This is a genomic window from Psychrobacter sp. ASPA161_6, from assembly GCF_051970285.1.
Classification (GTDB): domain Bacteria; phylum Pseudomonadota; class Gammaproteobacteria; order Pseudomonadales; family Moraxellaceae; genus Psychrobacter; species Psychrobacter glaciei.
Genome location: NZ_JBEFNJ010000007.1, coordinates 1 through 57,671 on the forward strand (window position 1 = coordinate 1; position 57,671 = coordinate 57,671).

46 protein-coding genes and 2 tRNA genes (1 of these 48 running past the window's edge) are annotated in these 57,671 nt (G+C 44.7%); 26 read left to right on the forward strand and 22 right to left on the reverse strand.

Going from position 1 to position 57,671, the window contains the following annotated elements:
• The 4 genes from ACTQ9T_RS14075 to ACTQ9T_RS14090 all read left to right on the forward strand — a co-directional run.
• Nucleotides 1–1,228, forward strand: a 1,228-nt coding sequence (locus ACTQ9T_RS14075; RefSeq protein ID WP_440465438.1) for a YadA-like family protein, incomplete at its 5' end; no start/stop codon positions are given.
• 71 nt (nucleotides 1,229–1,299) lie between these two features.
• The gene (locus ACTQ9T_RS14080) at nucleotides 1,300–1,701 is read left to right on the forward strand and encodes an outer membrane protein assembly factor BamE (protein ID WP_440465439.1); all 402 of its coding nucleotides are present in this window, start codon (nucleotides 1,300–1,302) and stop codon (nucleotides 1,699–1,701) included.
• A gap of 417 nt (nucleotides 1,702–2,118) precedes the next feature.
• The gene (locus tag ACTQ9T_RS14085; RefSeq protein WP_440465440.1) at nucleotides 2,119–2,829 is read left to right on the forward strand and encodes a hypothetical protein; all 711 of its coding nucleotides are present in this window, start codon (nucleotides 2,119–2,121) and stop codon (nucleotides 2,827–2,829) included.
• Nucleotides 2,830–2,901: 72 nt separating this feature from the next.
• Entirely contained in the window at nucleotides 2,902–3,585 is a 684-nt protein-coding gene (locus ACTQ9T_RS14090; protein ID WP_440465441.1) for a cupin domain-containing protein, read from the forward strand.
• 43 nt (nucleotides 3,586–3,628) lie between these two features.
• On the opposite strand, the gene ACTQ9T_RS14095 is transcribed toward ACTQ9T_RS14090, so the two are convergent.
• The 3 genes from ACTQ9T_RS14095 to ACTQ9T_RS14105 form a co-directional block, all read right to left on the reverse strand.
• Nucleotides 3,629–4,171 carry a DUF3124 domain-containing protein gene (locus ACTQ9T_RS14095; RefSeq protein WP_194620946.1) on the reverse strand — a complete coding sequence of 181 codons (543 nt, stop codon included), beginning with the start codon at nucleotides 4,169–4,171 and terminating at the stop codon, nucleotides 3,629–3,631.
• 97 nt (nucleotides 4,172–4,268) lie between these two features.
• Nucleotides 4,269–4,970: a potassium channel family protein gene (locus ACTQ9T_RS14100; protein WP_189585879.1), complete on the reverse strand. Its 702-nt coding sequence runs from the start codon at nucleotides 4,968–4,970 to the stop codon at nucleotides 4,269–4,271.
• Between the two features lie 96 nt (nucleotides 4,971–5,066).
• Nucleotides 5,067–6,827: a TrkH family potassium uptake protein gene (locus ACTQ9T_RS14105; protein ID WP_210541251.1), complete on the reverse strand. Its 1,761-nt coding sequence runs from the start codon at nucleotides 6,825–6,827 to the stop codon at nucleotides 5,067–5,069.
• Between the two features lie 310 nt (nucleotides 6,828–7,137).
• Here ACTQ9T_RS14105 and cls point away from each other — a divergent pair, with 310 nt between their 5' ends.
• Complete coding sequence (cls, locus tag ACTQ9T_RS14110; protein ID WP_440465442.1) at nucleotides 7,138–8,589, forward strand: cardiolipin synthase; 1,452 nt, start codon at nucleotides 7,138–7,140, stop codon at nucleotides 8,587–8,589.
• A 30-nt stretch (nucleotides 8,590–8,619) separates the two neighbouring features.
• Here the strand turns inward: cls and ACTQ9T_RS14115 are convergent, their stop codons facing one another.
• The 7 genes from ACTQ9T_RS14115 to rsmH form a co-directional block, all read right to left on the reverse strand.
• Nucleotides 8,620–9,582 (reverse strand): putative RNA methyltransferase, encoded by a 963-nt coding sequence (locus ACTQ9T_RS14115; protein WP_440465443.1) that lies wholly within the window; start codon nucleotides 9,580–9,582, stop codon nucleotides 8,620–8,622.
• A 183-nt stretch (nucleotides 9,583–9,765) separates the two neighbouring features.
• The gene (gene mraY, locus ACTQ9T_RS14120) at nucleotides 9,766–10,884 is read right to left on the reverse strand and encodes a phospho-N-acetylmuramoyl-pentapeptide-transferase (RefSeq protein WP_010198007.1); all 1,119 of its coding nucleotides are present in this window, start codon (nucleotides 10,882–10,884) and stop codon (nucleotides 9,766–9,768) included.
• 3 nt (nucleotides 10,885–10,887) lie between these two features.
• Nucleotides 10,888–12,339: a UDP-N-acetylmuramoyl-tripeptide--D-alanyl-D-alanine ligase gene (locus tag ACTQ9T_RS14125; protein ID WP_440465444.1), complete on the reverse strand. Its 1,452-nt coding sequence runs from the start codon at nucleotides 12,337–12,339 to the stop codon at nucleotides 10,888–10,890.
• 106 nt (nucleotides 12,340–12,445) lie between these two features.
• Entirely contained in the window at nucleotides 12,446–14,185 is a 1,740-nt protein-coding gene (locus tag ACTQ9T_RS14130; RefSeq protein ID WP_440465445.1) for a UDP-N-acetylmuramoyl-L-alanyl-D-glutamate--2,6-diaminopimelate ligase, read from the reverse strand.
• Between the two features lie 70 nt (nucleotides 14,186–14,255).
• Nucleotides 14,256–16,346, reverse strand: coding sequence for a peptidoglycan D,D-transpeptidase FtsI family protein (locus tag ACTQ9T_RS14135; RefSeq protein ID WP_240216726.1), 2,091 nt, complete (start codon nucleotides 16,344–16,346; stop codon nucleotides 14,256–14,258).
• Nucleotides 16,343–16,840, reverse strand: a complete 498-nt coding sequence (locus ACTQ9T_RS14140) for a cell division protein FtsL (RefSeq protein ID WP_413191275.1) — start codon at nucleotides 16,838–16,840, stop codon at nucleotides 16,343–16,345. The genes ACTQ9T_RS14135 and ACTQ9T_RS14140 overlap by 4 nt, the downstream gene beginning before the upstream one ends.
• A 335-nt stretch (nucleotides 16,841–17,175) precedes the next feature.
• A complete protein-coding gene (gene rsmH, locus ACTQ9T_RS14145) occupies nucleotides 17,176–18,174 on the reverse strand; it encodes a 16S rRNA (cytosine(1402)-N(4))-methyltransferase RsmH (RefSeq protein WP_440465474.1) in 999 nt (332 codons plus the stop codon).
• A gap of 433 nt (nucleotides 18,175–18,607) precedes the next feature.
• Here rsmH and gltX point away from each other — a divergent pair, with 433 nt between their 5' ends.
• The 4 genes from gltX (at nucleotide 18,608) to ACTQ9T_RS14165 (ending at nucleotide 21,202) form a co-directional block, all read left to right on the forward strand.
• Nucleotides 18,608–20,134: a glutamate--tRNA ligase gene (gltX, locus tag ACTQ9T_RS14150; protein ID WP_440465446.1), complete on the forward strand. Its 1,527-nt coding sequence runs from the start codon at nucleotides 18,608–18,610 to the stop codon at nucleotides 20,132–20,134.
• A gap of 272 nt (nucleotides 20,135–20,406) precedes the next feature.
• Nucleotides 20,407–20,772, forward strand: coding sequence for a hypothetical protein (locus ACTQ9T_RS14155; protein ID WP_440465447.1), 366 nt, complete (start codon nucleotides 20,407–20,409; stop codon nucleotides 20,770–20,772).
• Nucleotides 20,773–20,894: 122 nt separating this feature from the next.
• Nucleotides 20,895–20,970, forward strand: a tRNA-Ala gene (locus ACTQ9T_RS14160).
• A 156-nt stretch (nucleotides 20,971–21,126) separates the two neighbouring features.
• Nucleotides 21,127–21,202: transfer RNA gene (locus ACTQ9T_RS14165), tRNA-Glu, on the forward strand.
• Between the two features lie 211 nt (nucleotides 21,203–21,413).
• On the opposite strand, the gene ACTQ9T_RS14170 is transcribed toward ACTQ9T_RS14165, so the two are convergent.
• A complete protein-coding gene (locus tag ACTQ9T_RS14170; protein WP_194620957.1) occupies nucleotides 21,414–22,322 on the reverse strand; it encodes a DMT family transporter in 909 nt (302 codons plus the stop codon).
• Nucleotides 22,323–22,830: 508 nt separating this feature from the next.
• On the opposite strand from ACTQ9T_RS14170, the gene ACTQ9T_RS14175 reads away from it, so the two are divergent.
• Both ACTQ9T_RS14175 and ACTQ9T_RS14180 read left to right on the forward strand, forming a co-directional pair.
• Nucleotides 22,831–23,484 carry a LysE family translocator gene (locus tag ACTQ9T_RS14175; protein WP_440465448.1) on the forward strand — a complete coding sequence of 218 codons (654 nt, stop codon included), beginning with the start codon at nucleotides 22,831–22,833 and terminating at the stop codon, nucleotides 23,482–23,484.
• A gap of 32 nt (nucleotides 23,485–23,516) precedes the next feature.
• A complete protein-coding gene (locus ACTQ9T_RS14180) occupies nucleotides 23,517–23,975 on the forward strand; it encodes a hypothetical protein (RefSeq protein ID WP_440465449.1) in 459 nt (152 codons plus the stop codon).
• A gap of 112 nt (nucleotides 23,976–24,087) precedes the next feature.
• Here the strand turns inward: ACTQ9T_RS14180 and acnA are convergent, their stop codons facing one another.
• A complete protein-coding gene (acnA, locus tag ACTQ9T_RS14185) occupies nucleotides 24,088–26,916 on the reverse strand; it encodes an aconitate hydratase AcnA (RefSeq protein ID WP_440465450.1) in 2,829 nt (942 codons plus the stop codon).
• 287 nt (nucleotides 26,917–27,203) lie between these two features.
• The gene (locus ACTQ9T_RS14190; protein ID WP_440465451.1) at nucleotides 27,204–28,274 is read right to left on the reverse strand and encodes a DUF3025 domain-containing protein; all 1,071 of its coding nucleotides are present in this window, start codon (nucleotides 28,272–28,274) and stop codon (nucleotides 27,204–27,206) included.
• Nucleotides 28,275–28,399: 125 nt separating this feature from the next.
• Between ACTQ9T_RS14190 and ACTQ9T_RS14195 the strand changes: the two genes are divergently transcribed.
• Both ACTQ9T_RS14195 and ACTQ9T_RS14200 read left to right on the forward strand, forming a co-directional pair.
• On the forward strand, nucleotides 28,400–29,116 hold the full coding sequence (locus ACTQ9T_RS14195) for a metal-dependent hydrolase (RefSeq protein ID WP_440465452.1): 717 nt from the start codon (nucleotides 28,400–28,402) through the stop codon (nucleotides 29,114–29,116).
• 44 nt (nucleotides 29,117–29,160) lie between these two features.
• A complete protein-coding gene (locus ACTQ9T_RS14200) occupies nucleotides 29,161–29,703 on the forward strand; it encodes a YchJ family protein (protein WP_440465453.1) in 543 nt (180 codons plus the stop codon).
• 4 nt (nucleotides 29,704–29,707) lie between these two features.
• On the opposite strand, the gene ACTQ9T_RS14205 is transcribed toward ACTQ9T_RS14200, so the two are convergent.
• The 5 genes from ACTQ9T_RS14205 to ACTQ9T_RS14225 all read right to left on the reverse strand — a co-directional run bounded on the left by ACTQ9T_RS14205 (nucleotide 29,708) and on the right by ACTQ9T_RS14225 (nucleotide 33,885).
• Nucleotides 29,708–30,169 (reverse strand): type II toxin-antitoxin system VapC family toxin, encoded by a 462-nt coding sequence (locus ACTQ9T_RS14205; RefSeq protein WP_440465454.1) that lies wholly within the window; start codon nucleotides 30,167–30,169, stop codon nucleotides 29,708–29,710.
• Nucleotides 30,170–30,171: 2 nt separating this feature from the next.
• On the reverse strand, nucleotides 30,172–31,341 hold the full coding sequence (locus tag ACTQ9T_RS14210) for an AAA family ATPase (protein ID WP_440465455.1): 1,170 nt from the start codon (nucleotides 31,339–31,341) through the stop codon (nucleotides 30,172–30,174).
• 75 nt (nucleotides 31,342–31,416) lie between these two features.
• Nucleotides 31,417–32,325, reverse strand: coding sequence for a class II glutamine amidotransferase (locus tag ACTQ9T_RS14215; RefSeq protein WP_440465456.1), 909 nt, complete (start codon nucleotides 32,323–32,325; stop codon nucleotides 31,417–31,419).
• Nucleotides 32,326–32,658 (reverse strand): hypothetical protein, encoded by a 333-nt coding sequence (locus tag ACTQ9T_RS14220; RefSeq protein ID WP_228293233.1) that lies wholly within the window; start codon nucleotides 32,656–32,658, stop codon nucleotides 32,326–32,328.
• Nucleotides 32,659–32,718: 60 nt separating this feature from the next.
• Nucleotides 32,719–33,885 (reverse strand): homoserine kinase, encoded by a 1,167-nt coding sequence (locus ACTQ9T_RS14225; protein ID WP_440465457.1) that lies wholly within the window; start codon nucleotides 33,883–33,885, stop codon nucleotides 32,719–32,721.
• Nucleotides 33,886–34,073: 188 nt separating this feature from the next.
• Between ACTQ9T_RS14225 and hisF the strand changes: the two genes are divergently transcribed.
• The 13 genes from hisF to ACTQ9T_RS14290 all read left to right on the forward strand — a co-directional run bounded on the left by hisF (nucleotide 34,074) and on the right by ACTQ9T_RS14290 (nucleotide 50,560).
• Nucleotides 34,074–34,856 carry an imidazole glycerol phosphate synthase subunit HisF gene (gene hisF / locus ACTQ9T_RS14230; RefSeq protein WP_440465458.1) on the forward strand — a complete coding sequence of 261 codons (783 nt, stop codon included), beginning with the start codon at nucleotides 34,074–34,076 and terminating at the stop codon, nucleotides 34,854–34,856.
• 298 nt (nucleotides 34,857–35,154) lie between these two features.
• Complete coding sequence (ribH, locus tag ACTQ9T_RS14235; protein WP_010200525.1) at nucleotides 35,155–35,676, forward strand: 6,7-dimethyl-8-ribityllumazine synthase; 522 nt, start codon at nucleotides 35,155–35,157, stop codon at nucleotides 35,674–35,676.
• A 242-nt stretch (nucleotides 35,677–35,918) separates the two neighbouring features.
• Complete coding sequence (nusB, locus tag ACTQ9T_RS14240; protein WP_440465459.1) at nucleotides 35,919–37,091, forward strand: transcription antitermination factor NusB; 1,173 nt, start codon at nucleotides 35,919–35,921, stop codon at nucleotides 37,089–37,091.
• Nucleotides 37,092–37,093: 2 nt separating this feature from the next.
• Complete coding sequence (gene thiL, locus ACTQ9T_RS14245; protein WP_440465460.1) at nucleotides 37,094–38,119, forward strand: thiamine-phosphate kinase; 1,026 nt, start codon at nucleotides 37,094–37,096, stop codon at nucleotides 38,117–38,119.
• Nucleotides 38,120–38,122: 3 nt separating this feature from the next.
• The gene (locus ACTQ9T_RS14250; RefSeq protein WP_010200521.1) at nucleotides 38,123–38,704 is read left to right on the forward strand and encodes a phosphatidylglycerophosphatase A family protein; all 582 of its coding nucleotides are present in this window, start codon (nucleotides 38,123–38,125) and stop codon (nucleotides 38,702–38,704) included.
• A 522-nt stretch (nucleotides 38,705–39,226) separates the two neighbouring features.
• Nucleotides 39,227–40,603 carry a bifunctional UDP-N-acetylglucosamine diphosphorylase/glucosamine-1-phosphate N-acetyltransferase GlmU gene (gene glmU, locus ACTQ9T_RS14255; RefSeq protein WP_440465461.1) on the forward strand — a complete coding sequence of 459 codons (1,377 nt, stop codon included), beginning with the start codon at nucleotides 39,227–39,229 and terminating at the stop codon, nucleotides 40,601–40,603.
• Nucleotides 40,604–40,618: 15 nt separating this feature from the next.
• Entirely contained in the window at nucleotides 40,619–42,463 is a 1,845-nt protein-coding gene (gene glmS / locus ACTQ9T_RS14260; RefSeq protein ID WP_210541267.1) for a glutamine--fructose-6-phosphate transaminase (isomerizing), read from the forward strand.
• Between the two features lie 406 nt (nucleotides 42,464–42,869).
• Nucleotides 42,870–43,514, forward strand: a complete 645-nt coding sequence (locus ACTQ9T_RS14265; RefSeq protein ID WP_194620972.1) for a TetR/AcrR family transcriptional regulator — start codon at nucleotides 42,870–42,872, stop codon at nucleotides 43,512–43,514.
• A 116-nt stretch (nucleotides 43,515–43,630) separates the two neighbouring features.
• Nucleotides 43,631–44,440, forward strand: a complete 810-nt coding sequence (locus tag ACTQ9T_RS14270) for a MipA/OmpV family protein (protein ID WP_440465462.1) — start codon at nucleotides 43,631–43,633, stop codon at nucleotides 44,438–44,440.
• 146 nt (nucleotides 44,441–44,586) lie between these two features.
• Nucleotides 44,587–45,723, forward strand: a complete 1,137-nt coding sequence (locus tag ACTQ9T_RS14275) for an efflux RND transporter periplasmic adaptor subunit (RefSeq protein ID WP_440465463.1) — start codon at nucleotides 44,587–44,589, stop codon at nucleotides 45,721–45,723.
• On the forward strand, nucleotides 45,720–48,818 hold the full coding sequence (locus ACTQ9T_RS14280) for an efflux RND transporter permease subunit (protein ID WP_440465464.1): 3,099 nt from the start codon (nucleotides 45,720–45,722) through the stop codon (nucleotides 48,816–48,818). Before ACTQ9T_RS14275 ends, ACTQ9T_RS14280 begins: the two co-directional genes overlap by 4 nt.
• 138 nt (nucleotides 48,819–48,956) lie before the next feature.
• Nucleotides 48,957–49,730: an STAS/SEC14 domain-containing protein gene (locus tag ACTQ9T_RS14285; protein ID WP_440465465.1), complete on the forward strand. Its 774-nt coding sequence runs from the start codon at nucleotides 48,957–48,959 to the stop codon at nucleotides 49,728–49,730.
• 422 nt (nucleotides 49,731–50,152) lie between these two features.
• Nucleotides 50,153–50,560, forward strand: coding sequence for a MerR family transcriptional regulator (locus ACTQ9T_RS14290; protein WP_189586974.1), 408 nt, complete (start codon nucleotides 50,153–50,155; stop codon nucleotides 50,558–50,560).
• A gap of 141 nt (nucleotides 50,561–50,701) precedes the next feature.
• Here the strand turns inward: ACTQ9T_RS14290 and ahr are convergent, their stop codons facing one another.
• From ahr to recG, 4 genes are all read right to left on the reverse strand, one after another.
• On the reverse strand, nucleotides 50,702–51,709 hold the full coding sequence (ahr, locus tag ACTQ9T_RS14295) for an NADPH-dependent aldehyde reductase Ahr (RefSeq protein ID WP_189586973.1): 1,008 nt from the start codon (nucleotides 51,707–51,709) through the stop codon (nucleotides 50,702–50,704).
• A 462-nt stretch (nucleotides 51,710–52,171) separates the two neighbouring features.
• Entirely contained in the window at nucleotides 52,172–55,273 is a 3,102-nt protein-coding gene (locus ACTQ9T_RS14300; RefSeq protein ID WP_440465466.1) for an efflux RND transporter permease subunit, read from the reverse strand.
• On the reverse strand, nucleotides 55,270–56,568 hold the full coding sequence (locus ACTQ9T_RS14305; protein ID WP_440465467.1) for an efflux RND transporter periplasmic adaptor subunit: 1,299 nt from the start codon (nucleotides 56,566–56,568) through the stop codon (nucleotides 55,270–55,272). Before ACTQ9T_RS14305 ends, ACTQ9T_RS14300 begins: the two co-directional genes overlap by 4 nt.
• A gap of 510 nt (nucleotides 56,569–57,078) precedes the next feature.
• Nucleotides 57,079–57,671, reverse strand: the 3' portion of a protein-coding gene (gene recG / locus ACTQ9T_RS14310; protein ID WP_440465468.1) for an ATP-dependent DNA helicase RecG. It continues 1,774 nt past the right edge of the window; only the last 593 of its 2,367 coding nucleotides appear in the window; its start codon lies beyond the right edge, outside the window — the gene reads right to left on this strand; the stop codon is at nucleotides 57,079–57,081.

The following is a 57,671-nucleotide window of genomic DNA, read 5'->3' on the forward strand; positions in this document are numbered from 1 at the left end:
CCGTACAACCAATAACACCTCTGCTATCAGTGATTTAGCATCTGGTAGAATAGGACTGGTTCGTCAGGATAGTGGCACAAGCATGATCACCATAGGTGCATCCACAGGTGGAACTATGGTAAATGTTGCAGGAACCAGCGGTAATCGCCAAGTCGTTGGTGTGGCGCTAAGTGGTCAGACCGATGCCGCGGCAACCGTTGGTCAGATTAAAGGGCTTACAAGTGCCTTGGGTGGCAATGCAAGTGTTGCAGCTGATGGTACAGTAACAAACCCAACTTACACAGTTCAAGGTGGCACACAGAACAATGTAGGTGATGCATTAGGTGCGCTGGATGGTGCTATTAATGAAGTAAAAACAGCCAATCAATCTTTAAGTGATGCTGCAGTGCAGTATGATAAAAATATTGATGGTTCGGTTAATAAGGACCAAGTGACTCTAGGTGGCGGTGCAAATGGTACTACTTTAACTAACGTTAAAGACGGTACTCTTGCATCCAATAGTAAAGACGCTGTCAATGGTGGTCAATTATTCACCACAAATCAGCAAGTAAGTACTAATACTTCAGACATTAGCACTTTAAGCACTCAAATAAACAGTGGCTCAGTTGGGCTCGTACAACAAGATAGCAGTACAAAGGCTATTACAGTCGCTGCGAATACTGGTGGTACTTCGATCAATGTGTCTGGAACAGACGGCAACCGTACTATAAGTGGTGTTGAAGCTGGTAGTGTTAATGCTACAAGTAACGATGCTATTAACGGTGGTCAACTATATGCTGCCAACACTAATGTTGCCAATGCATTAGGTGGGGGCTCTAAGGTTGATAGCAGTGGTAATGTCACCGCACCTTCCTATGATGTCGCTGGCGACAGTTACAATAATGTTGGTTCTGCATTGCAAGCGGTAGATACAGCTTCACTGACACGATTTGATGCTTTAAATGGTAAGCTTGACCAAGCGTTTGGCTATACCAATGACCGCATTGACAAAGTTGAAAGAGAAGCTAATGCAGGTATCGCAGCAGCGTTATCTCTTGAGTCAGCACCCTTCGTGCCTGGTAAGTTAACCTACGCAGTAGGCGCAGGTTTCCACGGCGGTGAAAATGCGGTTGGTGCATCATTACGCCGTACTTCTGACAATGGCCGTTGGAGTTTAACTGGCGGGGTTGCTACAGCTTCTGAAGGCGGTGCAAGTGCACGCGTTGGTATCAGTGGTGTTATCAACTAAAAAGTATCATATCGATCAAGAGGTGGTTTGGTGATCAAACTACCTCACTTTATCCATTGGAGAGGTACATTATGAAAATTATTTTTAAGACTTTAGTGCTCTCAAATATCTTAATACTTTCTGCTTGTAGTAACTTGAGCGCATTTGATACTCACAATGCTGATGCTACTGCATTTCCTGTCATGAGCCAAAGTTACTTAAAAAGCTTACCATATTACGATATAAATCAAGTAAAGCTTATTCAGATTGGGCAGCATAAGGATCAAGTTAGGCAAATACTGGGTAATCCGCATTTCCGTACCAATGTTCTTGGACCAAAAATTTGGAATTACAATATTGGCCTACAGCTGGGGGGAAATGTTGCATACAACAACTGTCAATTAAGAGTTAACTTTGATAAAAACAATTACGTGGAATCATTTATGTGGAAAGATAAGCAGTGTGCTGATCAAGTACATGCTGCTTTAATGTGATCGTAACTACAACGCTAAAAATAAAAAGCTTTCATAACTATGAAAGCTTTTTATTTTTAGCGTTGTAGCATAATTAAATTGGACATGCCTTAGTTTATTAGAAAATATCTGCTACTTTTATAAGAGATTTAACTTTTAGCATTCGATAAATGATCTGTTGGGCTTTCTCGATACCCAGATCCATAAATAAAACTGGCAATAAATTTAATCCTAATAGCGCTTTAAATTTTCGATGTATTGGTAGAATACTCAGCTAGGGTTGCATTGATATCATATTGCGCGCTGAAAAATTACTATTTGTTATAGTGATATAATGATAAAAAGGTCTAAGCTGTTTATTAGATGTCAGTGATTAAAAATTCGATTATAGTAGGTATTAGCAACTCAGAAAATTAAAATAATGGGAAGGATGGTCTTATGAAAAATTTAGCGGTGGTAGTAGCAGGACTCAGCTTAAGCGCTTGTGTGACGATTAATGCACCAATGGGCAGCACTGATAATGGTAGCAGTAATGGGAATATCGTCACTCAATACCCTGTTGAGACCGCCCTACTCAATGTCTATACCAAAGAGCGCAGCGAACAACTATATGCCGTAGTGGACAAGCAAAATATCGTCGCCGATATTAAGGTGACACCCAAAGGTACAGTGGCTTTCAACAATAAATCAGTTAAAGCTGCTGAGATAAATACCGTCACTAAACGCTACGATCAAATCACCAATCAATCTATCGCAACCAACTATTTTACGACCAATCCCTTGATGTTCCATGGCTTCACGGATAATAGCGGTAGATACTCACTATCGAACCAAACGACCGTCATCCCCAAGATGGCTTCAGTTGGCGATTCCAGTGCCTTAATCACCGAAAACGTCTACAGCGACAGCAGTATGCGCAAACAAACTGGTACTTATAAACAAAGCTGGTCGCTAACGAGAGAGAGCAATAACCGCGCTTGGCTATGTATAGAGACCTCAGAGAACCTACTCCTCAATTTTGATCCTAATGGCACTTCATCAGAATGTTATAAAATCAATGCTCAAGGCGATATTTTGGCGAGCAAAATCACTATTAGCCAGCCTAGTAAAAATGGCAGTACTGAGGCGGTGACGTTTATCAGTCAGTAGCTCTCTGAATTTTAAAACCTTTAACAGTAAGACTTTCAGTCTATACTTTTAGTACGTTCTTTGGAGTACCTTATGCTTATCAATGCAGATTTTTCACGTCGTGCCGCGCTGACTCCTGAAGACCATCAATGGGTAAAATCGCCACAAAATGGTGTGGAGCGTGTGATGCTTGACCGCGTAGGAGAAGAGAAGGCACGCGCGACCAGTTTGGTTCGTTATGCACCGAGCTCTTATTTTCCGCATCACTTGCATCCGGGTGGCGAAGAGATTTTGGTATTGTCAGGGACTTTTTCTGCTGATGACACACACTATCCGGTAGGCTGGTACTTACGCAATCCACCGGCTTCAGGTCATAGACCTTATAGTGAGGAAGGTGCGGTTATTTTTGTTAAGCTACGTCAAATGTCATCTGACGAGTCCAATCCTGTGGCTATTGATACTCAAGATAGTGCCAATTGGCAGCGACAAGACAATCGTGACGTTTGTCCTCTGTTTTTAGATAGTAACGAGCAAGTGAGCTTGCAGCGTATAAATGCAGACGAGTTGCTGTTTGATACTCCAATAGATGGTGGTGCAGAGCTACTGGTGGTGGCAGGTGAGCTGATAGATGATGACCAAGTCTATCAACGAGGTGGGTGGATACGCTTCCCTATCGGTGAACAGCCGCAAGCCAAAGCAGGGCCAGAGGGTGCTACGGTGTATCTGAAAACTGGACATCTCATTCGCGTCATTGGTTTAGAAATGAATAAAACCTAAAATATAGCCACTGCCAGTACCAGATTTGAATGCTCAACAGACCCTAATGTATTACTGGCGTACCTTGCGTCGTAAAGGCAAAGGCTTTATTGCTAAAGTTGCCTATCATCACCGCCTCAATAACTGGGGTTACGGTATCGTCAATGCCTTCGACCTCAATGATGAAGTTAGCGCCAGAGCCACCTTTGTCCTCTTCTTTTTCGACAATATAATTGAGCGTGCCCATGGCCGGTAGCTCAATAGGTTTATGCAGATACGATTTTAAAAAAGTCCCATGCGTGTCGTAGTAATCGATTTTATTGATATACAATGATTTCTTTAGGGTGGTATTACGAACGCTCAAAGTTGCGGACAGTAAGACTTTACGATTGTCTCTATCAGTATAAATGTCAGAGTAAATCGGTACATAAAAGGTTTGCTGATAGCCAAATTTGCTACGATCAATTTTTGAGGTGATTTCAAGCTGTTTGATGGGGTCTTTCTGCCCTTCTGACAGCATGACGTTCGGGTCTTGAGACGATTGATCACAGCCTGACAGCAGTGCCGTCATGGCAATCAGTAGGACGGATATGTGATACTTATTCATAACTTTCCCTTTTATAATGTCATAGCGTTGCTATTTAAATAATAGGTATGTCGTCGTTGGTGTTCAGACAATACATCCTTTATTTAGATTTAGCCTGCTACTGTATTTTTACCCCAACGCTACGTAAAAACTGATTAATATGCTTGTTCGCGCCATAAATAATCAGAACATCTTTATCCTGTAGCACTTGCTCAGGCTCGGCTAAACCTTCGATACTCGGCTTACGTTGCGTCCGTCCAAAGCTGTCTTCATAATACTCATAGCGCATGGTACTAAGCAATCGAATATTGAATTTTTGCTTGAGCTGTAAGTCGTCAACGGTCTTTCCAATCAATGTATTTGGGATACTAAGCTCAACGATACTAAAATGATCGGTAAGCTCAAACGAATCTACAAAGTAGCGCAGTGACAGCCGTTTGGCCCAGCGGTCGGCGGCTTCTTTTTCAGGCAGAATAAGGTCATCCACGCCAATGGCTTGCAGCACTTTTTGGTGCAATGGGTTGATACTGCGGCTAATCAAGCGCCGTGCTTTTAAGGTCTTAAATAGCGCCGTTGCCATGACGTTCGCGCCTTGATCTTCGCCGATTGCGACCACGACGATATCGGTATCGATAATAGGTAAACCAGTGACGGTATACTCATCGGTGGCATCCATACAGACGGTATGCGAGATGACCTCTTTATAGGCCTCAACTTTTTGCATATTGCTGTCAATAGCAATCACTTCATGACCTTGACTGGTCAGCGCCATACCCAGCGACGAGCCAAAGTTGCCTAACCCTACGATGATATATTTCATATTATCCTTTTGATGCCTTAATAATAGTGCCACGCCTGAGTTAACAGAAACTTAATTAATGGAAATTTAATTAACAGGGACTTAATTAACAGAAACTTAGTTAATAGTAATCTCTTCCGTGGGATAGCGGTAGTTACGCTCGCGCATGTTTTTGAATAAAGCAATAAAGAGCGTCAGCATACCCACTCGACCAACGAACATAATCACCGAAATCACCATCTTGCTAAAATCGGACAGCTCGGTCGTCAAATTCAAACTCAAGCCCACAGTGCTATAAGCAGAAAAACACTCAAAAACCACTTTAATCAAGTCCAGCTCGGGCTGATCGTAGCTGATAAGTGTCACGCCCATACCAATGACCAATAGCGACAGCCACATGATAGAGAACGCGCGACGAACCGATATCTCAGCGATTTCACGTTTGAATACTTCCACTCTGGTCTGTCCACGCGCCAAACTCAATGTATTTAATAGCGCGATGGCAAAGGTACTGGTTTTGATACCTCCGCCCGTCGAGTTCGGTGACGCCCCAATCCACATCAAAAAAATCGTCAACATAATCGTCGGAAATGCTAGGTCGCCCATATCAATACTATTAAACCCAGCCGTTCGCGGAGTGGCAGCAGTGAAGATTCCAGTCACTAATTTGCCATAAAAACTGCCGTGGTCAGCCAGTACACCATTATATTCAAACAGCATAACCCCAATGAGCCCCACTAGCAGCAAAGCACCCGTCGTAATGAGGGTAATACGGCTGTTAATATTGAGTAACCATGGAAGATATGCGTAGCGCTGATTACGACGATATATCAAGCGCTGAGCACGGTAACGCAAATACCGTAGTACATTGACCACGATCACAAAGCCCATACCGCCAAAAATAAAGGTAATACCAATAATCAGCTGTAAAGGATAATTGAAGCGCAGCGCGTCATCATATAAGCCTGCACTAAAGGTAGAAAAGCCTGCATTACAAAAAGCCGAAATCGCATGGAATACAGAAAAAAACAAGCGCTCAGATAAATCCATACCAGGTAAATCATAAATACTGGCGTAAATGAATGCCGCCGCCAATGACTCAACGGCAAAGGTCACATATAAGATAGATTTGAGGGTCGCCACTACATCACCCGTCCCGCGCATATAGGACATCTCACTGATACTTAACTGAGTCTCATAGCTGACACCACCCTTAAAGAAATAGCTAAAATACGTCACAAAGGTCAAAATTCCGAGACCGCCAATTTGGATTAAGCCCATGATAATGACTTGACCAAAGGTTGTGTAATAGGTCGCGGTGTCCACAACAATAAGCCCAGTGACACATACCGCGCTGGTAGCAGTAAATAACGCATCGATAAAAGACAAAGGCTGGGTGGTCGCGTTGGGCATCATTAATAGCAAAGCACCAACCAGCACCACCGACAAAAAGCTTAGGATGAAAAATTGGGCTGGGTTTAGAAAAGTACGATCAAGATTGAAATCGTGATCAGAGATTTCACGAATGAATGTGACCAGCACCGCAATCTTAATCGCCACAAAACCGTCAACGGAAACAGCCAAGCCTGAGCGTATTAAATCCGTGAAATGCGCCACAAGTAAGATGACAATAGCGATACTGGTCAATAAGTCAAAAACGGCCACTTTATTAATCGTTAGCGGTTTTTTGCTATAAATGTAGCGCCCTGTTGTGACGACAAACCCTAAGAAGATAATGACCAAATACAAAATATGAAAAACATGCTGTAGCCAATTCGGTAGCGTAAAACCACTATCGAGGAGAGCCACGGCTACTCCAATGATGCTAATAAAAACAGTAAAATTATTAAGTAATCGATAGCGAATGGCAGCGTGCATAGCCTTAGTCCATGAAAGGAATAACCACGATACTTATACTCCTTTTTTTGACTATTCACTAAGACTGATTTTAAAAAATCTGTAACCAGTTATGAGTTGACTGTTGAAAGCTATGATGAACAAAGAATAGCGTTGTTTTTACACCAGACAGCTCTTTAACTCATCCCAATAAAGGCTGTTGTCATCAACGCTATTGATGACAATCTGATGACAAGTTGGCTACGGTCTAAACGAGTTGCCATGGTAAAGTACGGAGTAATAAATAACGATTGCAGCACCCTGCATAAAGACAATAACTAAGGACGGCGCTATGGTACTGGATATTTTATTGACCATTCATTTCATATTACTAGTGCTGATATCCTTAAGGATACTCTCCCGCCATGATTTGACTTCATCGGCTAGACTGGCGTGGATGGTCGTCCTGTTTATCTTGCCTTATATCGGCGTCGTGGTTTACTGGATGTTTGGTGAGATACATTTAGGCAGTGACTTCAGCCGCAAGCATGAGCAAATTATAGATAAGCTCCATACGCAAAACCCTGAAGTGCTCGGTAGCGACGAGGCATTAACACATGCCATAAAAACTGAGTATCAAGCGGCGTTTGCTTACTCTGCGAACGTCACAGGCTTTCATACCACGGTGGGCAATCATGCGGAACTCATGGCCGATGCGGCTGAAACGCACAAACGAATGATTGCGGATTTTGATGCAGCAACCGATCATATTCATGTGCTGTATTATATTTGGCTGATTGATGGCACAGGTATCGATATTGCCCAAGCCTTGATGCGTGCAGCACGTCGCGGTGTCACTTGTCGAGCGATGGTGGATGGCATGGGCTCACGAAAGATGGTGAGCTCAAAGATATGGCAACAAATGAAAAATGCTGGCGTGCAAGTCAGCGTGGCACTACCGATTAATAATATTATAAAGGTGATGTTATTTAGCCGTATTGATCTGCGTAATCACCGCAAGATTACCGTGATCGATGGCAGCATTGGTTACTCTGGTAGTCAAAACTGCGCGGACCCTGAGTTTCGCGTGAAGCCAAATTTTGCGCCGTGGGTCGATATTATGCTGCGCGTCGAAGGACCTGTCGTGGCACAGAACCAAATGCTTTTTGCCAGTGATTGGCTAATAGAAAACCCTGACACAGCGATTGAGAGCTTTTATTACCCTACCGAGCGACTAGGCTCGCCAACTTCTACAGGCTTTGCCGCACAAGTCTTTGCTGATGGCCCTACCCAACGCTCAGGCGCAACACCGCAATTTTTGGGGGTGCTCATTAGCCAAGCACAGAAAACCCTGACCATCTCAACCCCTTACTTTGTCCCAGATTATTCCCTAATCAATGTGTTATGCGCCACCGCCTATCGCGGCGTAGAGGTCACGATGATCTTTCCCAAACACAACGACTCGTTGGTGGTCGCCGCGACCAGCCGCAGTTATTATTGGCAATTGCTAGAAGCGGGGGTAAAAATCTATGAGTACAAACCAGGATTGCTACATGCTAAGACCTTGACCGTCGATGGCCAGATCAGCTTAATTGGATCGACCAATTTAGATTTGCGTAGCTTTGATTTGAATTACGAAAACAATATCGTCTTTAGCGATACCGCATTAACCGCCGATATTATTGAACGCCAGTATCAGTATATCGCTGATTCAGAAGAAGTCAGCCGTCAACAAGTTGCAGACTGGTCATTGCCATACAGAATTTGGAACAATATTGTCGCGACGATGGGGCCTATTTTATAAATAACGGCTGGGTGCTAGGGCGTGTCTTCGTTATTTATCAGCGCTTTTTTGCAAAATATACACCACAAATTTTGCTTCCGTGCTAAATGCTTGTTGCTCAACGCCTGCCAGTAATGTCTGTCTTTTTTCGCTACGGGCGCGGTAGGCATAAGGTGTCATGGTCAGCAAGTCAGCTAAGTCAGTCGCTGACAATGTCATCTCGGTACTGACTCGATGCGTCTCTATCAACGTAAAGTATGGTGCCAACTCCTGCAAAAACTTATCAGAATCATGCTCGCGCACGCTATCAAATAGTGCATCACGCATCGTTGTTAAATGTCCGACATCAGGCTTGGCAATAATTAGGTAGCCCTTATCAACCAATACCTTGGCAAAAGCCTCAGGCAAAATAGGGCTAAAGATACTGCTGATACCCGTGACGCTATGAGCACGCAGAGGCAAATTTGCCGCACTGGTGACCAACGGGTAAATAACCGTCGTATTTTCAGCCTTGTCTTTATGTTGTTGATACCACAGCTGACCGGCTGCTTTGCTCACTTTAGCCAACTCAACCAACGCGGGCTTGCTGATATCAGCCGCTATCAAGGTAGTGATAATATCTGAGCCCATCTGTGCCATCGCCTGCGTGTAATAACCTTCCCCGCAACCGATGTCTAACCAGTTGACTGGGTTTTTATCAGGCTTAGCTGTTGGCACAGAGATGCTTGCATCTTGCCCTAATAACTGCCCCATTTTCTGACAAACCAATCTTTGTAACGGCGCATAATGCCCAGCTACCAAAAACCGCTTTCGCGCTTCGATAGATTGCTGGCTGTCGCCTGGTGTTTTGGATTTTTTTTGCTGTACGGGCAGCAGATTGACATAGCCTTGACGCGCCACATCAAATGGATGCGCAGTTTGCTTAGGGTTTAAACTGCCATCGCAGCGCCACGTATCGGCGGCTGGTTGCAGAGGTGACTGGCAAAGGGGACAAACAAATAAGGACACAAGCATCTCTAGGTCATAGCAATATGGCTAGCATTTTAACAAAAATTGCGTGGGTTGATGAATAAAAGAAGCCATCAATACAGAATTTAAGAAAACAAAAAGCCACCTCAGTGATCGCTGAGATGGCTTTTTTCATCACATAAATACTTATTTACTACAGCACCTAGGTTAATACTATTTTAATGCGGCTTAGCGCAGCTTCAACGTCATCAAACCAAGTATGACCAGTAAAATGGCAATAATCCAAAATCTGGCAACCACTTGCGTTTCTTTCCAGCCAATTTCTTCAAAGTGATGATGTAGCGGTGCCATACGAAAGACGCGTTTTTTGCGCAGTTTATAGGAGCCAACTTGCAGCATAACCGATAGCGCTTCGGCGACGAATAAACCACCCATAATAGCAAAAGCGATCTCTTGACGGGTCATGACGGCAATCGTACCGAGCATCGCACCGAGGGCAAGCGCGCCCACATCGCCCATAAAGACTTGCGCGGGATGCGCGTTAAACCACAAGAAGCCAAGGCCGGCACCGATCATCGAGCCACAGACAATAATTACTTCAGAGTTATAAGCAATATAAGGCACATGCAAATAATCGGCAAAGCGTACGTCACCCGAGACGTAGGCCATCGCGCCCAAACCAGCCGCGACTAAAACGACGGGCAAAATTGCCAAGCCATCTAAGCCATCGGTCAAGTTGACAGCATTGGAAGAACCGTTAATCACAAAGTAAGTAAAGATAATAAAACCAATGCCGAAAGGCACGGCTGAGAACGGAATCATCCAGTCTTTAAAAATGGGTATTAATAAATCTTGCATCTCGCGGGTGGTAGCCATATCCGGTTGCAACGTGGCGATATAATACAACGAGATACCGACGAATAACGCCCCCATAGACAGCCAAAAGTATTTTTTGCGAGCAATCAAACCTTTGGGATTTTTATATTTAATTTTGAGCCAATCATCCGCCCAACCGACCGCGCCAAATATGATCATTACGATCAGCAAAATCCAGACATAAGGATTGTTGAGGCGTGCCCAGAGTAAGGTCGACACCCCGATGGCGCTCAAAATCAACACCCCGCCCATGGTCGGCGTACCAGTCTTAGCCAAATGCGACTGCGGGCCATCATTACGAATGGCCTGACCGTACTTTAGTGATCGCAAATGCCGAATAACCGGTCCGCCAAAGAACATACTAAATGCGAGTGCCGTAACCACCGCAAGTAGCGCTCGTAGCGTCAACGAAGAAACCGCAGAAAACGGTGAGTAATACTGGCCAAGCCAGCCAAACAACCAAACTAACACCGCCTACTCCTCTACTAGCGCATGAATAAGTGTTTCCATCTGCATGGAACGAGAGCCTTTGAACAACACCGTACAAGGCTGAGCTTGTTGCGCTTGCAAGTAAGACTGTAAATACTGCAGTAAACTATCTTTATCAGCGAACGCATGCGCGCTAATCTCAGAAATCTCTTGTGCCCCAGCCACGGTGTAAGGCGCGTACTCGCCAACACACAGAAGTACATTAATACCCGTGGTTGCGATGGTACGACCCAAGCTTTGGTGTTCGCTCACCGCAGCATCGCCAAGCTCACCAATATCTCCTAACACCATCACCTGTGTACCGGTTTGCGCCGCCAATACTTTGGCAGCCGCGCGTACCGAATGTGGGTTGGCATTGTAAGTATCATCAATCAGGCGATGCATACCGAGTAGCTGACTGTTCAAGCGCCCTTTAGCGGGACGTGCGTTCTCAAGCCCGATCACAATATCATTCACGTCGATATTCAGGGCATGAGCACACGCCGCCGCCGCCAACGCATTATTCACATTATGCTCACCTGCTAGTGGCAAGCTAATATCATGGACTTGGTTGCCAATATGCAGCTTAAATTCACTGCGTTCAGGCTCGACATCTAAGTGACTGGCGCTGACATCGGTATTACCAAAGCCGATGACATGCGAGGTATGTTTTTCAGCAATACGGCGTAATTGATTGGTGAAATCATCTTTATCGGGAACAATCGCAAATTGCGCGTCATTCAAAGTATGATAAATCTCTGCTTTGGTCTGGCAAATCCCTTCACGGCTGCCAAACTCACCCAAATGGGCGGTGCCGATGTTCAAGATACAAGCCACGTCCGGACGGACAATTTCAGTAGTATAAGCAATTTCACCAATATGATTGGCACCCAACTCTAAGATGGCATAGCGATGGTGATCGGATAATTCGAGCAGCATCATCGGCACGCCTAAGTCGTTATTTAGATTGCCACGGGTAATCAAAGTTGGCGCCAATCTGCCGAAGATACTTCCGAGCATCTCTTTACAAGTGGTCTTACCGCTGGAGCCGGTAATGGCAATCACGGTCAAATCTTGATGCTGCTGACGACGATAGGCGGCTAATTGCCCTAGCGCTAAGCGAGTATCCTTGACAACTAACTGCGGAATATTGGTAGAGATGGGTCGCGAAACGATAGCGGCTACCGCACCTTGTGAGGCAGCCGTATTGATATAATCGTGACCATCAAAATTATCACCCGTTAAGGCTAAAAATATATCACCAGTTTTTATCGTGCGCGTGTCAGTGGCAATACGGTTGCTAGTAATGCCGTTACTTATCTCTGCTTGTTCTTCATTTAACTGTCCTGCATCTAACTGCCAGTGACCATCAATAGCGGTGGTGGCTGCTAGCAAGTTATCTGCTTGCCAGACATACAGCCCTTGCGACTGTATGGTGTTATCGTTGTCGGCTGTCATAGTAGTGATTACCTTATATGATGATTACGTATTTCTTATAACTACATGTTAAAACTTATAAATATTATTAAAAATTATTGATGCTAAACATTTAGACAGCACTTTTTTATACGCGCCCAGCGTGCTCTAGAGCATTCTGTAAAATAACACTGTCGTCAAAATCATAACGAACGTTATTGATTTCTTGATAAGTCTCATGACCCTTGCCAGCGATGACCACAATATCATCGGCAGCCGCTTGATTGACGGCATATTCAATCGCTTTTTGGCGCGCTGGTTCGATATGGGTACGCTGATATTGCTCCGCGCTCATGCCTGCTTGCATATCTTGCAAGATCACTTGTGGGTCTTCGGTGCGTGGGTTATCTGCCGTTAAAATCACTTGATCCGCACCTGCCAGCCCTGCTTGCGCCATCAATGGGCGCTTGCCTGCATCACGGTCACCACCGCAGCCAAACACTGCCCATAGCTGACCTTTGCAATGGGTTTTTAGACTGGCTAATACCTGACTTAAGGCGTCAGGCGTATGCGCATAATCAACGATAAAGCAGCCATCATTAGAGGGCACACGTTGCATACGGCCAACAGCACCTTGTAGCTGTGGCACGACTGGCGCAATACGCTCAATACCTACATTTGACTTAGCACCAATCGCCACCGCTGCTGCCATAGCGGCAAGCAAATTCGCCACGTTAAAACGTCCAAGTAATGGACTAACGATATCTAAATTATTAATTTTCCCATCGCCGAAATCTGTATGCAGGCTAATCTCGACACCTTGTAAGCTGGGCTTGATTTTAGCGGCGACAAAAGTAGCCGTTTTTGAAGCATCCAAACTATAGGTCCAAACCGTCAATTCGCTGGCATGAGCAGTATCCAACATAACCTGCGCATGCTCATCATCGATATTGATAATAGCGTGGGTCAAATCCGGAAAATGGGCTTTATCAAACAATCTGGCTTTGGCCGATGCGTACTCTGCCATATCAGCATGATAATCTAAATGATCGCGGCTTAGGTTGGTATAAATCGCCACCGACACAGGCATACCCTGCAAGCGTTGCTGATCTAAACCATGTGAGCTGGCTTCCAATGCCAATAGCTCGGCGTTTTCTGACCCCATTTGATATAAGAACTGCTGGACGGCTAGCGCATCGCCAGTGGTATGGCTGGCTTGCACCAAGGCACCCAGTCTACCGTTACCCGCCGTCCCCATAACCGCACTGCTCATACCAGTTAACTGGGTTAATTGCGCCACCAATTGACTGATGGTGGTTTTGCCATTAGTACCTGTCACCGCCACCACTGCTGGTAGTGTCACTGGCTGCTGATACTGCAAATGAGATTGGATTAAATCACCCAAAAAATCACGGATGTTGGGCACATATAAAACAGGGCAAGGCAAGGAGTCTAATTGCTGCTGCGCTACAGATTGTGAGTCATCCGTGCTTAGAGCAATATTGGCATGTGGTGGCACATTAGCCGTGGCAAGCAAAGCAATCGGATCGATTTCTGATAGGATAAAAGCCGCGTTTTTAGCGGCTTGATAAAGGTAATCACGACTTTTTTGGCAGTTTGGTGTATGGCTCTTTAGTAGTACAAACACGTCGTTTGGCGCTACCTGACGGCTGTCCAAACGAAACCGCTGAAACGGTACGTTGGCAACTGTATTTAGTTGAGCAGCAGCTGCCTGATTTGTTGATGTTTGAGTGGCTAGTACTTGAGCTGATGCTGCTATCATCGCCGATAATGCCTGCGCTAGGCGATGGTCATTACGGTTGCTAGCATCCATAAGCTGTTGCAAGTTAACCGTAGCACTGGTTGGCGATGAAGTGAGCATAGTCATTGGCAAATCCTAAACAGTTAAAACAAATCAGATCATTAGTAGCTGGATACTCAAAAATTCATATCCATGCCTATTGGGCTTCAGTTTTTAAGGGCTTATCTAATGGCACATTATAGAGGCGTAGTGCTTCTTTCATGACGTTATGGAATACGGGGGCTGCGGTCAGACCAGCATAATGAAGCCCTCGAGGGTCTTCTACTAAGATGACACCGACCAGTCTTGGGTTTGATGCTGGCGCCATGCCAGCAAAAACGTTGCGATATTGGTCAGTATAATAACCGCCTTTTGGGTTGATACGGCGCGACGTACCGGTTTTACCCGCTACTCGATAACCGTCAATCGCCGCTGCTTTGGCGGTACCACCTTCTTCGGTAACGCTCTCTAACATCTGTACAATCGACATGGCTTGTTCGTGCGCCATGATGCGTTTGCTTGGCTGCACTTTGTCACTCTTAACCAAGGTTAAAGGATGCATGACCCCGCCTGCCGCTAATGCCGAATAAGCCTGCGCCACCTGCGCTACAGTCGCCTCCATACCATAACCATAACTGATCGTTGCACGACGTGAGGTTTCTTTTTCTTCCGGTGTAACCACAAGCCCACTGCCTTCCGCTGGGAACTTTAACGGTGTCTTTGAACCAAAGCCAAATTGCTTTTGCATATTGGTAATAGCATCAGCGGGCAAAGATAAGGCAATCTTGGTCGAGGCCACGTTACTTGATTTTTGTAGGAGTGTGGCAAGATTGATGGTGCCCAAATTATTATGGTCACGAATGGTATAACCACGCACACGAATTGAACCTGGATTGGTATCAATTAGAGTAGTCGATGTGTATTTGCCCGAATCTAGCGCGGCAGCAACGGTAAATGGCTTCATGACTGAACCCGGTTCAAATACATCAAGGAGCGCACGGTTACGCTGGTTTTCACCAGTCATCTCATTTAGATTATTTGAGTTAAATGATGGCCATGTCGACAATGCCAATACTTCACCAGTCTGTACATCAACCACCATGCCAGTTGACCAGCGGGCTTGTTGCAAGCGCCCTACTTTCTCTAGCTCTTTATAGAGCAAATACTGTAAACGTGAATCAATCGTTAACGCCACGTCTTTGCCAGGTATTTCTGGCTCAACCTGTTTGATTTCTTTTAGGCTGTTTTGTTTAGCGTCTTTAAGTACCAACACCTTACCATCATCACCCGCCAGATCTTCTTCAAATTGGCGCTCGATACCAGCGCGTCCCTCATAGCCACCTTCAGGATCGTTGGCATTTTGCCCCATAAAACCCAACAGCTGCGAGTTCGGTTGGGGCTGCGGATAATAACGCTGAAAGAAGTTTTTTTCGTACACACCAGGGAAATCAAGCGAGCTGACGCCTTGAGCTATCTCAGGCGTCACTTTATTCAGTAGTGGCAAATAATGCGAGCCTGCGCCCGACGGTAGTGCTGCTTTTACCGCTGCCTCATCGGTGACATCAATACTATCGTCGACAGCAGTGACCTTTTTTAATTCACTGACCGGAATATTTGCTGCCGCTGCCAGTCGAGTCAGATCCATATTATCCAGTCGCTTTTGCATGCGTGCTTGTAGCTGTGGACTATTAGGATTGGTGATTTTAATGCGTTTGAGCTCGTAGTATTCACGCGAATAATCATGCGGACTAAAGGAGACAGTCGCAAGCGGCGCACTAACAGCTAAGGGTAGATTATTGCGATCGGTAATCATACCGCGGTAGGACTTTTGCGTCCGTACGCTGGTGATGAGCTCGTTACCTTTATCTTGATAAAATTGCGCGTTGGCCACTTGGATATAATAGGCACGTCCTATCAGTAGCGCCAGTACGACAAGCGCCATGCCCCAAACAGTACGGAATCGGTTTTTATCGTACTCAAAGCCGCCACGAGATGATGCACCAGTGGCCTTATTAAAAACCATTTTTTTACGGTTTTTGACACTGGTATACGCGCCTTGATCCTCATTTTTTTTGAGGCGACCAAAGAGTTTGGCTTTGCGATTGTCTGAGGACTTGCTGTCAGTTTGTCCTGATTTGGCCGCACTAGCAGGACGCAAAGGCTTGGTCACTTTACCGCTGGCAGGTTTTTTACTGGTATTTTTTGCGGTTGTTTTACCGCGATTGGTATTTGGCTTTTTATCACTCATTGTCCTGCCTCCGCAAGGTTGGCGTCGGTCACAGGAGCATCGGTCATAGGAGCGTCCGTTTCGATTACGTCTGAATCATTGACTCTAATCATCTCTGCGCTAGACGGCTGGGCTGGTGCCAATGCAACGGCAGCACCCGGCTGAATGATGAGCTTATCTGTGAGGGCTGGTGAAAACATGCCAAGCTCAGCAACAGCACGACTGGCTATTTGCGGGGTCGCACTAAAGGTTTGCTGTTCAATTAAGAGGCGCTGATGTTCAATTTTCAGCTTACGTTCTTGTTTTTTCATGTCTTGCAAGGTTCTATAATCCTGATGATATTGCTGCACTTCCTCAGCGGTTTTGATACCGCTCCAGACGATAGCCGCCGCCAATAGCAATAATACGGCGACATAAATACTGACCACATTAAAGCGGCGCACGAATAGCTCGCCAACGTCAGTGGTATTGGCTGTAGCGGCGCGACGGTTTGCTGGTTTGTCAGATATTGCCATGACGATCTCAAAAAAGTAAACTTCAAATATAAAAGAGCAGCAACTGTCTGCAGGTAATAAAAATCTCATCCCTGCTCAGTACCATCAAGAAAAATACAACCAAACATGCTGTGCAATGATAGCCATAAAAACCTGCCATGATTGACGTTTATTCTAAAACCAACTGTCATCTATGCTAAGAACTAATCGTCATCGCCAAATTAGCTCATATATAAACAAAAAAGTAACTGCTGAGCCTAGCAGATAATATTTACAGCTTTTTAACAGTTGCGTAAATATTAAGACATTTAGTCACATTCACTCACCAGAATACTAGGGTATGCCATCGACAGGTTTCATTGCTTTAGCGTTTGCTGATAATCGGTATCCGTACGTGTCGCTAATCGCAACCATGCACTGCGCGAGCGCGGATTATGACTGACCTCAGCTTTACTAGGGCCAACACGTTTGGGCTTGCTAAAATACCGTGGACGATTTGGCGGCATTGGCAGATTTTCGTCTTCTGGATATTGCCCTTTGCTATGACGCTGTAAAAACTGCTTAATACGACGATCTTCTAACGAATGAAAGCTGATGACTGCCAACTGACCGCCTGACTTTAATATAGGAATACTTTGTTCTAAAAAGTCATCGACATCGCCTAGCTCATTGTTAATAAAAATACGCATGGCTTGAAAGCTTTGCGTCGCTGGATGCTTGCCGCGCTGCCAATTTGGATGCGCCACTTTTATTACTTCTGCCAGCTCAAGCGTGGACTTGTAACTTTCCATCTGCTTAATCGCACGGGCGATACGGCGGCTGTGACGCTCTTCACCAAACTCATAAAGCACATTGGCTAGCGTTTCGTCATCGACTTTTTCAAGCCACTGAGCAACCGACTGACCACGACTGGTGTCCATACGCATATCAACCGCACCATCACGCATGAAGCTAAAGCCCCGACTGCCATCATCAATCTGCGGTGATGAAATGCCCAAATCCGCCATCAAGCCGTCAACTTGCACGATACCCATGGCTGCCAAGCTATCCGTCAACGTCGCAAAGCTGTCATGAACCACTTTCACACGGCTATCAGTACTTGCCAGCTCTTGAGCCACGCTAATGGCTGTCGGGTCTTTATCAAAGACAATCAGCTGTGCATCATCGGCCAGCTGACTTAATAGTAGCCTGCTATGTCCACCGCGCCCAAAGGTTGCATCAACGTAGATGCCACTTATGTTAAGGCTGTTTTGATCGACATTGCTTTGGTTAATACTGCTTTGAGCATCATTACCTGTTTGTTGTGGCAAGGATTTGACACCCAATACTGCCGCGACGGTTTCTGGTAGCAGCACGGCATCATGAACGAAACTTAATTCGTCAGAGTTGGTATCGTCAGCAGTTTCAGGATGATTTACGTTAGATAGTGGCTTATTTTCTGGCTTATTATTTAATAGTGACACAAACGACTCAGTAGATGGCGACCATATTGGCCAGTAATAGTAAAAATCAGATGAAAATAAACAAGTTATGCCTTGCCTAGCATTATTATCGCAAGGATATATCTGTAGTCAAGCGCTAGAAGGGCTTTTCATTAAAAATATCCCATCTCTCTGTTATACTAGCGCTATATTTTACGCTATTTTTCTACTTTGACGACTATTGTTTCATCCGTATTTTTTATGCAAATATTTCATTCATATTTGTCATTGCGATTTTTTATTACCCTCTTTCACTGCTAAATTCACTAACCAACACATTCATTAACAAACGTATTTTGAGATTCCTATGACCCAAACATCGACCCAAGCACCAACGCGCCCTGTCCGTACTCGTATTGCGCCTTCACCGACTGGCTTTCCTCATGTAGGAACGGCTTATATCGCACTATTTAACTTGGCCTTTGCTAAAGCGCATGGCGGCGAGTTTATTTTGCGTATCGAAGACACTGACCAAACGCGATCAACTGAGCAATCAGAACAAATGATTTTGGACGCCTTACGTTGGGTAGGACTTGATTGGGCAGAAGGCCCAGATATTGGTGGTCCTCACGCCCCTTATCGTCAGAGCGAACGTAGCGACATTTATACCAAACACGCCGAGATGCTCATAGAAAAAGATCATGCGTTTCGCTGTTTTTGTACCAGTGAAGAGCTAGATACCATGCGTGCTGAGCAAATGGCCAATGGCGAAACCCCACGTTATGATGGTCGCTGTGCTCACCTTGCACCAGAAACCACCGAGCAATTGGTCGCTGAAGGCAAACCACATGTGATTCGTATGCGTGTGCCTACCGAAGGCATCTGCCAAGTACATGACATGCTACGCGGTACGGTTGAGATTCCTTGGACGCAGGTCGACATGCAAGTGCTGCTAAAAACAGACGGCATGCCAACCTATCATTTAGCCAACGTCGTCGATGATCACTTGATGGATATCAGTCATGTGATGCGCGGTGAGGAGTGGTTGAACTCTGCGCCTAAGCATCAGTTGCTTTATGAATATTTTGGTTGGGAGATGCCAGTACTTTGCCACATGCCATTACTGCGTAACCCAGACAAATCAAAACTGTCTAAACGTAAAAACCCAACCTCTATCACCTACTATCGTGATGCGGGTGTGCTACCTGAAGCATTGCTAAACTACCTCGGTCGTATGGGCTACTCAATGCCTGATGAAGCGGAACAATTTACCTTAGAAGAAATGATTGCCAGCTTTGACATTCAACGTGTGTCGCTTGGCGGCCCTATCTTTGATATCGAAAAACTCAACTGGCTCAATTCTGAATGGCTACGCGCACTCACGCCAGAAGAGCTAAAAAATAAAATCCTTGAATGGGCAAGCAACAGTGACAAGCTAACCGCTATCGCAGCGGCGATTCAGCCACGTATTGAACTACTGTCTGATGCCGTTAATTGGAGTGGTTTCTACTTCCAAAACCTACCTGCTATCAATGCTGAAAGCTTTACGCATAAGTCGCTCACACCTGAGCAAATCATGGAGATGCTACAGCTGTCATTATGGCAGCTAGAAGTCTTGCCTACTTGGTCAGAAGAAAACATCTACGCCACGCTAAAAGGTCTTGCCGCTCACCTCGATATTAAGATGCGTGACTTTATGGCACCGTTCTTTATCGCTATCGCTGGTAGCACGTCATCAACGCCGGTCATGAACTCTATGGCGATTATCGGTGCTGATATGACGCTGACACGCTTGCGTCATGCCGTTGACGTGCTGGGCGGCTTAGGTAAAAAGAAACTCAAAAAACTAGAGAAACAAGCAGCAGAATTGCCAGACTTTTTGGCTGCTGAATAGCTTAGCTACTGAGTAATAAATTAGCTGAAATTTTTGGATTTGAAAGGGTCAGGCCAGTTCTGACCCTTTTTCATTCTTAGTCAGCATTACTATAGTCGCTACTAAATAAAATGGATACACGACATTATAATGCGTGACTGGTACAAATTTTTCTTGCTTGCTGTGCCTACCCAGACAGAGGCTACAAAAAATTTATATCCGTCACGCTGTCTCTTTTTTATATTGACCTGACTATACCCTTCTACTGTCAAAACTCTTAATTGGAAATAAACATGGCCGCCAAAACTGTCACGATAGAAAGTAAAGATTATGTCTTTAACACGCTCAAAGAAGCGCAGAAATACTATGATGCCATCGTAAAAGAGCTTTATGATGCAAAACTTACCCTGACAAAGGGTCAGGACTTTGATGACTTAAAGTGGATATACACCACTTACTGTGATTATACCAATCATAATGTCGATCGATTAAAAAAATCTGATATCGTTGGCTTTAAAGGAATCAGCACAGTACAACAAAAAGGTGGACAATATATCCCCACAGAATGCAGTGCAATTATTTTTTCAGATGGCACCGAAGAAGAATTCTTCACCGATAAAGCCATCAAAGAGATCTCTCTCAAGCAAAATCCACGCTAATTTGGGCTTGTTAAGCAGTTAAAATCGCTTGAACCACGTTTTTTCGCATATTTATGCATTATTTTTAAAATAGTGGTTGACAAGAAGGCTGCTGTTACCTAAAATACGCACACTCTTAGCGAGGGGCTATAGCTCAGTTGGTAGAGCACTTGCATGGCATGCAAGGGGTCAACGGTTCGACTCCGTTTAGCTCCACCATACTATTTAAGACAAAGCTCAGTTTACTGAAACTTTAGAATAAATACTCGCTAGTAGGACGATATCAGCACCTAGGCAAGGCTTGCTCTATTTTAATAGATAAGCACTCTGATATTGTGAAGTACCGTTGTAACCACTGGTTATAACACTCTATGCGTCCCCATCGTCTAGAGGCCTAGGACACCGCCCTTTCACGGCGGTAACGGGGGTTCGAATCCCCCTGGGGACGCCACTATACGGCGTCACTTGTTAGCACTTTTGCTTAGCACCTTTAAGCATCAGGTTAGACTAATAAGCGAACAATAAAAAATCCCAGTCATCATACGGTGACTGGGATTTTTTATGTCTGTTATTTTTATAATGGCTTACTGCAACTCACTTCAACTCTCAATCACCGCTTGAGACTCTATCGGACAAACTTCTAGCCTGTCCGATAAAATTGTTTACGACTTGACCAAGCCTTTTAACGATAAGTTCAATGATAGGTAAGTCCCAAACAGAATCACGACTGAGCCAATGATAGCGCCGATATCCAATGCCTCGCCAAGCAACACATAACCAAAAAATATCGCAAAAATGGGAATAACCAGCGTAATACTGGTCGCACGCATGGGGCCAATATTTTTGATCAACTGGTTCATAAAGATAAGCGCAATGGCGGTCGAAAACACCCCGATACAAATCACTGATACCCAAGCTTGCAGGCTAATGCTTGCGCCATAAGGGAATTTATATACAGCAATTGGCATCATCACCACGCTTGCGATGATTAGTGAGCCTGCCGTAATAGCAATCGGTGAGATGTCATACAGATAGTTTCTGGTGATGTTTGCCCCTATCGCATAGCCAACACAGGCAAATAGCGCATAACCCATCGGTAACAATGCTGAGCCTAAATCCGTTCCCAAGCCCTGCCCTTGCGCACCAAACAAGTTCTCACTCATCAAAATAATCACCCCAACAAGGCCAATCACCAACCCTAGCGTTTGGCGCTTAGTCAGTCTTTCTTTAAAAAACGTACTGGCAATAAAACCGCTCATCATTGGCACAGAAGCATTAAGTACCGCCAATACCCCAGCGTTTACGGTCTGCGCTGAAAAGGAAAATAGCACAAAGGGAATCGCAGCTGAGAACAAACCAACGACGGTCAGCATTTTGTAGCTTTCTTTAATACCTTTGCGATTTTTTGCGCTGATTAACACAAAAATAAGCATGGTTAAACCAGCAAATACCACGCGCAGGCTGGCAAATGCCAACGAGCCAAACTCAGGGACACCCACCCGATAAAATATAAATGAGAGCGACCACATAAAGGAAAGTGCAAAAAAGGTAATAAGGTCGCGTCTGGTCATGGTGTACTCAATTTGGCTGGCTATTTATTTAGCAGTGTTAAATGGGTTAGTTAAGTCATAAAAAATATTGTGATCATAACGTTTTAATGGCTTTAGAGATGCTGTTTTTATGTGTTTTTGCGAGATTTATAAAAGCAAATAGGTACAATTTATTGGCTTTGAATAAGACGAAAATTTGAATGTAGCGCAGGTTTGTAATGATTGAGATAACTTGGTTTGAATAAGATTGGTTTGAACGAGGTTGATTTTGCGGATATCGGACATAATATGATTTGATGGAGTAGCGGTGTTTTTACTCATTAAACTTAAGCTCACTACTATCTATCCTATAAAAGACTTATAAAATATATGAACACTCTATATAGTCGGTTCAGTATAATTTGGATACGAGGAAGGCGAGTGAAAGTACTACAAGTAGTAGACTAAGCAAGGTTGACACCGTATCCAATTTATAGAGGATTGACTATAACATAGGGATGTCTAGAACTATCAAAGGGAGGTGATTACGATGTTCGGTATTGAAAATTATCTAGGATTCATTTTGGCGGCTATTCTGTTAAACCTAACACCCGGCACCGATAGCATGTACATCATTACCCGTAGTATGGCGCAAGGGCAAACAGCAGGGTTTTATTCGGTGTTGGGCATCACCTCAGGCATTTTGGTACATACGTTATTGGCGGCGCTCGGGTTATCAGTATTGCTTGCCAACTCTCCTACGGCATTTATGCTCGTGAAATATATTGGTGCCAGTTACTTGTGCTATTTAGGCTTTAAGATGCTAACGAGCAAAAGCTCGAACTCAATTGCAAACCACTTATCCAAAGATCAGCACATTACTAGCCAAAAGGATGTCGACGGCTGGCAAATCTATAAGCAAGGTGTGTTGACCAATGTGTTTAATCCAAAAGTGGCCTTGTTCTTCTTGGCATTTTTCCCGCAGTTTATTGACTCCAGTTATGCTTATGGCATGCTGTCATTTTTGATGTTAGGACTGACTTTTGCTGTGACTGGTTTTGTTTGGTGCTTGTGTTTGGCGTTATTGGCTGCACGATTTAGCACACGCCTGCGAGAAAACCCCTCTATTGAAACGATGTTAAATAAAATCAGTGGTGTGGTGTTTATCGGGCTGGGAATTAGGCTGTTGACTGAGAAAGGTTGAAGCAATGGGAATAAACGGTAGAGGAAATAATAATGAACGATGACACTAAGCAGAAAATCACTTTATTACTTGAAGAGTTACTTAACGCCACATGCTCAGAAGCAAGGCAAATAGAAATAAATCTTGAAATAAATAAATTATCACCCGATCCATTTTGGAGTGATTATATATTCTGGAGTGAGGAGTATGTAAACGAAGATTTAAGTATAAATTACGAGGGATTTTTGGATAAAATTTCTGAGTATCCGAATTCTCATGAGTATAGAACAAAGAGTCGCATTTTAGAGCTGGCTCAAAGACTGATTACTAGAGATTTTTCTGACATTGGCGAAGTTGACATAGTAAATGAAATCAATGAACTGTCTCCTGATATTAACTGGACGAATTATCTTTTTGTCGATAAGACTTGCTTGAACAATGACGGTAGCCTCGATAAAGAAACGTTCTTAAATAAAGTATTTAAGGAGAGCTGGAATGAGAACTTCAGATGATTCAATGAAATAGTTTTCACATACTTGTCTCCTTTTTCCTCACCCAATAAAAAAGCCCAATCCCCTATTTTAGTGGGATTGGGCTTTTTGTCATACTAAGTCTAATCAGTCATTAAGCAGCGTCTTTATTCTCAGCCGCCAATTGACGTAGTACATAGTGCAACACGCCGCCATGACGCACGTATTCGCGCTCTTTTGGCGTTTGTAGACCGACGTTAACCTCGAAGCTTTCTGCTGATCCATCAGCACGAGTAGCGGTGACTTTGGCGGTTTTGCTTTCACCATTATCGAGACCACTAATGCTGATCACTTCTGAACCATCAAGCTTGTAAGTCTCAGCGTTTTCACCTTCTTTAAAGGTCAATGGCAACACGCCCATTCCGACTAGGTTTGAGCGGTGAATACGTTCAAACGAGCTGGTTAGTACCGCTTTTACGCCGAGCAAAATAGTACCTTTGGCTGCCCAATCACGGCTAGAGCCAGAACCATACTCCGCGCCGCCAAGGACGACTAAGGGACGCTTGTCTTCTTTATACTTCATCGCGGCGTCATAGACGGCCATTTCTTCACCGTCTTGTAACGTGGCGCTGTCGCCTTTGAAGTAATAGGTATAGCCACCTTCTTTACCGCCCATCATGGTGTTCTTGATACGGATGTTAGCAAAAGTACCTCGAGTCATGACCGCATCATTACCACGGCGTGAGCCATAGCTGTTGAAGTCGGCTTGCATGACGCCACGCTCTTGCAAATATTTGCCTGCAGGCGAGTCAGGATCGATATTACCAGCGGGCGAGATATGATCGGTCGTGATTGAATCACCGAACAGACCTAAGATGCGTGCGCCTTCGATATCACGGATACCGTCTGGTTCCATGGTCATACCATCAAAGAACGGTGGGTTCTTAATATATGTCGAGCCTTCATCCCATGGATACAACTGGCTATCGGCTGAGCTAATGGCGTTCCAAGCAGCACTACCGTCAAACACTTCGCCGTAGTTTTTGCGGAACATTTCAGCGTCGATATTGTTGGCAATCAGCTCATTGATCTCTTCTGATGTTGGCCAGATGTCTTTTAGGAACACATCATTGCCATCTTGGTCCTGACCTAGCGGATGAGTCGTCAGGTCAATATCGACTGTACCTGCCAGCGCATAAGCCACAACTAGCGGTGGTGAAGCCAAGTAGCTTGCTTTGACATGCGAGTGGATACGACCTTCAAAGTTACGGTTACCAGACAGTACAGCCGCAGCGACCAAGTCATTTTCTTCAATACCTTTCTCGATAGATTCGAGAAGCGGGCCTGAGTTACCGATACAAGTGGTACAACCATAACCGACTAAGTAAAAGCCTGTTTTTTCCAGCTCATCCATCAGTTTGGTTTTTTCTAGGTAATCAGTGACGACTTTAGAACCAGGTGCTAGTGAGGTTTTTACCCAAGGCTTAGCTTTGAGACCTTTAGCGGCAGCTTTCTTGGCTACCAAACCTGCACCAATCATCACCGCAGGGTTTGAGGTGTTGGTACAAGAGGTAATCGCTGCGATAACGACTGAGCCATCGCGCAACTTGTGGTCTGTCTCATCAATCTTAACAGTAGAGAAAACCCCATTGGCAGGCTGATATCCATCATTTTGATTATTATTGACCTTTGGCTGCGCTGCCAAGGCCTCGGCTTGCTCTTGCTCACCGCCTTCTTGGTCGAAACGTACTTTACCCTCGACTTCCGATTTGCGATCTTTGGTCATTTTTTCTAACGTTTCGCCAAATTTTTCATGCATATCAGATAAGTTGATACGCTGTTGTGGCAAGTTAGGACCAGCAAGCGCAGGCTGTACTGAGGACAAGTCTAAATGCAAGTTGCTTGAATAGGTCGCTGCTGGGGTGTCGGCATCGTGCCACATGCCTTGTGCTTTGGCATATTTTTCGACCAGCTCGATTTGCTCTTCGTCGCGGCCTGATAGACGCAGATAATCAATCGCCATTTGGTCAATTGGGAAAATACCACAAGTTGCGCCGTATTCTGGTGACATATTGGCAATCGTCGCACGATCGGCGAGCGGCATACTGTGTAGGCCTTCACCGTAGAATTCGACAAACTTACCAACCACACCATGGGCACGTAGCATCTCAACCACACGCAATACCAAATCCGTGGCGGTGACGCCTTCGGTTAATTTACCCGTCATCTCAAAACCAACGACTTGTGGAATCAGCATCGATGATGGCTGACCAAGCATGGCAGCTTCAGCTTCGATACCGCCCACGCCCCAACCAAGCACGCCAATACCATTAATCATCGTAGTATGACTGTCAGTACCAAACACCGTATCAGGATAAGCGGTTAATTCTCCATCTACGTCAGCAGCCATCACCACACGAGCTAAATACTCAAGATTAACCTGATGGACAATACCAGTCGCTGGTGGTACGACGACAAAGTTTTCAAAGGCGTTACGACCCCAATGCAAGAACTCATAGCGCTCATTATTACGCTTAAATTCGATCTTTTCGTTCAAATCCAGCGCATCTTCGCGACCATAAGCATCGACTTGCACGGAGTGATCGACGACCAATTCACTAGGGATAAACGGGTTAATTTGCTCGGCCTTTCCGCCCAGCTCAACCACCGCATCACGCATGGCTGCCAAATCGACGACCGATGGCACACCAGTGAAATCCTGCAAAACGACGCGAGCAGGCATAAAGGCGATTTCTTTTGAAGCTTCAGCACCTGCGTCCCAATTGGCAACAGCTTCGATGTGGTTCTTACCGACAGATTGACCGTCGTCTTCGTTACGCAGTAAGTTTTCTAATACGACTTTCATGCAATATGGCAGCTTACTGATATTGCTATAAGTTTTGGTCAGCTCAGGCAGGCTGTAGTAGGCATGTTCCTTGCCATCGACCGACAGGGTGTCTTTTACGTCAAAGATATCACTCATGGTACCTTCCTTATCTACTGGGTAGATTGTTATGAATTTATTGTTATAACTGGTGGCTAGATGGATTTGCTATAAAGGTGTTCGTGTGAAAAAGGCTTAAATGAATTTTGTATTTTCATAGTTGGAATTTCGAAGAAAAATCATTAGACCTTGCGTCGTTCATAACGACTCTCCTTTACCATAACAAATCTAGAGCGCTTTGTTAACGCCTAGACGTAGTCAAATCGTGGCACAATCGTAAACGTAACAACGGTTTAGCGAGCTATTTTTAAGTAACTTCTTTCTATTTAGTTTTTATCTTTTTTACGTCGTCCACTGCGGAATACGTAGCTATCTTCATAGAAGTCAGTATTGACATTTTCTGCCCAAAAATGCGGTACACCTAAGATAGGTAATGGTGCAAGCTGTCGTGGTTTGACGTCATCATCTGATAATAATGTGTCCATATATTCGGCAATCTTGTCATCCAAATAGCTCATACGTTCAGCTAACGATAAGGTAAAGAATTCTTGTGCAACGTGAATGACAATACTGTGGGCGCATAGTGGTTTACGCGGGTATACCAACTGCTCAAGCAATGCATGGCCAAAGATATAAACTGCTGCTTGAGCACTTGTATTTGGTTGTGCTGGGTTGTCCCATTTAGCACGTGGTTTCACCAAACTTGCCTGCCAGTCAAAATCAACCAATGCCTGACCAATACTGGCATCAGAAGTCACTAGCACTGCCCCATTTTCATCAAAGACAGTAATGGTATCGCGCACACGCCCTCGACGCTCGCTGATGCCTTGCTTTGCTATTTCTAACATATGGTGATAGTTCAACACAGCTTTGGTCTTTGGAAAAGTCAGCCAAATGCTGCCGTTAAGTAAGTCATGCAAGTTGTCACGCGTCGGAATGTTGCCAGTTGTACCGATGAAATACTCATAGGCCTCCCCTTCAGGCAATGCATTTTGAGAGACAAACTGTAGCGTTTGAGGTTTGTGGTCATGAGTAGGTTTAGTATGTGGTGATGACTGGTGCAAATTATCAGCCTGCTGCGTCATCGCCGTTTTTAAGACTTTGGCAATCGTGTCAGGCGTATTGATTTCAGAAGCATTTACATCGTGCTTATTTGGGCTTTTCACATTATCCAAACCTTCTGAATCATTCGAACCATCCAAGCTATTTCTCTGTGATTTCGAGCGACTAAGGTGTTCAATCGTGTTGCTGATATAACTCAATTGAGTAATATGCGATAACCAAGGCACTTGCCAGTCAATGGTAGCAAAGCTGTTATCAAGCTGACCTTCTACTACAGGCAGCTGCTTAGTATGAGTATCAGAGTTAAGTGTGGCGGGTAAATCACTGGCAGGCATAGAAGCTCTCTCTTACGGGCTATCTCTATTAGACGTATGGACGCTCTATGGTATCATGGTGCGCTTTTTTACTGCTAGATACGTCGCTCGAAAGGTCTTTTTGAGCGCTATGGATAAATGATTTTATGGCAAATTTTAACACCCACTTAAATGTCGCATTCATGGTCAGTGGTACGATGAGTCTAACGGTTTATAAAGCTGGATTGATTGATGATTCAGGATTTTTGGTGTGCGTGGCGCTTGGTACTATCGGTGGGTTGCTGCCAGACTTGGATTCTGATAATTCAACACCGATTAAGCTCGGTTTTAATATCACCTCGTTTATATTTGCATTTGGTCTGGTCATGCACTGGCGTAGTGATCTGAGCTTATTGGCGCTAATAGCTTTATGGCTAGCTGGCTACGGTTTTATGCGTTACGTGGTTTTTCATATCTTTACCACTATGACTGTGCATCGCGGCGTCATCCACTCTGTTCCGTATATGGCAATACTGGGTTTGGGCCTGACGTGCCTAAGTTATTATGGCTTGCACCTACCACTGACGACCAGCTGGTTTTATGGTCTGTTTTTATTTGGCGGCGCAATGGTGCACTTATCATTGGACGAGCTGTATAGCGTTAATTTGTCTAATATGAAAATGAAGCGGTCATCGGGCACGGCGATGAAGTTTTATCAACCAAAAGACAAATGGTGGTATCTGCTCTTATATACTATCCTTGCACTACTGGTATATGTCGCCCCACCTTTTGAGATGTTTTGGTCACGATTAAGTGATCCTTCTGCATGGGTGCAGCTCAAAGTTGGCATATTGCCAGAATTAATAAAGAGCATGCTGCACTAAAGGCACTGCAGAGCAGTAAAATCCAACGAAAATTAGAGTGAAACATGCAAACCTCCCTACCCACTTGCCCTTGCCAAATCAATCCATCAGCAGAGACGGTAAACGCTCCGCTATCCTACCAAGACTGCTGCCAGCCTTATCATGATGCTTTTTATAATGAAGAAGTAGGTGGTATAAAAGCGGAGACAGCCGAACGGCTAATGCGCACGCGATATAGTGCATTTGTGTTGATTAAGCCAGAATATATCGTTAAGACCACGCTGCCAGCGCAGCAAAGTTTTCTTGATGTCAATGCGATTGAGTCTTGGGCAAAAGAAACAGATTGGGCAGGATTAGAAATCGTCGCGCACACACCAAAACTTGGTAAACGCCATGCGCAGGTTGAGTTTAAGGCTTACTTCAAGACAAATGAGGATTTGCAAGCACATCATGAGTTGTCTGCCTTTGTGAAGGTGACAGACAAAATCAATAATGATGAGCGTTGGTACTTCTTAGATCCAACCGTTTCAATGTCTGTCAGCCAAAAGCAGCCGTGTATCTGTGGTTCAGGTGAGAAGTTTAAAAGGTGTTGTGGGCAGTTTGTTTAAAAAACTAAAGCGCTTGATAACGTTCGTATAACCTTTCCATTTGGTCTATGTGCTTGTCGTTGGATAGTAGCTCAATACCATTGATTTTAGCCGTGGCAAAGTGAAAGACATCAAACTTTCGCTTTTCTAAGTTCTTTGGTATACCTTTACTATCCGCTTCATGTTTATCTAAACGGTATAGATTGGTCGCCAAATCCGTTACGTCTTTGCTGATATCTAACCAAGTAAACTCTTCAACAGCTGCTTTAAATTTATTAAAATCTTCACTCTCATTCTGACCAAACTTTCTTAAAAACTCATATCGCAGCAATGGTGTGATGGCCAGCTCGACATTATCATCATTGACGAGTGCTAATAAATCCATCAGACGCTCAAGAAGATCGACATCATTTTCATCAATATTCTTACCTTCCAAGAGATAAGTCAAAAAGTTTGAGTCCAGTAACTTCGCAATTTCTGTATCCATTATTATTGCGTTCCTTCTTTAAGCTCATTGATCCGTTTTTCTAACAGTTCAGTCAGTATTTTTTTAGCATTTTTTTGCTGTGGCGCATTATCACGCGCCAGCTTAAGCTTATTAATATCAATGTCAAAAGCATCTTTTAGCAGGTCTACAAATGCAGCGTTATTTGGATGCTCTATCAGCTCAGTTTTGACCACGCCATCTTCTTTATCACGGTATAACTCATAAGCTTCGCCATGTTGCAACTGACTTAAAACAATAGCGGAATGGGTGGTGATATAAAACGTCGTATTGGGAAATAGACGTTTTAGAGTAGGGATAATAGTCGCTTGCCATTTAGTATGCAGATGGCTTTCGATTTCATCGATAAATACCACGCCTTTGACATGAGCAATATTAGTTTCATTGGTGAAATAGCTATAGCCTGCGATTATAGATTGCATGATTTTAAGTATTGACGCAAAGCCGCTAGAAAGCTCGGATAATTCAGTTTTTTTATCTGCAACTTTAATGAATACGCGATTGTTGCCTGAGATTTCAAGAAAGCTTGCATCAATGCGTTTGTCAATTTTACTAAGTAAGTCAAATAAAGTTTTAATCTCTATTTCTCTATTGTCTTCTATAGACTGATATGGATTCGCAGATCGAGCACGTTGAATAATCCATTTTTCAATATCTGTATCCATATTTAAATCTTTTAGACCCGTACTTTCGACTCCTGTTATTAACCTATCTAAGTAGCTAGATTTCCTTTCTTCTTTTACGCCAATACCATCAAAATTATCGCGAGAAATCGAACTATTATACTCAGAACCATCTCTTATATAACCTCTACTTTGTGCTCCTACAAAATTTATAGGGAGATTATGATAATTTGTCCCAAAAAAAACTTTTTCAAAGTCGTAGTAGTTACCAGTAGGTGGTTTAAGAGCTTTGCTAGATAAATTAGATATGTATCTTGTAAACGGGAAATGTCTTTCAGGAAAAACCGCGTAATCACCAGATAAGAAGTCATTATTGTGTACTAGGTATGAAATAAACAAAGCCTCTAAACACTTAGTCTTACCGATACCGTTTTCACCAATTAGGCAATATACTCTTTGGTCAGGTTGAAAGCTGAGATGTACATCGCCTACGCCTACCAGCTGTTTGATTTGAATGTCATTGCCTAACATGGCTACACCTAATTTTTATTAAACTGTTAGTTTGATAATGAAACAGCGAATTTAGAAATACAAGCTAATCATCCCCTAAACACTCGCCCCAACCGCCCGTGCCACCGCAATACCTTCCTCAATCGTCAAAAACTTACGCTGACTTGGGCTGTCTTTAAACAGAATCTCGCCGTCTTGGAAGATGAGACATTCATTTACCGCCAGCTGTTGCCATTTTTCATTTTCAGTGAGTGGAACGGTCACTAAAATAGTGACTTTATCCTGATCAGTCGTCACATCACCAAAGTTAATTGCCAAATCATCATCTGCTAGCTTTGCTTCGCCAAACGGTGCTTGGCGCGTGAGATAAAACAATAAGCTACCAGCATAAGCCAATTGCCATCGACCATTCGATATTAGACAATTAAATAGACCGTTGGCGGATAAATAACGACATTGAGTAGTCAAAAAATTAAATAGCGTTTGATCATCGGGACGCGACTTAAAGCTACTTTTTAGACGATTAACTAAATAGCAAAATGCCATTTCAGAATCTGTATTACCGACGGGCTGGCAATGTGAGGCGTTACCGTTATCTTGCAAGCGCTGACAGCGTTTAATAAACTCGCTATTCATCTGTCCATTATGCGCAAATACCCACTGCTCGCCCCAGACTTCACGAACGAAAGGATGGGTGTTCGCCAAGCAATTTTGCCCTTGAGTCGCTTTACGAATATGCGCGATGACGTTCATGGCTTTGATTGGATAATTATTAACTAGGTCGGCGACTGGTGACAGATGGCTGGGACGATTGTCATGGAACAAGCGCAGTCCTGTTGAGGCATTTGCCGATTCATCATTATTTGAGCATTCACTACGCTCAAAAAACGCAATGCCAAAGCCATCTTCATGACTGTCCGTCATGCCGCCGCGCTTGCGAAAGCCAGCAAAGCTAAAACCAATATCCGTCGGGGTATTACAGTTCATTCCTAGGAGTTGACACATTTATGCGTTACCGCCTTTATTAAATTGGTTATCTGCTGCGTCATGATTGACCGGACTACCTGACACAATACCAAGTTCTATATCACTCATACTAGCCAACAAATCTGCTCCAGTACTATCATCGCTTTCAACACCATCTAGGATACGCTGGGCTTGTGCCAAATCCGTGTTTTCTACCCACAGGACGACACCAGAATTCATCCCTGGAATGGCACTTAGCGGTTGCAAGGACACGGTAATGCCATTGTTGCGCAGCAGATTGGCATGCAGCTCGCCTTGCATATTGGTGTCGTAGCGTGCCAGTTTGTGCCAGTTATCAACTTGATCGGTCATGGGGTCGCCTCTAAGGTTTCGGTACTAAAATTGGTACTAGAATAAATGCGTAAGCAATGTTTACGATAATTGATCTAGCGTATATTCTTTGATTGCAAACTCACTACTATTGCTCAATTTTTCACGTGCTTGCTCGGCTTGCATGATGTTGCTAAAGACACCGACTACTTGATTGTCTACTTTATTCCCCAAAAGCACAAATACTGTATTATTTTGCGGTTTTTCTACATGAGCCCAATGATAAGCAGCAAGGCGTTTCATCAAGTCAGGGTTTTTGACCATGATGTTATCGCCCGTACGACCTTCGGTACGGTTATAATGGATAACATTGAGACGTAACAGCCAAAAAATAACGGCCGCTTTTGCCAGCATAACCGATAACGCACGTTTTTCATCGTTGCCAAGTGGACGTTTTGACTCATAGCCTTGTAAAAATGCCGCCATTTTATTGCGGTCAAAATTCACCGACTCGCCTTGCTCGGCATCACCCCACGTGGTGCAAAAATCATTAATCGTAATGGCAATATCCATCACATAATGCTCGACGCTGACTTCGGTAAAGTCTAACAGCCCCGTTAAGCGCTCTTCACCTTTTTGGCTATTATTTAACGATAAGTTCCATAAGGTATTATCAGCAAACATGTCTAAATGACACAAGCCTTTTGGCAAAGTGGCAAGCGGCAAATCTGTATAAGATTGCCAAATATCACTCATGAGCTTAGCTTCGTCACCGGGCATAAACTGCATTTCACGGTCACGAACTTCTGACCATGGATACAAAGGTACGCCATATTCTTCAGCAGGTTGCAACGCTTGCAAGGTCTCATGCAGCATCGCTAAAGCAGCACCGATTTCATGACACATCGCTTGCGTGGTTTGCTGTGGATGCGCGCCCGATAAGCACGGAACTAGGGTAATGGCTTTATCGTCATAATGGATAACATAGCGTTTTTCTTCGCTATCAACCAATGATAACGGCGCAGCTACCGGCAACTTACCGTCTAATTGGTTTAAGATAACCGCCATTTTTTCGATGTCTTCTGGTGGACGCTCTTCGAATAAGGTAAATACATAAGAGTGCGCACCATCTACATCATCAGTCGTCTGAATAAACCAGTTAGAGTTTTTGATACCTTGGGTAATCGGAATGGCGCGCGCGAACGAGACGCCAAAGCGTTGACAAAAGGCGGCAAACTGATCATTGGTTAACTGGGTATAGACGGACATGACATCTCACTTTTGGCAATTAAATAAAAAGTTGAATAGGATAGATTTAAACAGCAATGGCGACAATTGTAACGCGCCTGAGCAAACGATAGCGAAAAGCGTAATAATCTTGCGAAAATCTGCCTGATATGGCGGTGATTTTGCTAGACTAGCGCATTGAGAGAATTGATTATAAGGTGAAAGACCCTATGTTAGCAAAGCGTATCATTCCTTGTTTGGACGTTGATAATGGCCGTGTGGTCAAAGGCGTGCAATTTGTCGATATCAAAGACGCAGGCGATCCTGTTGAAGTCGCCAAACGCTACAATGAACAAGGCGCAGATGAGATCACTTTTTTGGACATTACTGCCACCAACGACGAGCGCGATACCACTTATCATACGGTTGAGCGTATGGCAGAAACGGTATTTGTGCCATTAACCGTCGGTGGCGGTGTGCGTAAAATCGCTGATATCCGCAACTTGCTCAATGCTGGTGCGGATAAAGTCGCGATTAATTCAGCAGCAGTGTTTACCCCTGAATTCGTTGGTGAAGCCTCACAGAAATTTGGCAATCAATGTATCGTCGTGGCTATCGATGCCAAACGTGTCGCGGATATTGAAGTTGACGGCATCATCCTGCCGCGTTGGGAGATTTTCACCCATGGTGGTCGCAAGCCAACGGGTATCGATGCGGTTGCTTGGGCGAGCAAAATGGCTGAACTGGGCGCTGGTGAATTACTGGTCACTTCGATGGACGGTGATGGCACCAAAAAAGGCTATGATTTAGCCTTGATGCAACAAATTACCAGCCGCGTTAACGTACCTGTTATTGCTTCAGGTGGCGTCGGCAACCTACAGCATTTAGCAGAAGGCGTGTTAGAGGGCGGCGTCGATGCGGTGCTTGCCGCTAGTATTTTTCACTTCGGTGAGTACACCGTGCAGGAAGCCAAAGAATATATGGCAGCGCAAGGGATACAGATGCGCCTGTAATACGTTTGTAAAATGCAAATAAATTAGAAAAAATGTTATCATAGCGCTAACTGCTTATTATCATTTGGTTTTCGTTCATTTAACGGTCAATTCGTTTGCGTGATAACCAATCAAATAAGTTATACCATTCACAAAAATTAGAGTAGCAAGGAAAACGAGTGTAAGTACTACGCATTGTAGACTAGACAAGTTTGACACCGCTAATCGTACTTTTTGGGTTTGGTATTATTTGAATCTATCATTATATTTAGCTACTCCTACATTTTAATTAGAAGCCCATTAGGCGAAGGATATTTTTATGTCGAATTTACAACAGCAACGCAATGACGTGACTCATATTGATGGTAACTTACATCAGAATGAAGATGCCCGTATTGGTATCGTGGTTGGCCGTTTTAATGGTTTTGTCGTTGAGTCATTGGTAGATGGTGCAATCGATGCGCTACTTCGTCATGGTGTTTTGGGTAGCAACATTACCGTTATTCGCGTTCCTGGTGCTTTCGAATTGCCATTGGTTGCTCAGCGCGCTGCTGAATCAGACCGTTTTGATGCCATCATTGCGTTAGGCGCGATTATCCGTGGTAGCACGCCGCATTTCGACTTTGTAGCAAGTGAATCAGCCAAAGGCCTAAGCAGCGTTGCGATTGATTATAATATCCCAGTCGCGAACGGTGTATTGACGACCGACAGCATCGAGCAAGCGATTGAGCGTTCTGGCACGAAAGCCGGTAACAAAGGCTCTGAAGCCGCTATGGTCGTGTTAGAGATGATTGCGGTACTATCACAGCTAGACATCGATGACGATAGCGATGACGCTTAATTGAACGCGTTGCTCATTCATTAGTATTTGAATATTTTTGAGTCACGATTCAGCGCCATTCTTTATTGATAAGTATTATTGTTGATTAAATCTGTTAGGGCTATGGTTACTGCGATAGCCCTAAGTATGTCATTTAAATGTTCAACAGCAGTATCTAAAACTGTCTGGTAAATTTGCCAGCCGACTACTATTTAACATTTTATTTTAAAACTTCTTATCTTAAAACTAGGTATAGACCCTCTATGACTGACCAACTCAAGCGCGCTATTAACGCTGCGAAAACCGCCCAAACCAATGATAGTCAAGCTGAAGCCACGCGTATTGCGAGCAGCAGTGCGGGTGATCAAACCTTCGATATGAGTGAGTCTTCTTATAAGACCAGTCACACCGCTATCCGTAAGGCGCGCCGCTTTGCGATGCAAGGTCTATACGAATGGCTCGTCACTGATCGCCGTTTTGATGTAGACGGCAAGCTTGGCTGGAAGGCCAATGCGCCACATGATATCGCTGCTCGTACGCGCGCGACCAATGCCATGCATACGGTACATATCGGCTACTATCATGAAATGATGCGCGATATTCCTGAGCAGATTGAGGCGTTAGATGCGCTTATTAGTCAGTATCTCGATCGTGAAATTGATAAACTCGATACCGTTGAACACGCTATTCTTTTGATTGGTTCTTACGAGCTGCAAAACCGTTTAGAAATCCCTTATAAAGTCGTGCTTGACGAAGCGATGAAGCTGAATAATCACTTTGGTGCCACTGACGCCCATAAACTGATTAATGCCGTCCTTGATAAAATGGCAGTTGAGCTGCGTGCTACTGAAGTAGAAGCAGATAGTAAAGCCAATCTACGCACCTCACAAAAAGCGGCCGCTAAACCGGTAGTAGAAGCTGATACAGATAACAGTGCCGATACCCATGCTATGGAAGAAACACTCACTGCTTCAAACAAACCACGTATCAGTGCCAATAATGCTACCGTCAAACGTAGTAGCGTTAGTAAAGCCAGTGCAAATATTAGTGACTTTAAAGCGAGTAAGAAAGATGCTGCTGAAAACACGGTTGAAAACGACAGTGTTGAAACAGCGACTGCAATAGAACCAATTGTTGAAGAAAGTATTGTCGAAGAAAGCATTGTCGAAGAAAGCATTGTCGAAGAAAGCATTGTCGAGGAAAGTATTGTCGAAGAAAGTATTGTTGAAAAAGATATCGTCGTTGATGAACAGCCTGCAGAAGAAAATGTAGCTGCTGATGTTATCAATGACGACAGCAACGAAGACAATACCACAGCGGATACTGGTCTAACGGACTCTAGTACTCTCAATGTTGACTCAGAAGAGACTACATCAGATACTAATGTGTCAGATGTTACTGCAACAGACGACACTGATACGAAAAGCCAAGACTAACCATGAATGAATTTGAGCTGATCGAGCGCATATTTTCACAGATGCAAGCGGCACATGCACCATTAATCGGTATCGAAAAAGGTATCGGCGATGATGCAGCCGTCATAGCATTGCCTGCAGGCTCGCGCTTGGTTAGCTGTATTGATACACTGGTTCAAGGTCGTCACTTTCATGCCGACTGGCAACACATTGACGAATTGGCATTTGCGATTGGTTATAAAGCCGTGGCGGTTAACGTCTCAGACATTGCCGCTATGGGCGCAACACCGCATAGTATTCTGCTAGCATTAGCATTGCCTGAACGTTTAGCGAACGAGCAATGGCTGACTGAATTTGCCAAAGGCTTGTTTCATGCCTGCCAATTATTCAAGGTTACCCTTATTGGCGGTGATACTACACGCAGCGAGCGCTTAGTACTCAGCGTCAGCGCGCAAGGATTACTTGCCGCAGACACGCCAGCTATTTATCGCTCAGGGGCGCAAGTTGGTGATAAAGTCTACGTATCAGGGTCGCTCGGCGATGCCAGCTATGCCCTGCAACATCCTGACAGTGCTCAAGGCGTAGAGCTTGCCCATCGTTTGCATATGCCTACTCCGCGTATTGCCTTAGGGGCAGCATTGGCAAAAATTGGTGCAACCGCGATGATAGATATCTCTGATGGTCTTTATCAAGATCTTGGCCATATCTGCCAACAGAGCAGCGTTAGTATGCGGCTTAATCTGGAGCAGCTACCTACTAGCAAACCATTAGCAAGCGTAGATTTGTCTGAGCGCTTATTGTGTCAGCTGGCGGGTGGCGATGATTATGAATTGGCTTTTACTTTGCCTGCGCATATTGAACCACCTACGGGCAACACGCTAGTCACCTGTATCGGTGAGGTGACTGCGATGACAACCCATAAAGACACAGACACACCTACCGCTTTACGTCCTGAGCTATTTTATCAAGGACAGCCAGTCACACCGACTCATCCCGCGCCGTTTTCTACATGGCCTACCCTTACCGGCTACCAACACTTCACAGGCTAATCCATGACTGATCACGACCTATCTAAGCCTGACATTAGCAAAGCCAATGACTGCCCTCCATTGCCCGTAAATGCTAGCCTGCTTGATCGTGTGGTTTATTGGCTCGGTATTGGTTTAGGTAGTGGCTTGCCGCGCCGTGCTCCCGGCACTTGGGGGTCAGTTGGTGGCTTAATCGTTGCCATACCTCTAATGAGCTTAGGCTTTGTGCCATTTTTGATTATTACCATCTTGTCCTGCCTCATTGGCATTTGGATATGCGGTCGTACCTCAGAGCTAATGCAAGGTCATGACGATCCGCATATTGTTTGGGATGAATGGGCAGGCATTTGGATTACTTTACTGCCGTTTTCTTACATGGGGGTGTCTACTGCCAGTTTTTGGCAAGACATTTCACAAAATTTATCTATCATTGCGCTTATCATCGCTTTTGTACTTTTTCGCTTTTTTGACATTATTAAGCCACCACCGATCGGTTGGGCAGACAAAAAAGTCGCCGGTGGTCTCGGTATTATGCTTGATGATATTATTGCTGGCGTAATGGCGGCAGCGGTATGGCTCGTTGTAATGCTCGGTATGCTGTTGTAGTCAATACTCTATAGATCAAATACGGTGTCAGGCTCGCTTAGTCCACTATTTCTAGTACTTTCACTTGCCTTCTTTGTATTTAAACTATATTGAACCGACTAGGGTCTGTTAAACATTCAAATGTGGTACTGGCAGTGGCTATTTTTTAGACAATACGCAGTGAAATTTTTGACGCCTAGTCGTTCTAGGGTAGACAATTTCGCCATGTATTGGCAAAAAATAGCCTTGCCCTGAAAGGCTGATGCTAAAATCGCACCAAACGTTGTTGTAAAACTAGCTAAGGTCTCGACATTATCGTCGGTTTACGCCTAGTTTGGTGCGATTTTAGCTATCAGCAGTCCTAATATTTGAATGTTCAACAGACCCTACATAAGCAGATACGCGGTTAGGCTTTTTTGTATGACTTACTATATAACCCTTTGTATAACCTTAAGTTACAAAGCTTGCACGGCATTGCGTTTTTTTGCATTGGCGTTTGCGCTATAATCATAAATTATATTTTGTTACATTTAACGAGCCACTATGATCTCTCCTCTTTCTGTAATTATCCTAGCTGCTGGTAAAGGCACGCGCATGCAATCGGCCAAGCCAAAAGTGCTACAGACACTGGCCGGTAAGTCTTTATTAAGTCACGTATTAGATACCTGTCACCAGCTGACTGTTGACGCAACTATCATCGTCCATGGTTTTGGTGGCGAGCAAGTAAAATCAGAAATTGCTAACCAATACACCCAATCCTCAATTACGTGGGTTGCCCAGACTGAACAGTTAGGGACAGGACATGCCGTTAAAGTGACCTTGTCTGATTTGCCAAAATCAGGGCAAAGCCTCATTCTATATGGTGATGTGCCATTGGTCAGCTGCCAGACGCTAGCGGCATTAAAGGTGGCTAATACTGACGGTATGTCGATGCTGACACTTACTGTCGACAATCCGTTTGGATTAGGTCGCATCAAGCGTGACCAAGCAGGCAATATCGAAGCCATCGTCGAGCAAAAAGACGCCAGCACCGATGAGCAAAGCATCCAAGAGATTAATAGCGGTATTTATTGCGTCGACAATGCCCTACTTCATAAATATCTGCCAAAGCTCTCTAACGATAATGCACAACAAGAGTATTATCTAACTGATATCGTTAAAATGGCCGTCGCTGATGGTATTACGATTGCCGCGATTGAGCCTGAGCATACGTTTGAGATTGAAGGCGTCAATAATCGTCAACAGCTTGCCAGCTTAGAGCGCACATGGCAGGGTAAACTGGTTGCCGATTTGCAAGAAGCTGGTGTACAGTTTGCTGATCCGAGCCGCGTTGATATTCGTGGCACCTTGACAGCTGGTCAAGACGTATTCGTCGATGTCGGTGTGGTGTTCGAAGGCGACTGTACTTTGGGTGATAACGTTTATATTGAAGCGGGCTGTGTCATCAAGAATGCCCAAATTGGTAACGCCTGTCATATCAAACCGTATTGTGTGATTGATCGCGCCGAGGTTGGTGCAGGTGTTGATGTAGGGCCTTTTGCCCATTTGCGTCCTGAGACCGTATTGTCTGATAACAGTAAGGTCGGTAATTTTGTAGAAATTAAGAAATCGACCATCGGTCAAGGCAGTAAAGTGAATCATTTGAGCTATATCGGTGATGCAACTGTCGGTACGGGCGTCAATATCGGCGCTGGTGTCATCACCTGTAATTACGACGGCGTCAATAAATCGCAGACTATCATCGAAGACAATGCATTTATAGGCTCTAACGCCAGCCTAGTCGCGCCAGTCACCATTGGAGATACCGCAACGGTTGCGGCAGGCTCTGTGATTACTAAAAATGTTGATAAAAGTGCTTTGGCATTTGGTCGCGCGCGTCAAGTGCAAAAAAATGACTTTCAACGTCCAATCAAAAAATAAATTTAAGGAATACTTATGTGCGGAATAGTTGGGGCAGTCGCTGAGCGTAATATCGCCAATATCTTGCTTGAAGGTCTAAAACGTTTAGAATATCGCGGCTATGACTCAGCTGGTTTGACAGTCATTCGTGATGGTGAGCTACACCGCGAGCGCCAAGTCGGCAAAGTACAGGCATTGGTCGATGCTGTCGCGGTTAATCCAGACGCTTTTGATGGTCACATCGGTATTGCGCATACACGCTGGGCCACGCATGGCGAACCTGCACAACGTAACGCCCATCCGCACGTATCAGGCAAGATTGCCGTGGTGCATAACGGTATCGTTGAGAACTATGCCGAGCTAAAAGAAGAATTAATGGCTAAGGGCTATGAATTCACCTCGCAAACTGATACCGAAGTCGTTGCGCATCTAATTCATGACATTTATAAAAACACGCCTGATTTATTAGAAGCGGTTCGTGCGGTTATTCCATTACTCCATGGTGCATTTGCGCTTGGTATTGTGCATATCGATTGCCCAGATGAGCTCATTACCGTACGTTTAGGCTCACCTCTCGTCATTGGTGTGGGTATCGGTGAAAACTTTATCGCCTCTGATCAGTTGGCGCTATTACCCGTTACCAACCGCTTTATGTATCTAGAAGAAGGTGACATTGCCAAGCTGACTCGCAATAGCATTAAGGTCTATGCAGATGGTGTTGAAGTGCAACGCCAGATACATGAGATTGATGCCGCCCAACATAATGCGGATAAAGGTGAGTTTAAGCATTATATGCTCAAAGAAATTTATGAGCAGCCGGACGCAGTGGCACGTACTATCGAGATGGCCATAAATAATAGTGAAACCTCTAAATTACGCGATGACTTTTTGCAGCGTCATGAAGTGCTACTAGCAGATATTCGCCATGTGCAAATCCTCGCTTGTGGTACCAGTTATCATGCGGGCATGGTAGCCAAATACTGGTTTGAAAGTCTGATACGTGTGCCCTGCTCAGTCGAAGTAGCCAGTGAATTCCGTTATCGTAACCCTGTCGTCGTCGATAATACATTGGTCATTTGTATTTCTCAATCTGGTGAGACGGCTGATACCTTATCAGCGCTACGTGATACCCAAAAACAAACCCCTGCAGGGCTAGTTAGCTTAGCCCTATGTAATGTACCAACCTCATCGTTAGTACGTGAAACCGATATTTTCTTACCGACCCTCGCGGGACCTGAGATTGGTGTGGCGTCTACTAAAGCCTTTACCACGCAGCTGGTGGCATTAATGCTATTGGTATTAAAGGTTGGGGTGGTTCAGCAACGTATGACTGGCGAGCGATTGAGCACATTGCTCGGTGAGTTACAACAGCTACCTGGTCAGCTGCATGCCAGCTTAAACCTAGATGCGCCTATCAAAACCATGAGTGAAAGCTTTGAAGATAAGAAAAGCTGCCTTTTCCTAGGTCGTGGTCTTCAATTCCCAATCGCCTTGGAAGGCGCGTTAAAACTCAAAGAAATCTCTTATATTCATGCAGAAGGTTATGCCGCTGGTGAGCTTAAACATGGCCCATTAGCGTTGGTCGATAAGGATATGCCTATCGTGGTGCTTGCACCCAAAGACAGTATGTTCGATAAGCTTAAAGCCAATATGCAAGAAGTTCATGCGCGTCACGGTGAGCTATTCGTATTCGCCAGTGAAGCCAGTCAAATGGTCGCAGAAGATCGTTTGCATGTAGTATATGTACCCGATGTTTGCGAGACGCTTGCCCCTATCGTTTATAGCGTGCCAGTACAGCTGCTGTCGTATCATGTGGCAGTCATGCGCGGAACCGACGTCGATCAGCCGCGTAATCTTGCAAAAAGTGTTACGGTTGAATAATTTTTACGTTTAGATAGTAAAAATTGTCATTTAGTAATTACCTATCATACTGAGTAATTATTTATCATACTGAGTAATAAAGTATCATCCTCTTGCTTAGATATTCACCCCTGCTATTTTCGATTCAATAGCAGGGGTTTTTTATGCGCTCAAAAAACTGACCTCTACTATAGAATCTGTAAACTTGAACTTGAGAGAATTTAGGGCGTGTTGAACATTCGACCATGGCACTGATTCGCGAATGTTCAACACGCCCTAATCAATCAGCGTTCACTATCTCGATAAGATCGAAGGCTTCTCTTCAAAAAAATGATAAATATATATATTCATTTTTATAGAAATACTTGTTACTATGACTGTCAGTCTATACAATGACCAGCAGTCACAACATGAATAGGTGTAGATTATGGGTATTCAAGAGCGCAAGATTCGCGAATTCGAACAACGCGGTCAGGAAATTCTCGATGCCGCTTTAAGTCTGTTTGGGTCAGATGACTGGGAACAAGTCACTGTTGAGCAGATTGCAAAAAAATCTGAGGTCGGTAAAGGCACTATTTATAAGCATTTTGAAAGTAAAAATGAGATTTATGTACGACTCGCCATTCGCTTTCAAAAACGCATGGCAAGTGAAATAGGTCTTCTCGATCAGTCGATGCCTGTGCTCGACCGGCTTAGCTGTTATATTCGCGCGGCATGGGAGATGCACTTATCTAGTAAAGAGCTACATCGAGTATTCATGTTTTGCAGCCGAGCTGAATTTCGCGCGCAACTGCCTAGTAATTTACTGACCGAGATGCAAGAAGCTGAATCGCGAGTCAGTATTTTTACCCACCAACTTATGGTTGAAGGTATTGAACAGGGCTTGTTTCCAAACAAACCGATCAATCTGCTAATTTTTGGCCTCCAGTCAATGTTTTGGGGTGCGATACAGCTCATATGGAGCGGTTATCTTGGCGACATTGATCATGAGCAACATTTGGAAGAAGTAACGAGTTTTATGATCGCTGGATTGGTACATCATAACCAGCCTATCCCGCAGACTAAAGACTAAGTAACACTATTAACCCCATTTTAAATTTTTAGCACGCCGATCTATACACGCTTTTTTTTACCTAACCGTGACCAACAGTCATATATAGACCAACAGTCTTAAAAGAGAAATCAATCATGAACCCGCATGCAAAAAGCTTAAAAAACTCACTGTACCCATCTGCTATTACACTACTGGTACTCGCCACTCTAGGAATGAGTACGGCGGCTATCGCTCAGTCAGAATCGAACGCCAGTAATAAAAATGAGTCGAATTTCACAGTGGGTGCTGGTTTGGCTTACTCACCAGAATATGAGGGATCAGAAGATTATAAGACCAGTGTCTTACCACTGCTTAATTATCGTAATGGTCGTTTTTTTGCGGGTGCGCTCGGCGGCATAGGCTATGACTTATCGACTAAAAAGGGTTTATCTATCGGGCCTGTTCTTTCTTATCAACCTGGGCGTGACGAGAGCGACCACGAACGCTTAAAAGGACTTGGTGATATTGATCCAAGTGCCAATTTAGGTGCTTTTGTGAAATGGGATCTAAAGCCATTTTCTGTGAATAGCACCATTAAGCAAGGCTTAGGTGGTGATGTAAGTGGCACTGAACTTAAATTAGGGGTTGGTTATGCGCTACCTTTAGGCCCTAAAGACAGCCTCAATTTTGATGCCTCTATAAATTGGGCGGATCAAGACATCATGGAGGGGTATTTTGGTGTCACACCAGAGCAATCGAATAGCTCTGGCCTTGCTACTTATGATGCCAGTGCTGGTATCAGACGTTATGGTGTGGGTGCCTCTTGGACTCATATCTATACCCCAAAAGTATTTTCAACGTTAAATGCAGGGGTTTATCAGCTCGGTAGTGAAGCGGCGGATAGTCCAATTACCACATCACGTACTGGTGGTCTCGTAGGCGCTAGTGTCGGCTACAAATTCTGATAAAAAAGCTGATGATATTTTTAGCAACAACAGGTGTTAGATTTTATGTGCTACAACGCTCAGAACAGTTACTTCAGGCACTAATAGGTGGTTGTAATAGTACATCCCGATAAGCCCTAAAACATAGCAAAACATAGAGAATTACAATGAATATTAAATACTGGGCTTTCCCCCTTAGTGTCGTACTGGCTTTGACAGCGGCATGTTCAAAAGAACCTGAGGTTATCGATACCAAGTCGGAAGAATCGAGTATTCGGACGGTTAGCGTAGATACGGTCATATTACGTCCTATGACTGGAAGTGTGACTGCTTCTGGATTACTGTTACCGCGCGAAGAAGTGGCAGTTGGTTCCGAGATATCAGGCTATCGAGTAGCTGAATTGCTGGTCGATGAAGGGTCAACCGTTAAGAAAAATCAGGTATTGGCTCGTCTTGATCCAAGTCTACTCTTAGCCAAAATCGCTCAAGCGGAAGCCAATCTTACTCAAGCTAAAACCCTTGCAAACCAGTCAAGCGCTGAAGCTGATCGCATCAAAGGCTATGAGGACATCGGTGCATTTTCAGAGGAAGAGATTGCGACCCGAGTGGCTAAAGCGAAGAATGCAGATGCTGGGGTTGAGGTGGCTCAAGCCCAGTTAAATGAATTACAAACACAACGCAATCTTATGGAAGTACGCTCTCCAGTAAATGGGTTTGTACTTGAGCGCATCGTGCGTCTTGGAGATGTCTCGGGGCAGTCGCAACCTATGTTTCGTCTTGCCAGCAATAGCTTAATTGAAATGGATGCTGAAGTACCTGAAGATGATCTTGCTACTATTACTATTGGTCAAGCTGCAACGGTCATATTACCATCGGGCGCTGAGTTACAAGGTAAAGTGAGACTACTATCACCTCGTATCGATCCAGAAACGAAACTGGGTCATGTGCGGGTACAGCTTCCAACCCACCCTGAGCTAAGAGCGGGTGGTTATGCGAAAGTTGTCTTTCAACAGGTTTCTACACCTGTCCCTGCTGTCCCTGAAAAAGCCGTACAGTTTGAGGCCAGCGGAGCGCTATTAATCGTCATTGATAAAGATAATTTGGCACGGCGTGTTATGGTAGAAACTGGCGCTCGAACCGATGGTTTTGTTGAAATTAAAAACGGACCAGCCGTCGGTACTCGTGTTGCACTTGGCGGTGGTGCTTTCTTATTGAATGGTGATGCCGTCAATCCAATCAGTAAAGCAAATGAGCCTAACGCTGTATCAGACAAGGTTGCACCAGCCACGAAGGTGACACCATGAATTTGCACATTTCGGCATGGGCAATTCGCAACCCAATCCCAGTTGTCCTCCTATTCATTGTACTCATGATTGCAGGGATGAGCGGTTACCGCGCTCTCCCTATTAAACTTTATCCAGACGTCTCATTTCCGATTGTCCAAGTAAGCGTTACCTTATCAGGTGCAGCAGCAAGCGAAGTTGAAACTCAGATTACTCGTACCGTCGAAGCTGCCGTATCCAATGTCTCTGGCGTCAAACATGTGCAATCCGTTGTCACACAGGGCTTGTCATCCAGTACGATTGAGTTCGAAATTGGGGAAGATGCACAAAAAGCAACGGACGAAGTGCGTTCAGCTATTGATCGCATCAGAAGCAGTCTGCCGTCTAGTATTGAAGAGCCTATCGTACAGCGTTTTGATATAGACTCAGCACCTATCGTCACGTATGCCGTCTCTACCGAAACGATGACGGATGTCGAGCTTAGCTGGTTTGTAGAGGATACCGTCGCGCGTCAATTAATTACGCAAGAAGGGGTCGCACAAGTCGATTTGGTTGGTGGCATCAACCGAGAGATTAATGTCACACTCGACCCCAATCGTCTGCAAGCATTAGGTTTGACAGCGCCCAATATCAATGATGCATTACGAACATCAAGCACCGATGTGCCTGGTGGACGTTCTGAAATTGGTGAGCGCGAACAAACGGTGCGCGTACTTGGCGCGGCCGAATCGGTACAAGCACTAAATAACTTGGTCATTCCAAGTATCAGTGGCAATACTGTTCAGCTCTCTGATGTTGCCACTGTCTCTAGTGGTGCAGCCGAAAGACGTGGATTTGCTTCTCTAAACGGTCAGTCGGTCGTTGGCTTTCAAGTCAAAAAAACCAAAGCCGCCTCTGATGTTGCGGTAGCAGATGCCATTGCTAGCGCCACTAGCCAGTTGGCAAAAGACTATCCTGATGTAAAATTTGAGCGCATTGTATCGACAGCCACCAGTACACAAAATAGTTTTACGGCTACTTTAAGCGCTTTGATAGAAGGCATGTTGCTTGCCGCCATCGTAGTATTTCTGTTTTTACGTAACTGGCGCGCGACGCTCATTGCCGCTGCAGCGATGCCGATTTCTCTCATTCCGACCTTTGCGGTGATGAGCTGGATGGGTTTTAGCTTAAACATGATTACCCTACTCGCTTTAACGTTGGTTATTGGTATTTTGGTCGACGATGCTATCGTTGAAATAGAAAATATTCAAAAGCGTATTGAAACAGGTCAAAGTCCCTATGAAGCCTCATTAGTAGGGGCTGATGAAATTGGGCTGGCAGTAGTAGCAACCACAGCAACGATTGTCGTTGTATTTTTACCAGTATCCTTAATGGGTGGTTTTGCCGGTCAGTTCTTTAAAGAGTTCGGTTTTACGGTTGCTATTTCGGTATTGTTTTCACTGTTAGTCGCTCGCTTACTGACCCCTTTGATGGCCGCCTATTTATTAAAGCCATCAACCAAACCACATGAACCCAAACCCTTTAAAGGTATTTACCGCACAGTGCTAGATCTTGCGCTCGTGTACCGTTGGACATCACTTGGCCTAGCTGGATTGCTACTCGGCGGCTCTGTTTTTCTAGCCACACTGCTACCAACGGGTGTGACACCTCCACAAGATAACGGTATTGTTCAACTGTCTATTGAAGGCGCGCCTGGGGCAACCTTGGATGACATGCGCCGTAGTAATGATGTCCTAACCAAAAAATTGCTTGCTTTAAACGAGGTAAAAACAGTATTTACTTCGATCGGTTCAAACTCTAGTAATGGTGATGTGAGCTCTGGGCAAGCAACGGTACTGCTTACAGAAGAAAGATCACAATCAACACAATCTTTCCAAAGCTCACTAGGTGCTCTATTGCTGAGTGTTCCTGACGTGCGTATCGGTTTTGGTCAGGCTGGCGGCGGCGGTAGTACCACGCTGCAAATTGTCTTAGCCAGTGAAAACGCTGATGCGTTATCTGAATCGACTCTCAAGCTTGAACGCGAAATGCGTGAGCTTGCCGAGCTTAGTAATGTGCATCAAGTGACACCTAGACCCAGCTCGGAGCTGATTATAACGCCCAAACCAGCTGAAGCAGCTCGTCTGGGTATTACCTCTAGTACGCTTGGCTCAGTGATTCGTGTCGCCACCCTTGGTGATGTCGATTCCAATACTGCCAAATTCAATACAGGTGATCAGCGCCTGCCTATTCGTGTGCGCTTGCCTGATAGCGCACGTACCGATTTAAAAACCCTTGGAAACCTAGAAGTACCAACCTCTAACGGAACCTCAGTTCCTTTGTCAGCAGTGGCTGATCTCAGTTTCCAACCAGGTGCATCACGTATTGATCGCTATGATCGTAAGCGCCGTGCCACTATTGAAGCACAGCTCAATGGCGTGACCTTGGGAGAAGCAACAGCCGCCATTGATCAACTGGATACTCTCCAGAACCTACCCTCTGACGTGACTCAACCTGCCTTTGGTGATAGTGAAACCATGAATGAGCTTTTTTCTAGCTTTGGTATTGCCATATTGGCGGGTATCGGTCTCATCTACGGCGTGATGGTGCTGTTATTCAAGAGCTTCTTTAAGCCAATTACGATATTAGCGGCATTACCTTTATCACTAGCGGGTGCATTTTTGGGCTTACTGATAGCAGGCAGCTCACTTGATTTATCAGCACTGATTGGCTTATTGATGCTCATGGGATTGGCAGCTAAAAACTCAATTTTATTGGTTGAATTTACCATTGAAGCTGAAAATAAAGGCGCATCACAAAGAGAGGCGTTACTCTCGGCTTGCCGTGAGCGTGTACGTCCAATCGTAATGACAACGATAGCCATGGCGGCGGGGATGGTTCCTACCGCGCTAGCACTGGGCGAAGGGTCAGAGTTCCGTGCGCCTATGGCTATTGCCGTCATTGGAGGACTGATTAGCTCGACATTGTTATCACTTATTTTGGTACCCGTGGTCTATGAGTTAATCGAAGACTTTGAACTATGGATAAAACCAAAGCTGGCTAAATTGGTTGAGCTGCCACCAGAGAAAAATTTGGAGCCAGTCGCAGCGAAAAGAGAGAATAACGAACACGATTAATCACTTACTTAATACAAGCATTCGCTCTCTTGAGCGTTTACGTGCAAAGCCTTTAGCAGCCAGCGGCTAAAAAATACCTGCTGTCTGCTGGGTTTTGCAAAATTTGAAAGTTGATAAATATAATATAAGGATAAAATTATGTTAAAACAAATAACCGCTCCAGATCATGTGATCGCCCTATCCCTAGATGGAACGCTGACTGGTGAAGGTCTACAAGAATATCGTCATGTTTTGGAAAAAAAACTACAAGAGCATGATCAAATTGGTCTCTATATTGATATCACAGAGCTCACTGACATGACTGCGAATTCGATAGTAGAAGGGACTAAAGCGGACATGGAGCTATTTAGTCACATAAAACAGCTGAATAGATGTGCTTTTGTGTCAGATAAAGAATGGCCAAAAGCGGCTATCTCAATCGCTGATCGACTACTGCCGATGTTAGAGATGAAAGTATTTTCTTCAAGTGAGAAAGCAGACGCCTTAAGCTGGGCAGCTGAGAAATCCGAGCAGCCTATAGAAAAGCGTGGCGCCATTCGTTTCTTGCCTACGAATAAAGACAACGTGCTCGCTTTTGAGGTGGACGGTGTATTGTCCTCAAGTGAAATGCCAGGCGTTACGCAAAAGCTTGAGCAATTCCTTGATGATCATGACACGGTAAGATTGCTTGCCCGAATGAAAAACTTTGATGGTTTCGATCCCTCTATCCTTATACACAGCAGCGGTTTACTATCCATGAAAGTGGCTGCTATGAAAAAGCTAGAGCGCTACGCTATCGTCGGCGCACCGCGCTGGATGTGTACATTCATTGAAACGATGAACCCAGTTTTTCCAAAAGTGGACATCAAAACCTTTACTGCCGATCAAGAACATGAGGCGCTTGCTTGGCTTGATGCTGAGCTGGTGAAATAGCTTTTATAGAACGATAACTGACATATTTGCTTTTACTAACAGCTCTTCAAAAGAAGGGCTGCTCTATTTGTAAGTCGAACTAATAATAATATTGGCTCAATGAGACATTTAAATGCTTACTTTAGAAGCGTCTTGATATGTCCTCAATGTTTAAAATTACTGCACTTATATTCTATTGATATGATTTAGGACACCATCAAATGGTCAGAAAACATGCTCAAACAACATGGGCTTTACTATCGGCGATAGCAATATTGAGCATATTAGCGATACTTTTGCTGCTGACACTGTTCATCTAATGACAGTTTCGGTATATAACAGTCTCGGTATATTTTTAAGCAAATACGACTAAAGGTAGACATAACAGTCTAGAGTGAAATGGACACTACGTTTTTGAGGTTACTAGTTTTTGAGGTTACTATATGGTATCTGACACGTCATTTTTATTAATAGGAACGTTGGCGATGCAAGCCAATACCACCAAAGACACTGTGCGCCATTACCATGATATGGGTTTACTAAAATCCCGTAAGCGCCAAGCAGGTTCGCGCCTATACACTGAGTTTCATCCAGAATGTGTCGAGCGTATCGACCTGATTAAAAATGCACAAGCGGTCGGTTTTAATCTCAACGAACTTAAAGTCTGGTTGAATGATTATTATGATGGCACTCTCGATATTGATAAGCAAATGGATGTGATTTCCGAAAAGATTGCTCAAGCGCAGCGTCAACAAGTCAATTTAATCAATGTGATTAACCAACTTAGTGCGCGCCATACCGCTTTAAAAGAAATGAAATCAGATAATATTGGCAAAGCAAATATTCAATAATGCATTGGCGATTGCCAACAGCAGACGTAGTGACCCTTCGTCATTCAAAGAAAAGCGGTCAAAGTGCTAAAACATAGTCGCAGTGATATTCCATCTATGAGATGAATTGTCACTGCGACAGTCGTGCTTAGCGGAGATTAATTATTTTTGATCTCTTTCTAATACCACTCGATAGCGAGCGTTACCACTCTCTAGTCTCTCGAATGCTTCATTTATCTCAGACATTTTATAGGTTTCAGTCACTGGCTGAATATTATGTCGAGCAGCAAAATCCAGCATTTTTCGCAGGGTCGACGGTGAGCCGACTGGTGAGCCTGATAGGCTGTTTTGAGCCATGATCATTGGCGCAGCTACTATCTCTAACGGCGCTTCTAATAGACCAACAAAATGCAGTTTACCTTTTGGTCTCAACGTTTTAATAACGACATCCCAATTCATATCAACGTTCACTGTTGATATGATTAAATCAAAAGAGCCCGCTGCTTTTTTGATTTCGTTCTCATCTCTTGAGTTTAAAGAGTGATGAGCACCCAACTCTTTTGCTTCTTCCATCTTTGATTCACTGGTAAATGCTGTCACTTCACAGCCCCACGCATTAGCAAACTGAAGCGCAAGATGACCCAGACCACCGATACCGATAACCGCTACTCTAGAGGTTGGTTTGATATCGTATTGCATTAGTGGGTTAAATACTGTGACGCCACCACACAGCAGTGGCCCTACCGCATTGAAATCAAGCCCTTCAGGAATTTTGATAACGCTGGTATCTTTTGCGCGTACTTTATCTGCAAAGCCGCCATGGTTACCAATGATGGTTCCTTCCTGCTTAGCACAGAGGTTATGGTCACCGCCGATACATAGATCACAAATATTGCAGTATCCTTTATGCCAGCCAAGACCGACTTTATCGCCAAGCTCAAGATGCTTTACGTGCTTGCCTTTTGCGAGGACTTTACCTGCAACTTCATGCCCACCGACAAACGGATATTCGGTCATACCCCATTCGTTTTGCCACATAGAAAGGTCACTGTGACAGACACCGCAGCTATGCACTTCGATTTCTACTTCGTGATCGCCTAGAGTGCCAGGATCATATTGATAAGGCACAAACTCGCCGCCTTTCTCTTTTGCTGCGTATGCATTAATCATCATTATTCCTTATTTAATAGTATTTATGGAGGAGTGCTCATAACAAATGAGCCAGTCGTTTCTAACGATTCGAATTTTTCCCATTCAAAAAAGGGTTGTCGATAAGTTGAACTGGCCTGACCAAAGATTGGTTAAGTTATACCATCCAAGCCAATAGTTGTAAGACTATCATAATACAAAGCCTCGTACTTGAAAGGCGACGAATCACCAACACTATCGCTTTGCCGCCTCAATCGGAATGTTCAGCATGATTGTCGACAGAGACATTGGATTCATAGTGACATGTATGGCTTTGCGATAGTAACTAGCAGGGCAATCACATCGTTTGTGCTTGTGTGCTTGTGTGCTTATAAAATGACAACAAGCCCATACTTAATCAATAAGTATGGGCTTGTCTGTGTTAGACCTAGCATTATTACTGCTAATGCTAGGTCATGTATACGATCAAACAAAGACGTTAAATCATATTTTACTGTCCGTTGTTTTCTGCTCTTTGCCATTTGGCACAAGCCATTTAGCAAACCATCCTGACAGATCATCCATCAACGTATAGACGACTGGGATGACCACCAAACTCAGCAGCGTTGAAGTCACTAGACCACCCAATACCGCTGCTGCCATCGGTCGCCTAAAGGTAGGATCTGCATCACCCCAACCAAATACCAATGGCAACATACCTGCACCCATTGCAATGGTGGTCATGATGATAGGACGCGCACGCTTATGACAGGCATCAACAATCGCCTCAAAACGCGCCAGCCCACGGCGCTGGGCAATCAATGCATAATCGACCAACAGGATTGAGTTTTTGGTCGCAATACCCATGAGCATAATAAAACCGATCATCGAAGGCATCGATAGGCTACTGTTGGTAATAACCAAGCCGACAAACGCACCGCCTATCGATAAAGGTAGTGCCATCAAAATAGTAAATGGCTGCAGCAAGCGACCAAACAATAAGATAAGCACGCCTAAGATACAGACCACACCCACTGACATCGCGATGATAAAACCACTAAAGAGGTCAGCCATGTTTTCGGCTTGGCCTTGATCGATAATGGTAATCGAAGGCGGCAATTGTTGCATGGTCGGTACTGACTTGACTGCTTGTACCAAATCGCCTAGCTCGCCATCTGCCGGCTGCACCGTAATGCTAATGGCGCGCTCTCGATCCAACCTACTTATCTGAGCAGGACCTGTGCCAAAATCTAACGTAGCGACCTCGCCCACACGTACTCCTTGACCTGCAGACATTGTGCTCGGCACGTACAAGCCTTCTAACTGACTGACGTTTTGCTTAGCAACATCTGGTAGGCGCACCACGATAGGAATCTGACGAGTATCAAGATTGAGCTTGGATAAGCGCTGTTCGTAGTCGCCGACAGTCGCCACACGTAAAGTCGTAGCGATATCTTGCGTGGTCACGCCTTTATCAGCCATCGCTAACCTATCTGGTGTCACCGTTAGCTCTTGACGTGGCAAACTGCGATCACTGGTCACAGCACCTACGCTTGGCAAACCTCGAATTTCAGTCATGATTTGCTGAGCAGTTTGCTCAAGTAGCTGTGGATTGGTACTGGTTAACGAAAAATTATAGCCACTCTCACCGCCGCTCGATAGCCCAACGGTAAAGCGAGCCCCCGGTACTTCTGTCATCAATTTACTAATTTTGCGTTCTATTTCCTGTTTTGTACCTCGTTCTGCACGTGGTGCAAGCACAATATCCAAACTGGCAATATTCTCCGCTTTGCTACCACCAGACTCTGAGCTCATGGATGCTTGTGCTTCTCCCACTGACGTAAAAATGTTAGTCACCTCAGGCATGGCTAAAATGCGCGCACTGGCAAGCGCTGACACGCGCTCCGTATCTGCGAGCGACACATCAGGGGTTAGCTCAATAGCCACACGGGTTTGGTCAATATCGTTGTCTGGAATAAAAGAAGTCGGTAGTAGTTTCACTAATGCCAACGAGGCCACGAACAACACCAACGTTGCACCCATGGTCAGCCAACGATGATGAAGCGTCCACGAGACAATTTTGAGATACCACGTCATCAATGCACTTTGCTTTTCGACATGCTTTTTCTCGGGTCGTAAAATGTATGCAGCCATCATAGGTGTGATCAAACGCGCCACCATAAGCGATGCAAAAATCGATAACGCAGCCGTCCAACCGAATTGACGGAAAAACTGCCCAACAATACCGCCCATAAAGGCCGTCGGTAAAAACACAGCAATCAAGGTAAAAGTAGTGGCGACAACAGCCAAACCAATCTCATCAGCGGCTTCCATCGCCGCTTCATAAGGCGTCTTGCCCATCCTTAAATGCCTGATGATGTTTTCGACCTCGACGATTGCATCATCGACCAGTACCCCAATGACCAATGACAATGCCAATAGTGAGATAATATTGAGACTAAAGCCAAATAAGTACATACCTAAGAAGGTTGGAATCACTGACAGCGGTAACGCCACAGCGGCAACAATAGTCGCCCGAATATTGCGTAAAAACAGAAATACCACCACTACGGCAAGCAAGCCACCTTCGATCAGCATACGTAATGAAGCTTGGTAATCTTCCGCAATAGGCGTCGCTCGATCATAGACCTTTTCGATACTGATATTGCCCACATCGGCAGTCAACTTGGCAAGCTCGTCATCGACCAGTTCCATCACCTCAACTTCACTGGCACCACGCGAGCGAGTGATATTAAATGCAACCACCGTTTGACCGTCGAGCTTAGCGATAGAGCTGGGATCAGCCGCACCATCAGTGATTTGTGCCATACGTCCAAGTGCTTGAGTGCCACCTGTAGGGACAGCCACTTGTAGATCATTAAGCTCGCCTGCACGCTCGACCGCGCCCAAAACGCGAATGGTTTGGGTGGTTTTACCCACTTCTGCTTCACCACCTGAGCTGTCTTGTTGAATACCTGCTATTTGCTGTGACAGCTGGGTAATCGAAAACTTCAAACCACTCAAAGTGATAGGATCAGCTGCGACCGTAATCTCACGCTGAAGCCCGCCGATACGACCGACTGTACTGACACCTGGTATATCAGAGAGCCGTTTGGTGACCGTGTCATCTACAAACCACGAGAGATCCTCTACACTCATATTGTTAGCAGCGACAGAGTAAGTAACGACTGGAAATCCTGCGGTAGACACCTTGGTAATGATTGGATCGTTGGCGGCGGCTGGCAGATCACCACGTACTTCGCCAACTGCCGAACGTACATCGTCGACCGCTTCTTGAATGTCTTTTTCTAACGTAAACTCGGTGGCAATGGTCGCCGCACCCGTCTGTAGGGTGGTACGAATATGACTCACACCTTCGATACTGGTCAGTTTGTTTTCAATCTTCTTTGCGATATCGTTTTCGAGCTGCGAAGGCGCAGCCCCAGGTAGGGTCACCGTGACGACCACCGCTGGCAAGTCTATATCTGGAAACTGTTGTACCTTCATTTTCATAAAGCCATAGATGCCCCCTAAGATTAGGAGCACAAATAGCAGAATAGCCACGAGTGGGTTTTTGATCGAGTAAGCGGAGACGTTTAAGCTCATGATTGTGCCTGCGTTGCTGTACTCGTTTGGCTCACGCCATTAACTATACGCACTAGGTCGCCATCGTTCAAAAAACTACCGCCCTGTTTTACGATACGACTATCGCTTGGCAGAGGCTCTAGCACTGCTACGTTCTCACCAAGTCGCGCGCCCAAAGTCACTCGTTGTTGCTTGATACGACCCATGGACTTACCGTCTTGGTTTGTAAGACTGGTCACTAGCATCACATAATCATAACCGTCATTGCTAACGATGGCGCTATTAGGAATCGTTTGGGTGCTGGCACTCCCTAGTAGAAATTCGCCAGTCTGATACATGCCTGCGCGTACTTTTGAGTTGGCCGCTAGACTCGCATAAATAGTGATCTGGCGGTTATTTTCCGCCGTCGGTGCGATACGGCTCACTTGTCCCATCACTGAATCACCATTTGGCAATCCTACTCGCACCGATGTGCCGACATTGATGTCACCGATAAGTTTAGGATCTATATCTGCCCGCCACTCCAAAACACCACCTTTGATAATCGTGAACAGTGGCTCACCGCCAGCCACCATCCCAACTTCCACCATTTTTTCACTGATAATACCGCTGACAGGCGCCACAACCTTTGAATTATCTAGCGTCAAGCGCTGATTATTTAAGCGGGCTTTGGAGGCCTGCAAAGACGCTCTAGCTCGCATCTCAGAGGTACGATAGCGATCGGCCTCTTGTTTGCTAATGGCATCAATATCTACCAATGGCAAGACACGTGCGGCATCAGCGCTGGCATTGGCAAGCGTTGCTTCAGCTTCTGCCACATCGGCCTCTGCTTGCAAAACTTGCTGCTCCATGGCATCGGTATCAAATATCGCCAATACTTGACCTGCTTTGACCCGCTCACCTTCCTCAACCAGTACACGCTCAATAGCCACACCATTGACTTTAGCGCTGACATTAGCCACATCCTTGGCATTGATGGTGCCGTCAGCACTCAACGTATTGCCAATCGTATCTTGGCTTGGCATCACCGTTTCTACCGATAATACAGATTGTTCTGTACTAGTGTCGATAGTAGGGGTGCCATCATTTTGTGTACTGGCAGATGCTAGTGCCTCGTCATTCATCGCTTTATCACCAGCACCCCAGTATTTTCCAAGCAGAACACCCATGACCAGCACAATGCCCAATACTGGCAACAACCATAGCGGCAATTTCGACGAAGACTTATTAGCATTAGCCAGCGTGTCAGGTTGACGATATGGTGGCAGCTCAGATTGAGGAGATGGTTTAGGATTGGTTTCTTCAAGATCGCTCATGATAGGTCTCTATAAATACGGGCAATAATAAAAATTAAGATAGTCGGTCATTGGAATGTGTTTTTTGATCGCACACTCTGGCAATACTGAGCCTATCCCACTAACGATGGGGTCAGTAGTAAAAGAGCAAAGGCAGATTGGCTAAATGAAAATGGGATAACAGTGGCACAAGCAGGCGTAGACGTCTGTTTCATAATACATCCTTGTATAAATATTCAGACAGTTGAAAAGTAGTGGTACAAATAACACGATAATGATGCAACCTCATAAATTGCCACACTACTCGATGCATATCAATGACAATCAGCGAACACATGAGTTAGTATTAATAAATAAAAACTACCAAAGAGCTATTTTCATCAACTAAAGCGATGGCAGAAAAAATGATGCATAAATCATTGATTTCGCTCGCTCTTTATATTCATAATTTGACATCAAATAATGAGCATGACTAACAAGGATAAATAGCATCCCGAATTATTCGGTAAGAATGCAGAGAAAAAAACTCTGCTATGCATTGGTGTAACGGCTGGCTTCTGGCATCCAGCGATGGATCAGCTGGCTGACATCGGCTTTACGTGCAGGATCTGCAATTAAGTGTTTGGCGAGACGCTGGGCAATCGCAAATAATTGCTCATCACGAATCAAATCCGCCAAATAATAACCAACATTGCCCGTTTGACGTTTGCCTAACAGCTCACCTGGCCCGCGCAGTTCCAAATCTTTTTGGGCAATAACAAAGCCATCGGTGCTGTCGCGCAATACATTTAGACGCTCAGTGCCCGTCTCTGATAACGGCTTTTGGTATAGTAGAACGCAGAAGCTTTTGGTCGAACCACGACCTACACGTCCGCGCAACTGATGTAGTTGCGATAGACCCAAACGCTCGGCGTTCTCGATAACCATAAGCGACGCATTAGGGACGTCGACGCCAACCTCAATGACCGTTGTGGCAATTAACAAATCAAGACTTCCGGATTTGAATGCTTGCATGATGGCCTGTTTATCAACGGATTTCATCTTGCCATGAACAAGACCAATACGAATATTTAAGCGCTCATTTAAGTCCTCATAAGTGGCTTCAGCGGCTTGTGCATCCAGCA

What these genes read in the sequence shown, in the direction of transcription:
- ACTQ9T_RS14080 (WP_440465439.1), top strand. Translation starts at nt 1,300, where the DNA reads ATGAAAATTATTTTTAAGACTTTAGTGCTCTCAAATATCTTAATACTT.
- ACTQ9T_RS14085 (WP_440465440.1), top strand. Translation starts at nt 2,119, where the DNA reads ATGAAAAATTTAGCGGTGGTAGTAGCAGGACTCAGCTTAAGCGCTTGT.
- ACTQ9T_RS14090 (WP_440465441.1), top strand. Translation starts at nt 2,902, where the DNA reads ATGCTTATCAATGCAGATTTTTCACGTCGTGCCGCGCTGACTCCTGAA.
- ACTQ9T_RS14095 (WP_194620946.1), bottom strand. Translation starts at nt 4,171, where the DNA reads ATGAATAAGTATCACATATCCGTCCTACTGATTGCCATGACGGCACTG.
- ACTQ9T_RS14100 (WP_189585879.1), bottom strand. Translation starts at nt 4,970, where the DNA reads ATGAAATATATCATCGTAGGGTTAGGCAACTTTGGCTCGTCGCTGGGT.
- ACTQ9T_RS14105 (WP_210541251.1), bottom strand. Translation starts at nt 6,827, where the DNA reads ATGCACGCTGCCATTCGCTATCGATTACTTAATAATTTTACTGTTTTT.
- cls (WP_440465442.1), top strand. Translation starts at nt 7,138, where the DNA reads ATGGTACTGGATATTTTATTGACCATTCATTTCATATTACTAGTGCTG.
- ACTQ9T_RS14115 (WP_440465443.1), bottom strand. Translation starts at nt 9,582, where the DNA reads ATGCTTGTGTCCTTATTTGTTTGTCCCCTTTGCCAGTCACCTCTGCAA.
- ACTQ9T_RS14125 (WP_440465444.1), bottom strand. Translation starts at nt 12,339, where the DNA reads ATGACAGCCGACAACGATAACACCATACAGTCGCAAGGGCTGTATGTC.
- ACTQ9T_RS14130 (WP_440465445.1), bottom strand. Translation starts at nt 14,185, where the DNA reads ATGACTATGCTCACTTCATCGCCAACCAGTGCTACGGTTAACTTGCAA.
- ACTQ9T_RS14135 (WP_240216726.1), bottom strand. Translation starts at nt 16,346, where the DNA reads ATGAGTGATAAAAAGCCAAATACCAATCGCGGTAAAACAACCGCAAAA.
- ACTQ9T_RS14140 (WP_413191275.1), bottom strand. Translation starts at nt 16,840, where the DNA reads ATGGCAATATCTGACAAACCAGCAAACCGTCGCGCCGCTACAGCCAAT.
- gltX (WP_440465446.1), top strand. Translation starts at nt 18,608, where the DNA reads ATGACCCAAACATCGACCCAAGCACCAACGCGCCCTGTCCGTACTCGT.
- ACTQ9T_RS14155 (WP_440465447.1), top strand. Translation starts at nt 20,407, where the DNA reads ATGGCCGCCAAAACTGTCACGATAGAAAGTAAAGATTATGTCTTTAAC.
- ACTQ9T_RS14170 (WP_194620957.1), bottom strand. Translation starts at nt 22,322, where the DNA reads ATGACCAGACGCGACCTTATTACCTTTTTTGCACTTTCCTTTATGTGG.
- ACTQ9T_RS14175 (WP_440465448.1), top strand. Translation starts at nt 22,831, where the DNA reads ATGTTCGGTATTGAAAATTATCTAGGATTCATTTTGGCGGCTATTCTG.
- ACTQ9T_RS14180 (WP_440465449.1), top strand. Translation starts at nt 23,517, where the DNA reads ATGAACGATGACACTAAGCAGAAAATCACTTTATTACTTGAAGAGTTA.
- acnA (WP_440465450.1), bottom strand. Translation starts at nt 26,916, where the DNA reads ATGAGTGATATCTTTGACGTAAAAGACACCCTGTCGGTCGATGGCAAG.
- ACTQ9T_RS14190 (WP_440465451.1), bottom strand. Translation starts at nt 28,274, where the DNA reads ATGCCTGCCAGTGATTTACCCGCCACACTTAACTCTGATACTCATACT.
- ACTQ9T_RS14195 (WP_440465452.1), top strand. Translation starts at nt 28,400, where the DNA reads ATGGCAAATTTTAACACCCACTTAAATGTCGCATTCATGGTCAGTGGT.
- ACTQ9T_RS14200 (WP_440465453.1), top strand. Translation starts at nt 29,161, where the DNA reads ATGCAAACCTCCCTACCCACTTGCCCTTGCCAAATCAATCCATCAGCA.
- ACTQ9T_RS14205 (WP_440465454.1), bottom strand. Translation starts at nt 30,169, where the DNA reads ATGGATACAGAAATTGCGAAGTTACTGGACTCAAACTTTTTGACTTAT.
- ACTQ9T_RS14210 (WP_440465455.1), bottom strand. Translation starts at nt 31,341, where the DNA reads ATGTTAGGCAATGACATTCAAATCAAACAGCTGGTAGGCGTAGGCGAT.
- ACTQ9T_RS14215 (WP_440465456.1), bottom strand. Translation starts at nt 32,325, where the DNA reads ATGTGTCAACTCCTAGGAATGAACTGTAATACCCCGACGGATATTGGT.
- ACTQ9T_RS14220 (WP_228293233.1), bottom strand. Translation starts at nt 32,658, where the DNA reads ATGACCGATCAAGTTGATAACTGGCACAAACTGGCACGCTACGACACC.
- ACTQ9T_RS14225 (WP_440465457.1), bottom strand. Translation starts at nt 33,885, where the DNA reads ATGTCCGTCTATACCCAGTTAACCAATGATCAGTTTGCCGCCTTTTGT.
- hisF (WP_440465458.1), top strand. Translation starts at nt 34,074, where the DNA reads ATGTTAGCAAAGCGTATCATTCCTTGTTTGGACGTTGATAATGGCCGT.
- ribH (WP_010200525.1), top strand. Translation starts at nt 35,155, where the DNA reads ATGTCGAATTTACAACAGCAACGCAATGACGTGACTCATATTGATGGT.
- nusB (WP_440465459.1), top strand. Translation starts at nt 35,919, where the DNA reads ATGACTGACCAACTCAAGCGCGCTATTAACGCTGCGAAAACCGCCCAA.
- thiL (WP_440465460.1), top strand. Translation starts at nt 37,094, where the DNA reads ATGAATGAATTTGAGCTGATCGAGCGCATATTTTCACAGATGCAAGCG.
- ACTQ9T_RS14250 (WP_010200521.1), top strand. Translation starts at nt 38,123, where the DNA reads ATGACTGATCACGACCTATCTAAGCCTGACATTAGCAAAGCCAATGAC.
- glmU (WP_440465461.1), top strand. Translation starts at nt 39,227, where the DNA reads ATGATCTCTCCTCTTTCTGTAATTATCCTAGCTGCTGGTAAAGGCACG.
- glmS (WP_210541267.1), top strand. Translation starts at nt 40,619, where the DNA reads ATGTGCGGAATAGTTGGGGCAGTCGCTGAGCGTAATATCGCCAATATC.
- ACTQ9T_RS14265 (WP_194620972.1), top strand. Translation starts at nt 42,870, where the DNA reads ATGGGTATTCAAGAGCGCAAGATTCGCGAATTCGAACAACGCGGTCAG.
- ACTQ9T_RS14270 (WP_440465462.1), top strand. Translation starts at nt 43,631, where the DNA reads ATGAACCCGCATGCAAAAAGCTTAAAAAACTCACTGTACCCATCTGCT.
- ACTQ9T_RS14275 (WP_440465463.1), top strand. Translation starts at nt 44,587, where the DNA reads ATGAATATTAAATACTGGGCTTTCCCCCTTAGTGTCGTACTGGCTTTG.
- ACTQ9T_RS14280 (WP_440465464.1), top strand. Translation starts at nt 45,720, where the DNA reads ATGAATTTGCACATTTCGGCATGGGCAATTCGCAACCCAATCCCAGTT.
- ACTQ9T_RS14285 (WP_440465465.1), top strand. Translation starts at nt 48,957, where the DNA reads ATGTTAAAACAAATAACCGCTCCAGATCATGTGATCGCCCTATCCCTA.
- ACTQ9T_RS14290 (WP_189586974.1), top strand. Translation starts at nt 50,153, where the DNA reads ATGGTATCTGACACGTCATTTTTATTAATAGGAACGTTGGCGATGCAA.
- ahr (WP_189586973.1), bottom strand. Translation starts at nt 51,709, where the DNA reads ATGATTAATGCATACGCAGCAAAAGAGAAAGGCGGCGAGTTTGTGCCT.
- ACTQ9T_RS14300 (WP_440465466.1), bottom strand. Translation starts at nt 55,273, where the DNA reads ATGAGCTTAAACGTCTCCGCTTACTCGATCAAAAACCCACTCGTGGCT.
- ACTQ9T_RS14305 (WP_440465467.1), bottom strand. Translation starts at nt 56,568, where the DNA reads ATGAGCGATCTTGAAGAAACCAATCCTAAACCATCTCCTCAATCTGAG.